General features: G+C 71.1%; 53 protein-coding genes and 2 pseudogenes (1 of these 55 running past the window's edge). 17 read left to right on the top strand and 38 right to left on the bottom strand.

The genetic code is table 11. The features are described from left to right. Positions 1-125 precede the first annotated feature (125 nt). The 23 genes and pseudogenes from ACZ59A_RS20550 to ACZ59A_RS20440 form a co-directional block, all read right to left on the bottom strand. The gene (locus tag ACZ59A_RS20550) at positions 126-653 is read right to left on the bottom strand and encodes a PPOX class F420-dependent oxidoreductase (RefSeq protein WP_470960513.1); all 528 of its coding nucleotides are present in this window, start codon (positions 651-653) and stop codon (positions 126-128) included. 23 nt (positions 654-676) lie between these two features. After that, entirely contained in the window at positions 677-1,651 is a 975-nt protein-coding gene (locus ACZ59A_RS20545) for an NADPH:quinone reductase (RefSeq protein WP_470960512.1), read from the bottom strand. Between the two features lie 55 nt (positions 1,652-1,706). Further along, entirely contained in the window at positions 1,707-2,669 is a 963-nt protein-coding gene (locus ACZ59A_RS20540) for a UbiA family prenyltransferase (protein WP_470960511.1), read from the bottom strand. Positions 2,670-2,681: 12 nt separating this feature from the next. Further along, the gene (locus tag ACZ59A_RS20535) at positions 2,682-4,226 is read right to left on the bottom strand and encodes a class I adenylate-forming enzyme family protein (RefSeq protein WP_470960510.1); all 1,545 of its coding nucleotides are present in this window, start codon (positions 4,224-4,226) and stop codon (positions 2,682-2,684) included. Positions 4,227-4,267: 41 nt separating this feature from the next. Beyond that, positions 4,268-4,945, bottom strand: a complete 678-nt coding sequence (locus ACZ59A_RS20530) for a methyltransferase (protein ID WP_470960509.1) — start codon at positions 4,943-4,945, stop codon at positions 4,268-4,270. After that, positions 4,946-6,448, bottom strand: coding sequence for a flavin-containing monooxygenase (locus tag ACZ59A_RS20525; protein WP_470960508.1), 1,503 nt, complete (start codon positions 6,446-6,448; stop codon positions 4,946-4,948). 30 nt (positions 6,449-6,478) lie between these two features. After that, a complete protein-coding gene (locus tag ACZ59A_RS20520) occupies positions 6,479-6,949 on the bottom strand; it encodes an SRPBCC family protein (protein WP_470960507.1) in 471 nt (156 codons plus the stop codon). A 28-nt stretch (positions 6,950-6,977) separates the two neighbouring features. After that, complete coding sequence (locus ACZ59A_RS20515; RefSeq protein WP_470960506.1) at positions 6,978-7,733, bottom strand: maleylpyruvate isomerase family mycothiol-dependent enzyme; 756 nt, start codon at positions 7,731-7,733, stop codon at positions 6,978-6,980. Continuing rightward, complete coding sequence (locus tag ACZ59A_RS20510; RefSeq protein WP_470960505.1) at positions 7,730-8,833, bottom strand: PEP-utilizing enzyme; 1,104 nt, start codon at positions 8,831-8,833, stop codon at positions 7,730-7,732. The genes ACZ59A_RS20515 and ACZ59A_RS20510 overlap by 4 nt, the downstream gene beginning before the upstream one ends. Next, positions 8,830-9,474 (bottom strand): transcriptional regulator, encoded by a 645-nt coding sequence (locus ACZ59A_RS20505; protein WP_470960504.1) that lies wholly within the window; start codon positions 9,472-9,474, stop codon positions 8,830-8,832. The genes ACZ59A_RS20510 and ACZ59A_RS20505 overlap by 4 nt, the downstream gene beginning before the upstream one ends. Further along, the gene (locus tag ACZ59A_RS20500) at positions 9,471-9,755 is read right to left on the bottom strand and encodes an acyl carrier protein (RefSeq protein ID WP_470960503.1); all 285 of its coding nucleotides are present in this window, start codon (positions 9,753-9,755) and stop codon (positions 9,471-9,473) included. The genes ACZ59A_RS20505 and ACZ59A_RS20500 overlap by 4 nt, the downstream gene beginning before the upstream one ends. Beyond that, positions 9,742-11,274: a PEP-utilizing enzyme gene (locus ACZ59A_RS20495; protein WP_470960502.1), complete on the bottom strand. Its 1,533-nt coding sequence runs from the start codon at positions 11,272-11,274 to the stop codon at positions 9,742-9,744. The genes ACZ59A_RS20500 and ACZ59A_RS20495 overlap by 14 nt, the downstream gene beginning before the upstream one ends. Continuing rightward, positions 11,271-12,254, bottom strand: coding sequence for an SDR family oxidoreductase (locus ACZ59A_RS20490; RefSeq protein WP_470960501.1), 984 nt, complete (start codon positions 12,252-12,254; stop codon positions 11,271-11,273). Before ACZ59A_RS20490 ends, ACZ59A_RS20495 begins: the two co-directional genes overlap by 4 nt. Positions 12,255-12,265: 11 nt before the next feature. Then, positions 12,266-13,384: an SDR family oxidoreductase gene (locus ACZ59A_RS20485; protein ID WP_470960500.1), complete on the bottom strand. Its 1,119-nt coding sequence runs from the start codon at positions 13,382-13,384 to the stop codon at positions 12,266-12,268. Then, positions 13,381-14,628 carry an acyl-CoA dehydrogenase family protein gene (locus tag ACZ59A_RS20480; protein ID WP_470960499.1) on the bottom strand — a complete coding sequence of 416 codons (1,248 nt, stop codon included), beginning with the start codon at positions 14,626-14,628 and terminating at the stop codon, positions 13,381-13,383. The genes ACZ59A_RS20485 and ACZ59A_RS20480 overlap by 4 nt, the downstream gene beginning before the upstream one ends. After that, positions 14,625-16,304: an AMP-binding protein gene (locus ACZ59A_RS20475; protein ID WP_470960498.1), complete on the bottom strand. Its 1,680-nt coding sequence runs from the start codon at positions 16,302-16,304 to the stop codon at positions 14,625-14,627. Before ACZ59A_RS20475 ends, ACZ59A_RS20480 begins: the two co-directional genes overlap by 4 nt. Before the next feature lie 15 nt (positions 16,305-16,319). After that, positions 16,320-17,915, bottom strand: a complete 1,596-nt coding sequence (locus ACZ59A_RS20470; RefSeq protein ID WP_470960497.1) for a class I adenylate-forming enzyme family protein — start codon at positions 17,913-17,915, stop codon at positions 16,320-16,322. 21 nt (positions 17,916-17,936) lie between these two features. Then, positions 17,937-18,467, bottom strand: coding sequence for an SRPBCC family protein (locus tag ACZ59A_RS20465; protein ID WP_470960496.1), 531 nt, complete (start codon positions 18,465-18,467; stop codon positions 17,937-17,939). Between the two features lie 48 nt (positions 18,468-18,515). Continuing rightward, positions 18,516-19,154, bottom strand: coding sequence for an isochorismatase family protein (locus ACZ59A_RS20460; RefSeq protein ID WP_470960495.1), 639 nt, complete (start codon positions 19,152-19,154; stop codon positions 18,516-18,518). A 9-nt stretch (positions 19,155-19,163) separates the two neighbouring features. After that, the gene (locus ACZ59A_RS20455) at positions 19,164-19,931 is read right to left on the bottom strand and encodes a 2,3-dihydro-2,3-dihydroxybenzoate dehydrogenase (protein ID WP_470960642.1); all 768 of its coding nucleotides are present in this window, start codon (positions 19,929-19,931) and stop codon (positions 19,164-19,166) included. Between the two features lie 59 nt (positions 19,932-19,990). Continuing rightward, a pseudogene (locus tag ACZ59A_RS20450) lies at positions 19,991-21,135 on the bottom strand (3-deoxy-7-phosphoheptulonate synthase). Between the two features lie 50 nt (positions 21,136-21,185). Next, on the bottom strand, positions 21,186-23,204 hold the full coding sequence (locus tag ACZ59A_RS20445) for an anthranilate synthase family protein (protein WP_470960494.1): 2,019 nt from the start codon (positions 23,202-23,204) through the stop codon (positions 21,186-21,188). Positions 23,205-23,250: 46 nt separating this feature from the next. Then, positions 23,251-23,925 (bottom strand): hypothetical protein, encoded by a 675-nt coding sequence (locus ACZ59A_RS20440; RefSeq protein WP_470960493.1) that lies wholly within the window; start codon positions 23,923-23,925, stop codon positions 23,251-23,253. A 9-nt stretch (positions 23,926-23,934) separates the two neighbouring features. Between ACZ59A_RS20440 and ACZ59A_RS20435 the strand changes: the two genes are divergently transcribed. Further along, positions 23,935-24,174: a hypothetical protein gene (locus tag ACZ59A_RS20435; RefSeq protein WP_470960492.1), complete on the top strand. Its 240-nt coding sequence runs from the start codon at positions 23,935-23,937 to the stop codon at positions 24,172-24,174. Between the two features lie 463 nt (positions 24,175-24,637). Here the strand turns inward: ACZ59A_RS20435 and ACZ59A_RS20430 are convergent, their stop codons facing one another. The 3 genes from ACZ59A_RS20430 to ACZ59A_RS20420 all read right to left on the bottom strand — a co-directional run bounded on the left by ACZ59A_RS20430 (position 24,638) and on the right by ACZ59A_RS20420 (position 29,716). Next, entirely contained in the window at positions 24,638-25,897 is a 1,260-nt protein-coding gene (locus tag ACZ59A_RS20430; protein WP_470960491.1) for a cytochrome P450 family protein, read from the bottom strand. Positions 25,898-26,083: 186 nt separating this feature from the next. Then, positions 26,084-27,454: an amino acid permease gene (locus ACZ59A_RS20425; protein ID WP_470960490.1), complete on the bottom strand. Its 1,371-nt coding sequence runs from the start codon at positions 27,452-27,454 to the stop codon at positions 26,084-26,086. 36 nt (positions 27,455-27,490) lie between these two features. After that, positions 27,491-29,716, bottom strand: coding sequence for a phage holin family protein (locus tag ACZ59A_RS20420; protein WP_470960489.1), 2,226 nt, complete (start codon positions 29,714-29,716; stop codon positions 27,491-27,493). A gap of 166 nt (positions 29,717-29,882) precedes the next feature. Here ACZ59A_RS20420 and ACZ59A_RS20415 point away from each other — a divergent pair, with 166 nt between their 5' ends. Together ACZ59A_RS20415 and ACZ59A_RS20410 are read left to right on the top strand one after the other, a co-directional pair. Beyond that, complete coding sequence (locus tag ACZ59A_RS20415) at positions 29,883-30,455, top strand: hypothetical protein (protein WP_470960488.1); 573 nt, start codon at positions 29,883-29,885, stop codon at positions 30,453-30,455. A gap of 10 nt (positions 30,456-30,465) precedes the next feature. After that, a complete protein-coding gene (locus tag ACZ59A_RS20410) occupies positions 30,466-30,789 on the top strand; it encodes a hypothetical protein (protein ID WP_470960487.1) in 324 nt (107 codons plus the stop codon). 19 nt (positions 30,790-30,808) lie between these two features. On the opposite strand, the gene ACZ59A_RS20405 is transcribed toward ACZ59A_RS20410, so the two are convergent. Continuing rightward, entirely contained in the window at positions 30,809-31,909 is a 1,101-nt protein-coding gene (locus ACZ59A_RS20405; RefSeq protein ID WP_470960641.1) for a methyltransferase domain-containing protein, read from the bottom strand. A 165-nt stretch (positions 31,910-32,074) separates the two neighbouring features. On the opposite strand from ACZ59A_RS20405, the gene ACZ59A_RS20400 reads away from it, so the two are divergent. After that, positions 32,075-32,695 (top strand): hypothetical protein, encoded by a 621-nt coding sequence (locus ACZ59A_RS20400; protein ID WP_470960486.1) that lies wholly within the window; start codon positions 32,075-32,077, stop codon positions 32,693-32,695. After that, a complete protein-coding gene (locus ACZ59A_RS20395; protein WP_470960485.1) occupies positions 32,692-33,171 on the top strand; it encodes a GNAT family N-acetyltransferase in 480 nt (159 codons plus the stop codon). Before ACZ59A_RS20400 ends, ACZ59A_RS20395 begins: the two co-directional genes overlap by 4 nt. A gap of 30 nt (positions 33,172-33,201) precedes the next feature. Here the strand turns inward: ACZ59A_RS20395 and ACZ59A_RS20390 are convergent, their stop codons facing one another. Then, entirely contained in the window at positions 33,202-33,705 is a 504-nt protein-coding gene (locus ACZ59A_RS20390; RefSeq protein WP_470960484.1) for an Lrp/AsnC family transcriptional regulator, read from the bottom strand. A gap of 63 nt (positions 33,706-33,768) precedes the next feature. Between ACZ59A_RS20390 and ACZ59A_RS20385 the strand changes: the two genes are divergently transcribed. Both ACZ59A_RS20385 and ACZ59A_RS20380 read left to right on the top strand, forming a co-directional pair. Beyond that, a complete protein-coding gene (locus tag ACZ59A_RS20385) occupies positions 33,769-34,629 on the top strand; it encodes an EamA family transporter (protein WP_470960483.1) in 861 nt (286 codons plus the stop codon). Beyond that, on the top strand, positions 34,626-35,606 hold the full coding sequence (locus ACZ59A_RS20380) for an aldo/keto reductase (protein WP_470960482.1): 981 nt from the start codon (positions 34,626-34,628) through the stop codon (positions 35,604-35,606). The genes ACZ59A_RS20385 and ACZ59A_RS20380 overlap by 4 nt, the downstream gene beginning before the upstream one ends. Positions 35,607-35,882: 276 nt before the next feature. Here the strand turns inward: ACZ59A_RS20380 and ACZ59A_RS20375 are convergent. After that, positions 35,883-36,424: pseudogene (locus tag ACZ59A_RS20375) on the bottom strand (DJ-1/PfpI family protein). Between the two features lie 43 nt (positions 36,425-36,467). Then, entirely contained in the window at positions 36,468-37,319 is an 852-nt protein-coding gene (locus tag ACZ59A_RS20370) for a helix-turn-helix transcriptional regulator (protein ID WP_470960481.1), read from the bottom strand. 140 nt (positions 37,320-37,459) lie between these two features. Here ACZ59A_RS20370 and ACZ59A_RS20365 point away from each other — a divergent pair, with 140 nt between their 5' ends. Beyond that, a complete protein-coding gene (locus ACZ59A_RS20365; RefSeq protein WP_470960480.1) occupies positions 37,460-38,218 on the top strand; it encodes an SDR family NAD(P)-dependent oxidoreductase in 759 nt (252 codons plus the stop codon). Between the two features lie 16 nt (positions 38,219-38,234). Here ACZ59A_RS20365 and ACZ59A_RS20360 read toward each other — a convergent pair whose 3' ends face one another. Then, complete coding sequence (locus ACZ59A_RS20360) at positions 38,235-38,423, bottom strand: hypothetical protein (protein ID WP_470960479.1); 189 nt, start codon at positions 38,421-38,423, stop codon at positions 38,235-38,237. Positions 38,424-38,512: 89 nt separating this feature from the next. On the opposite strand from ACZ59A_RS20360, the gene ACZ59A_RS20355 reads away from it, so the two are divergent. Continuing rightward, positions 38,513-38,884 (top strand): ATP-binding cassette domain-containing protein, encoded by a 372-nt coding sequence (locus ACZ59A_RS20355; protein ID WP_470960478.1) that lies wholly within the window; start codon positions 38,513-38,515, stop codon positions 38,882-38,884. Between the two features lie 252 nt (positions 38,885-39,136). On the opposite strand, the gene ACZ59A_RS20350 is transcribed toward ACZ59A_RS20355, so the two are convergent. After that, positions 39,137-39,796: a hydrolase gene (locus ACZ59A_RS20350; RefSeq protein WP_470960477.1), complete on the bottom strand. Its 660-nt coding sequence runs from the start codon at positions 39,794-39,796 to the stop codon at positions 39,137-39,139. A gap of 160 nt (positions 39,797-39,956) precedes the next feature. Between ACZ59A_RS20350 and ACZ59A_RS20345 the strand changes: the two genes are divergently transcribed. Then, positions 39,957-40,424: a MarR family winged helix-turn-helix transcriptional regulator gene (locus ACZ59A_RS20345; protein WP_470960476.1), complete on the top strand. Its 468-nt coding sequence runs from the start codon at positions 39,957-39,959 to the stop codon at positions 40,422-40,424. A 14-nt stretch (positions 40,425-40,438) separates the two neighbouring features. Here ACZ59A_RS20345 and ACZ59A_RS20340 read toward each other — a convergent pair whose 3' ends face one another. After that, complete coding sequence (locus tag ACZ59A_RS20340) at positions 40,439-40,852, bottom strand: ATP-binding protein (protein WP_470960475.1); 414 nt, start codon at positions 40,850-40,852, stop codon at positions 40,439-40,441. 120 nt (positions 40,853-40,972) lie between these two features. Between ACZ59A_RS20340 and ACZ59A_RS20335 the strand changes: the two genes are divergently transcribed. Continuing rightward, positions 40,973-41,794 (top strand): helix-turn-helix domain-containing protein, encoded by an 822-nt coding sequence (locus tag ACZ59A_RS20335; protein ID WP_470960474.1) that lies wholly within the window; start codon positions 40,973-40,975, stop codon positions 41,792-41,794. After that, entirely contained in the window at positions 41,791-42,033 is a 243-nt protein-coding gene (locus ACZ59A_RS20330; protein ID WP_470960473.1) for a DUF397 domain-containing protein, read from the top strand. Before ACZ59A_RS20335 ends, ACZ59A_RS20330 begins: the two co-directional genes overlap by 4 nt. On the opposite strand, the gene ACZ59A_RS20325 is transcribed toward ACZ59A_RS20330, so the two are convergent. Then, the gene (locus ACZ59A_RS20325; RefSeq protein ID WP_470960472.1) at positions 42,017-43,216 is read right to left on the bottom strand and encodes a cytochrome P450; all 1,200 of its coding nucleotides are present in this window, start codon (positions 43,214-43,216) and stop codon (positions 42,017-42,019) included. The genes ACZ59A_RS20330 and ACZ59A_RS20325 overlap by 17 nt on opposite strands. 126 nt (positions 43,217-43,342) lie before the next feature. On the opposite strand from ACZ59A_RS20325, the gene ACZ59A_RS20320 reads away from it, so the two are divergent. Continuing rightward, entirely contained in the window at positions 43,343-44,161 is an 819-nt protein-coding gene (locus tag ACZ59A_RS20320; RefSeq protein ID WP_470960471.1) for a nucleotidyltransferase domain-containing protein, read from the top strand. Between the two features lie 27 nt (positions 44,162-44,188). Here the strand turns inward: ACZ59A_RS20320 and ACZ59A_RS20315 are convergent, their stop codons facing one another. Next, a complete protein-coding gene (locus ACZ59A_RS20315) occupies positions 44,189-44,653 on the bottom strand; it encodes a hypothetical protein (RefSeq protein WP_470960470.1) in 465 nt (154 codons plus the stop codon). A gap of 136 nt (positions 44,654-44,789) precedes the next feature. Here ACZ59A_RS20315 and ACZ59A_RS20310 point away from each other — a divergent pair, with 136 nt between their 5' ends. Continuing rightward, positions 44,790-45,665 (top strand): hypothetical protein, encoded by an 876-nt coding sequence (locus ACZ59A_RS20310; RefSeq protein WP_470960469.1) that lies wholly within the window; start codon positions 44,790-44,792, stop codon positions 45,663-45,665. 14 nt (positions 45,666-45,679) lie between these two features. On the opposite strand, the gene ACZ59A_RS20305 is transcribed toward ACZ59A_RS20310, so the two are convergent. Continuing rightward, positions 45,680-46,801: a Fic family protein gene (locus ACZ59A_RS20305; RefSeq protein ID WP_470960468.1), complete on the bottom strand. Its 1,122-nt coding sequence runs from the start codon at positions 46,799-46,801 to the stop codon at positions 45,680-45,682. A gap of 203 nt (positions 46,802-47,004) precedes the next feature. On the opposite strand from ACZ59A_RS20305, the gene ACZ59A_RS20300 reads away from it, so the two are divergent. After that, the gene (locus ACZ59A_RS20300) at positions 47,005-47,679 is read left to right on the top strand and encodes a polysaccharide lyase family 7 protein (protein ID WP_470960467.1); all 675 of its coding nucleotides are present in this window, start codon (positions 47,005-47,007) and stop codon (positions 47,677-47,679) included. Between the two features lie 63 nt (positions 47,680-47,742). On the opposite strand, the gene ACZ59A_RS20295 is transcribed toward ACZ59A_RS20300, so the two are convergent. Then, a complete protein-coding gene (locus ACZ59A_RS20295) occupies positions 47,743-48,453 on the bottom strand; it encodes a TetR/AcrR family transcriptional regulator (protein ID WP_470960466.1) in 711 nt (236 codons plus the stop codon). A gap of 115 nt (positions 48,454-48,568) precedes the next feature. Between ACZ59A_RS20295 and ACZ59A_RS20290 the strand changes: the two genes are divergently transcribed. Next, complete coding sequence (locus ACZ59A_RS20290; RefSeq protein ID WP_470960465.1) at positions 48,569-49,732, top strand: FAD-dependent oxidoreductase; 1,164 nt, start codon at positions 48,569-48,571, stop codon at positions 49,730-49,732. After that, positions 49,729-50,448: an alpha/beta fold hydrolase gene (locus tag ACZ59A_RS20285; RefSeq protein ID WP_470960464.1), complete on the top strand. Its 720-nt coding sequence runs from the start codon at positions 49,729-49,731 to the stop codon at positions 50,446-50,448. Before ACZ59A_RS20290 ends, ACZ59A_RS20285 begins: the two co-directional genes overlap by 4 nt. Here ACZ59A_RS20285 and ACZ59A_RS20280 read toward each other — a convergent pair. Next, a protein-coding gene (locus ACZ59A_RS20280; RefSeq protein ID WP_470960463.1) for an SDR family oxidoreductase crosses the window boundary here: on the bottom strand, positions 50,445-50,526 show its end. The gene runs 650 nt beyond the window's last position; the window shows 82 of its 732 coding nt (coding positions 651-732); its start codon lies off the right edge, out of view; its stop codon occupies positions 50,445-50,447. The genes ACZ59A_RS20285 and ACZ59A_RS20280 overlap by 4 nt on opposite strands.

Genomic DNA, 50,526 nt, shown 5'->3' with positions numbered 1-50,526 from the left:
GGACCCCAAAACCCTAGGGGAGCGCCAAAAAAAGGGGGGTCCAGGGAAGAAAGAAAAGAACAACAAAAAGCGCCGGGGCCCCCCGGCCCCCCCCCCCCCCCCCCCCCGGCGCCGCTTTCCTCTGTTCAGTCGCGGGCCCGCTGGGCCTGTGTCCTTTCGGCCTCGGCCTTCAACAGGGCGTTCGGCGTGATCTCGATGTACGCGGCCTCCTCGTACACCGTGGCCACCGTACGGTCGTACAGCTTCCGGCCCGCGCCGTAGGAGTCCACGATGATCTTCGCGGCGCGCGGCTTCTCCTCGTCCTGCAGGATGCGCGCCGTGCACGGGATGACGGCGCCTTTGGGCTTGCCGCGGATGTTGGACGGCGCGAACAGCACCTGGTCGTTGTTCCGCATCCGCCGCACCTTCCAGGAGTCGCAGCCGGTGCGCAGATAGGCCCGGCCGTCCTTGAGGCCGAACCACATCGCCGACGGCACGGGGTCGCCGCTGCGCTTGTACGTGACCAGCAGCGCGAACCGGCGGCGCCTGAACTGCCGCAGGTCACCGGGGCCGTTCGGGGTCACCGAGACATGCCAGGTCACCGGGTCCCGCCAGGAGTCGTACATCCGCAGAAACCGCTGTTCCCACCATTCCTTGCTGAGCAGACGCAGCACGTACGGCCTTCCTTCCTTCTCGGTCAGGGGATCAGCACGATGCGGCCCGGGCCGCCGGGAGTGGCCGCGCGGCCCTCCAGCAGTCGGTGGGCCCGCGCCGCCTCCGTCAGCGGAAGCTCGGCGCGGACCCTGCCCCGCAGTCGGCCGCTCGCCAGTTCGCGGTTGATGTCCTCGGCGGCGGCCGCGAGGTCGGCCGCCGAGGCGTTGCTGATGGCGAAGCCGTGCAGGCTGATGTCGCGGGTGTAGACGGCGCCGACGGGCAGCACGGCGCGCGCCCGCATCCCGGCCATCAGGACGACGCGGCCGCCCCGGGCGAGCAGCGGGATCGTCGCTTCGAGGTCATGGCGCCCGGAGCAGTCCCATGCCACGTCGACCCCGTCCGGGGCGAGGCGGCGGACCGCGGCGGGGGTGTCCGGGGCGGCGCGGTCGAGGACCTGGTCCGCCCCGCAGGCACGGCACCACTCGGCGTTCTCCGCGCGGTCGACGGCGATGACGCGCGCCCCGGCCGCGGTCGCCAGCTGGATCACGGCGCTGCCCACGCCGCCGCCCGCGCCCTCGACGAGGACCGTCTCCCCCGCCCGGAGCCGGGCATCCCGGAACAGGCCGAGGTGCGCGGTCCCCGCGGTGTGCAGGACGGCGACCGCGCGTAGCGGGTCGGCCTCCGCGGGCAGGGAAAAGAGCCGGTCCACGGGTACGGCGGCGTACTGGGCGAAGGAGCCCTGTCTGCCGTCGTGGCCCAGGCTGTTGCACCACACGCGGTCGCCGGGGGCGAAGGTCCCGGCGGGGGTCTCGACGGTGCCGACCAGGTCGCGTCCGATGACGAACGGGAAGGTCACCTCGGTGGCGTAGGCGCCGGAGCGGACGAAGGTGTCCACATGGTTGGCCGCCACCGCCTCGACCCGGACGAGCGCCTCGTCCGGGCCGGGTACGGGGCGGGGCAGCGGCCCGGTCCGGATGTCGTCGGCACCGCCGAAGCCGGTGATGTAGGCCGCCGTCATATCGCCGTTCACTGCGCGCTCTCCCGTCGGGGCCGTTCGGGGCCGGGCTTGCGAGTTATGCGAGAACGAAGGCGAGTGCCAGGCCCAGACAGCCGAGGTCGACCGAGCTGAGCCCGATGAAACGCGCCTTTCGCCACTCTTCCTTTCCGGCACCGTAATAGAGCTGTACGGCGTGGAGTACGACGACGGGCACGACGGTGAGCCCGAGCAGCGGATCGAATCGGGTGGTGGTGAACAGCAGGGTCAGCAGGGTGACGCTGGCGGCGAAGAGCAGGGTGAGGAATACCTTGAATCCCCTGGGCGGCAGCAGAACCGCCATCGTGTAGCGGGACACCTCGGAATCGCCTTCTTTGTCGGACGCGTTCCCGTAGGACACGATCAGCAGGAACCACAGTCCGACCAATGCGCTGGTGATCAGGGATTCGGTGGTGACGTGACCGGCGATAAGCCAGTACGGCACCAGGCCGATGCACCCGATGACGTAGAAGATGGTGGCTTCCAGCCCGCCGGGCAGATAGCTGAGTTTCAGTCCGATCGAATACTGGACCGAGGCGATCTGCCCCACGAGCATCACCAGAACCGCGGCCAGCGGCGCGTCGCCGCCCAGGCTGGCCACGGCCCCGAGCCCGGCGGCGATCGCGATCACCCACATCAGGACGCCGAACCGGACCGCCTCGCGGTCCGTCAGCACCCCGGTGAGCAGAGGCTTCTTGGCGACGGTGGAGGCGGGGCGGCCCGCGTAGTTGCGGGCGTCGCTGCCGTCCCGGAAGCCGCCGAGGTCATCGGCGGCGCCGCCGCTCCACTGGGTGGCGCACACCATGAGCAGGGTCAGGGCGAGCGCGGCGGCGGTGTCGCCGCCGACCCGGCCGTCCAGGCGCAGCAGGAGCAGGGCGAGGATCCAGCCGTAGGCGTGGTGGTAGATCCGGACCTTGCCCAGCTGGACGTAGCCGATGAGCTTGGCGCCGGTCGATATCCTGGTCGTGCCGGTCGTCGTGCCGGACGCGCTGGTGGCGGTCATGGACACCCTCCCTCAGACGCTCAGCGGAAGGCTGCGTTCGGCCAGCGTTTTCTTCAGCTGCTCCCGCTTGATCTTCCCGGTGACGGTACGGGGGAATTCCCCGTCGGGGATGATGACGGGCTCGGCCATGGTGGCGAGCCGGCGGGACGCGGATTCCCATGCCTTGCGCCGGAATTCGGTGCCGGGCCGCAGGGAGAGAACGGGCTGGAGGGTGCCGTCCATGGCGAGGACGACGAGTTCCAGGAACTCGGGGAACTTCTCCAGCAGGATGTCCTCGATGCCGATGCCGCTGATGGCTCCGGAGACCTTGTCGACCTGGCGGTCGATCAGGGTGATGCGCCCGGTGCGCGATTTGGTGCCCCAGTCGCCGGTGTCCCACCAGCGCTTGTCGGGATAGTTCTTGGACGTCAGATCGGGCCGGTTGATGTATCCCGAGAAGACACCGGGGGTCTTGACCACCATGCGCCCGGGGGTGCCGGACGGGACGGGCCGCCCCGAGTCGTCGACGATGCGGACCCGGCAGAACGGGAAGCGCGGCCCGGCCGGGTGGCCGCGCAGCAGCTTGGCGCGGCGCAGCCGGCGCAGGGCGCGCAGCGGTTTCTGGGTGCCCTTGAGGTGGCTGCGGATGGCGATGGGCCCGGTCTCGTTCTGCCCGTAGACCTCGACGCAGACGGCGAAGCGGTGGTCCGAGCCCTTCAGCAGGGCGCTGACCGTGTCCGGGTGGATGACGTCGAATCCGGCGCCGAAGAAGCGGATCGAGCGGAACGCGCCGCCGGGTGCGAGGTGCTGCCAGGCGCGGAAGGTGTTGGGGTGGGTCTCCAGATAGGTGGGGCGGTGCCGCTTGAGCATCCGGTCCACGTTGTCCGGGGAGTCGTCCTCCAGCAGCAGCAGCGGCGCCTTGCGCATGAGGGCGGCGAGGATGCCGACCACGGTCCGGCCGTGCACGGGTGAGATGGCGAGGGCGAGATGGCCGTCCAGCCGGGAGGCCCAGTGGATGACGGCCTGGACGCGGGCGTTGAACTGGATGCTGGCGCCGGAGCATTCGGCCAGCTTGGGGGTGCCGGTGGTGCCGGAGGTGTGGACGACCACGTACGCGGCGTCGGAGGCGACCTCGCGGGGCCGGGATATCCGCTTGTGGGCGGGGAGTTCGGCGGCGATGTCGCGCCAGTCGATGAAGGTGCCGATGTCCGGGAAGGTCTTCTCGCTGGCCGCGAGCCGGTCGTCGGTGGAGAGGACGGCGGTGATGCCGGAGACGTTCTCCACCATCGAGGCGGCGACCGGGCCGGAGAGGGTCGGGCTCATCAGGATGGGCACGGCGTCGAGGGCGGTGATGGCCGCGTAGGCGACGATGATGTCGGTCGGGGACTCCAGCCAGACGATGCACCGCCGTCCCGGCTCGATGCCGTGGGCGCGCAGGGCGGTCGCCCCGCGGGCGGCGGCGTCGGCGACATCGCCCGGCCGTACCTTCTCGTCCTCGGCGGTGACGGCGATCGGCTGGTGGTCGACGATCCAGGGCTCGGCGTCACTGGGCAGACTCAGCAGCTTGTCGAAGATCAAGGGTGGGCCTCTTCTCCTACGATTCCCCTACGAGGGGCGTCCTACGAGGGGACGACTTCCAGCAGTTCGTAGACCACGGGGCCTTCCGGCTCGTCCACGGTGGTGGAGTCGACGGTGATCAGCCGCTGCTTCTCGGCCGCCGCCAGCTCGTCCAGCTCGGCGCGACCGGCCCGGCTGCTCAGTGCGATCAGCACCCGTCCCCCGGGCGCGACATGATGCTTCGCCTCGCGGAAATACCGCTGGTGTGCCTCGTATCCGGGGTCGACATAGGCCAGTTCATGGGCGCTCAGATCGAGTTCCGGCGGCGCCCACACATTGTTGGAATGCCAGTAGACCACGTCGAACGCGGGTGCGTCGTGGAGCGCGTTGAACAGATCGCTGTGCACGGAGGTGACCCGGTCCTCGACGCCGAAGCGCTCGGCGTTGAGTTCGGTGTTCTTCACCGCCGCCGGATTGAGATCCGTGGCGTATACGGCGCGGCAGCCCGCGAGCGCGGCGTGCACGGCGATCAGTCCGATGCCGGAGCCGATTTCGAGGAACGTGCCACCGGCCGGGAAGTCCAGCAGGGACAGATGGGCCTGGCTGGACTTCGAGTCCGCCGGGGAGAACACATCCGGCAGCAGCGTCCATTTCTGGCCGCCCACCTGGATATCGGTCTGCTGCCGCACTTTGGCCCGGCTCGCCTCGCTCCGGCTCAGGGGCTGGGTGTAGTCGTACATTCAGCGCTCCGCAGGGGTCGTCGCGTAGTTCTCGATGTCGAATCGGGCCAGGCCGTTGCGCAGCCTTTTGGTGGACCATGGCCAGGTGACGAAATTCTTGCCCTTTTCGTCGAGATAGACGCTGCTGCATCCGCCGGTGTTGTAGACGGTCGAGGCGAGGCCGCGCTGCACCTCGTCGTTGAACGAGCGGAATGGCTCGGGCCGGATCTCCAGCGCGTCGATGCCCCGGGCGCGTGCGGTGCGTATCGCGTCCACGACGTAGTCGAGCTGGACCTCGGCGAGGGCGAGCAGCGAGTTGTACATCACGATGTTCGGGCCGAGCAGCAGATAGGCGTTGGGCAGGGCGGGCAGGGTGGTGGCCCGATATGCCTCAGGGCTTTTCGCTTTCCAGGTCTCGGACAGCAATTGGCCGTCGCGTCCCCGGATGCGTGTCGCGATCGGCGGATGGCGCATCTCGAAGCCGGAGCCGAAGACGACGACGTCCACCTCCACCCGCTCGCCGTTCGCCGCGATCAGCTCGCGGCCGTCCGCCCCGGCGAGGGCATGCGGCACGAGCCGGGTGTTGGGCCGGGTCAGGGCCGGGAGGTAGGTGTTCGACAGCAGCAGCCGCTTGCAGCCGACGGTGAAGTCCGGGGTCAGCTGGGCGCGCAGCTCGGGGTCGGGCACCTGGCGCCGCAGGAGCCCCTTGCCGACCGGAGTGAGCAGCCGGGCGACGCTTCGGCGGCGCATGACCAGGGCCAGTGTCTTCAGGAATCCGTCACACACGCCGCGGAACAGCCGCTGGGTGACGGGTACGTGCCGGAAGAGCCGCCGCAAGGGCTTCGGGACCCGGAAGTCGAGCCGGGGTATCACCCAGGCGGCGGTGCGCTGGAAGACGTACAGCTCGCGCACGTGCGGCTGGATCTCCGGCACGAGCTGGATGGCCGAGCAGCCGGTGCCGATGACGGCGACCCGCTTGCCGGTGAGGTCCACGTCGTGGTTCCAGCGGGCCGAGTGGAACGTGTCGCCGGGGAATCCGTCCAGGCCGGGCAGGGACGGCACGGTCGGCTCATGCAGCAGCCCGGAGGCGAAGATGACGTGCTGGGCGACGAAGCGCCCCTGGCTGGTGTCGAGGACCCAGCGACGCCGCTCCTCGGACCAGGCGGCCTCCAGCAGCTCGGTGCCGAAGCGGAGCGCCGGGGCGAGCCGGAACTTCTCCACCGTGTCCTCGATATAGGAAAGCAGCTCGGGCTGGCCGACGAAATTCCTGCTCCAGCCCGGATTGGGGTGGAAGGAGAAGGAATAGATCGACGAGGGGATGTCGACGGCGCATCCCGGATAGGTGTTCTCCCGCCAGGTGCCGCCGACCCGGTCGGCCTTCTCCAGCACCAGGAAGTCCGTGATGCCGCCGCGCCGCAATTTGACCGCGGCGGCGATGCCCGATAATCCCGCGCCGATCACGATGACATGCGCGTGCTGTTCCCCGGCCGGGGCCGGGGTGTCGTCGTCCGCCGATATCGCCATGGGTTTCCCCCTGTCGTCGTGCCCCGGAGGCTAGCCGCTCGCGGCCCGTTCCAGAATCTCCTTGCTCAGCCGCAGTTCCCGCTCCACCGATCCGGGGAGGGTGCGCCGCAGAACCGGGTCGAGCATCCAGCGGGTGACCGGATTGAACTGAAAGGAAATCATGCGGGTGGCCCGGATGCCGCCGTCCACCGGCACACAGGAGAACCGGGCGCTGAATTCGGCCATCCGGTGATTGAACTTGTTCAGCGGCAAGGGCGCCAGCCGGATGTCGATGGACGATCCCGGAGTGAGCCGCATCTGGGCCACGGCTTTCGGCTCCGGAAGGGACAGCCCGGGCAGCTTGGGCTGGAACTTGAACTCGAGGAGATTACCGCTCCTGCGCACCCAGGAGATCGGTCCGACCTTGTCATCGACTTCGACGTAGCGTTCGACGTCCATCACGAAGTCGAGGAAGGCTTCCGGTGTACAGGCGATAGTCTGTTCTTTCTCCACCTTGACCATGACGTCACACTACCTTCCTGCCTCGCTTTCAGAGATAGGCCCGCGCGTACAGCGCCGCGAGTTCGGCGAGTTCACCGTCGGCTCTCAGCTGCGCCGACGCGGCGCCCCGGGTGCGCCGGGTCGCGACCCGGCACCACGCCAGAAGCGGTCCGCTCAGCACATCGGTCGCGTCCTCCGGTCCGAAGGCGTGGCCGGTGCCGTCGCACGCGGTCAGCTCCAGCCGCAGGGTGCGGCCCACGGGCGGCCGCACCCGGGCCCGGGCGAGGGCGTAGCGCAGGGTGGCGTGGCCGAGCGCGGCGATGTGGCGCAGCCGGGCGGTCTCGACCACCGGCAGCCCGAGTGCGTCCCGGATGTCCAGGCCGTGCGCCCAGTGCTCCATGAGCCGGGCGGTGGCGAACACCTCGGTGGTCATGCCGAAGCCCCAGGCCACGCGGTCGCCGGGGGCGCGCTCCGCCATCAGCCCACGGGTCGTCGTACCGGCCCGGTCCCACCACGCGGTCAGCTCGCCGGGCGACAGCCCGTCACCCCGGCGGCATCCGGCGGCGGTGAAGTCCTCGGCGGTCGGATACGCGGGGACTGCGGCGGCGAACGCGCGCGGGCCGCCCGCCAGAGTGTCGCCCGCCACCTCCTCGGTGTCGGCCAGATGGGACACCTGGTCGGCCACGGTCCAGCCATCCGCCGCCGAGTCACGGCCCCAGTCGGTGTCGGTGAGGGACCGCACCAGCTCGCCGAACTCCCGCTGCTCGGCGGCGAGATCGGCCAGCTCCGCGCGTGCCGGGGTCACAGGATCGCCACCGTCCCCGCCGAGCCGTCCACCGCGACCGGGCCGCCCGCGGCCAGCCGCTCCAGCGCCGCCGCGCCGACCCCGGTCACACAGGGCACGCCGAGTTCGCGGGCGACGATGGCGGCGTGGCACAGCATGCCGCCCTCGGCGGTGACCAGGGCGGCGGCCTCCGCCATCAGCGGGACCCAGTCCGGGTCGGTCTGTTCGGCGAGCAGCACCGCGCCCGGCTCCCAGCGGGGGTCGTCGATGTCGCGCAGCCGCAGCGCCCGGGCGGTGGCCACCCCGGCGGAGGCCGCGATGCCGTGCACGGTCTTCTCGTCCGCGTCGGCGGCGGGCACGGGCGACTCCCCCAGGGCGGTGGTCATCGGCCGGAACTGAAGCCACACCAGACCACTCTCCAGCAGGGCGAATTCCAGATCGGCGGGCACGGCCAGCGCCTCCTGCACCGCGACGCACGCCGCGCCGACCGGCAGGCCGCCGCTGGTCAGCGGCTCCGGCTCCGATCCCCCGGCGGGCCCCTCGGGCGTCCACTCCTCCCAGGCGGGGGTGACGGCGCCGGAGACCAGGGCGTCGCCGCTGCCGTGGACCCACTCCAGCCGCCCCCGGCCGGGGCCGCGGCCCAGCCACAGCCCGCTGCGCACCGGGGTACGGAAGGGCTGGAGCAGCACCGCCATCCCGACGTCGAGCATGGGGCCGGAGGCGGTGCGCTCCCGGTAGGCGGTGACCCGGCCGCTGCGCGCGGAGTCCCGTACGGCGGCGATGGCGGCGGCCAACTGGATGGCGGGGACGTCGAGTTCGCTGCGGAACATGCCCGCGTAGCTGAGCGCCGCCCCGTCCTCGACCGTGGCCGAGCTGCGCACCGCCCAGCGCGGGGCGACCGCCGCGAGCCGGGCGAGGTCGGTGGCGGCGGGCTCGGCGCCGACCGGCACCACCCACGTGTCGGGGATGGTCACCCCGGCGCGCAGCAGCGCGGCGAGTCCGACGGCCTTGCCGCCGACCGCCGTCCGGTCGCCGTCGCCGAGTCCGCCGGTGAGCCGCAGCACCGCTCCCGCGCCCGCCCCGGTCGCGGGAGCGCCTGCGGGAATGTCCGCGCCGCTCATCGTGGTGTCCCCGCCCGCTCCTCGGCCTCCCGCTCGATGCCCAGCGAGAGCAGCAGATCGCGGTGCAGCTCCATCCAGACGTCGTGGTACGAGTCGCACATGACGCCGGTGAACGCCTTGGGGTCGCCGTCGCGCAGCCGGGCCAGGGCGGCGTTGAGCCCGTCGCCGTAGCGCCCGAACCGGGGGCGTACGGCGGCCAGTTCGGCCAGGATCGGCGCGGCCTCGTCGTGCACGGCGCCGAGTTCGGCCACCCGCGCCTGGTCGTAGTCGGTGTCGGTGTGGTCATTGGTGGCGCCGTCGCGGAGCTGCCAGCGGGTGCACAGCTCCTTGAACCGGTCATTGACCGGCAGGAAGCGCTCGTATCCCGGTCGCAGCCGGTCCCGGGCGTCGCCCGCGAGGTCGTCGGCGATCAGCGCGGCGTGCCGCGCGCGGCCCCCGGCCGTGATGCGCCACAGTCCGCGCCGCTCCATATGGGTGGCGAGCCCGTCGGCCCGCAGTTTCTCCAGTTCGGCGAGGACGTCGTCACGGTCGTGCCCGGCGCCCGCCACCAGGGGGTCGGCGGTCGCCATCCCCTTGATGACGAGGGTGTGCAGGACATCGAAGGCAGCGGTGTCGGGAAGCACGGCATCTCCCGTCGTCATGTCGTGATGTCGTCGGCGCGCAGTTCGTCGAGGAGTCCGACGAGGTCGCCGACCGTCGTGATGGTGGCGGCCTTCGGGTTGTCGACCAGCGCCACGCCGAAGCGTTCCTCCAGGGCCAGCAGGATCTCCAGGGTGGCCAGCGAGTCGATCTCCAGGTCCTGGATGATGCGGTCGCTCGGCCGCAGATCCCGCTGGACGCGCTTGACCTGGGCGTAGACCTCCTCCAACGCGGTCAGGGTCTCGGAATCGGCCGAGGTACGGGTGGAGTCAGGAAGCGTCATGGATGTTCACCTCTCCGGTACTGCCGTTGATGGAGACGGCCGTGCCCGCGGGCAGGGAGGCCGCGCCGGGATAGCCCACGACGCACGGAATCCCGTACTCGCGGGAGAGGATCGCGATATGCGACAGATCGCTGCCGCGCTCGCTGAGCACGCCCTCGGCGAAGGGCAGCAGCGGGGCGATGTCCGCGTCGGCGGACGAGCAGACGATGATCACGGGTTCGTCGGGCAGATCGCCCTCGGGGGTCATCACCGTGCCGGTGCCGATGCCGGGCGCCACCCCGCGCAGCCCCTGCGGCGTCTGGCTCAGCCACGGCCGGATCACCCCGTCGTCGCCGGTGAGGTCGAGGTGTTCGGGCATCGGGGTGGCGAGCGCCGCCCGGCATGCCTCGACCCGCGGCCGGGCCCGCTCGATCAGCCCCGGCCGGGTGGCCGTCTCGGTGAACTCCCGGATCGTCAGATACGGCCACAGGTCGGCGTCACCGCCGAACGAGCCCGCGAGCGAGGGCAGCAGGCGGCGGTAGACGTGCAGGGTGCGCATCGCGAGCGACTTGGAGTGTTCGCGTCCGGCCATCATCTCGCCGACGGCGGTCGCCAGCGACCGTACGGTGCGGCTGCGCCAGGGCGAGACCATCCCGGCCAGCGCCTCGGCCGGGTCGATCGGCGCCACGGACGCCCCGCCGCTGCCGCCCGCCACCTGCTTGTGCCGCACCGCGTAGTCCTGCCAGGGCGCCCGGTCGTCCGCGACCTCGTAGAAGGAGGAGGCCAGGAAGTCGCCGGGGCCGTACGGGTCCAGGCTGGACGCCGCGGTGTGCAGCCGGTCCCAGACCAGTTCGCGCGGCCGGGTCAGCCAGTGGGCGATCTCCTTGCCGTGCCGCAGCAGCTTGCCGTAGACGCGCCGCTGGAGCGCGGTGAGCGGCACCAGACCGGAGGTGGTCAGGATGTGCACCGCCCACGCCTCTTCGAGGACGGGCAGCGCGTCGCGCAGCACCCCGGCGAGCGCTACGGGGCTGTCCGTGGTGGTCGCGGCGCGCAGCCCCCACTCCAGCTCGGCGACCCGCTCCTCCAGCGCGCGCAGCCGCGGCCCGGTGTCGCGCAGCTCGCGCAGCAGCTTGGCGCTGCCCGCGACCTGGCGGACCCGGCCGGAGCGCAGCGCGGTCAGTTCCTCCGGGGAGTCGATGCCCTCGAAGTAGGCGTCGGTGACATCGCTCGGCTGAAGTCCCGGGATGGAGGCGGACAGATGACAGTAGGCGGCCAGGTTGTGGTACGGGCGGCAGCCGAAGTAGCCGACGAAGACGTAGTGTCCGCCCTCGGCCCAGGCCGGGCGGCCCCACAGCCGCCGGGCCAGGGCGCGGGTGCCGCGCTCCATCGGGTCGCCCACCAGCGACCAGGACATGGGCGAGAGCCGCTGCGGGGCCACTTCGCCGAAGTTGCCCGCCGAGTAGACGCGGAAGTAGGGATGCGGGTCGGTGTCGACCGACAGCGGTCGTTCGGTCGGCTGGTCCGCCACGTGCTCCGTCATACGAGGGCCCTCCTCTCCGTACCGCCGCGCAGCGCCTCACCGGTGGCCCCGAGGTAGTCGGGGTCGGGGACGGGCCAGGGCTCGGGGATCTCCTTGAGGACATCGGTGTCCAGGTCGAACCAGGGCTCGGTGTAGTCGGTCAGCTCCCGTGGCGTACCGACCCGTTCGCCGATCAGGCGGGTGAAGCGGCCCAGCGCCCCGGCCTCGACGATCTTGGGCACGACGCCCCAGGGGCGGCACACCTCGGTGAAGACCTCGCCGAGGGTGGGCATCGCCGGGTCGAACCAGGTCCAGGTGGACCGGCCGATGGGCGTGGTGAGCGCCTTCAGCACGATCTGCGCGGCGGAGGAGGCGTCGGTGATCCAGCAGGGGAATTCCCCGCGCCGGGCCAGGTGCACCGGATATCCGGCGAGCAGATGCGGGAAGACCATCGGCAGTCCGTGCCGGGTGTCGGGCCGTCCGCCGCGTGGATCGGGGCCGAGCACCGGGCCGAAGCGGACGACGCCGACGGGCAGTTCGGGGGTGTCCCGGACCAGCCGTTCGGCGCAGTACTTGCCATACTCGTACCAGTTGCGGAAGCGCTGGCCGGTGTACAGCTCGCGGTTGGTGACCCGGCCCTTGGCACGGCCGAGCGCCAGCAGCGAGGAGATGTGCACGGCCTGCCGCAACCGCGGCAGTTCGCGCAGGAAGGCCAGTGCCTGGCGCATCCCGGAGCTGTGGGTCTCCAGCACCTCACCGGGGCCCGAGGTCCACGACACCGAGCCGAAGCAGAGCACCACATGGGTGGTCTCCTCCCGGACCCGGGCCAGGTCGGCGGCGGACAGCCCGAGGCGCGGCATCCGCACATCGCCGCGGACGCCCTCGCCGACGGCGGTACGGCCGCTGCGGGAGAGCACCCGGACGGTGGCGCCGTCGCGTTCGCACGCCTGCGCCACGGCCGTGCCCAGGAATCCGGAGCCGCCCAAAATCAACACGTTCATGCCGGGATCGTTCATGCCAGGAACCTCGACAGTCCGCTGTCGGCGGGGGCCAGGGGACGCTTGGGGGCCGGGAGGTCGAACAGCAGCCGGGCGAGCAGTTCGGTGGAGGGTTCGGGCAGCGGCCCGTCCACGAGACCGGCCAGGCGGCCGCGCTCCATCACCCGGTCCAGCCCGATGTAGCGCAGCCCGATGACGCTGTTGCGCCACGCCTGGGACAGCGGCAGGAAGCGCTCGGCGTTGGCCGACAGCCACAGCACCTGTTCGGCGGAGGCCGGGACCAGCCGCAGCCACTTGCCGAAGTGCAGCGGGGACAGGGCGCGCGCCACCTCCAGCAGGCCGCGGATCGACGGGGCCCGCTCCCCCGCGGACAGATGGGTGACGACGGGCTCGGGGCGCGGCCCTGAGCGGTGCAGCCCGGCCAGCGCGTCCAGCAGGGTGCCCGCCGCCAGGTCGCGCGGCAGGACGTCGACCCGGGCGCCGCGCATCGCGGGCAGCACCCGGCCGGGCAGCTCGTCCCACCGCTCGGCCAGCAGATACAGCGAGTTGCGCTTGCGGGTGGCGCCGGTCTTCGAGTCGCCGAGCAGGGCGGCGACCCGGCTGATGAGGACGTCGGGCTCACCGGGGCCGTGCCGCCGTGTCAGCTCCTGTTCGGCCAGCCACTTGCTGTGCTCGTACGCGGTGCGGTGGCGGTCCGGGGCGAGCGGGGTCTCGGCGATCCGGCCGAGGGTGCCGCCCGCGACGAAGATCGAGGACGCGTAGCCGTAGACCACCCGGCGGCCGGAGCGGCGCTGCAATTCGCGGGCGACCTCGTAGCCGGCCACGGCACCCTGCACGTTGACGGCGTACAGATCGCGGCCGCTGCCCGCCCAGTTGGTGTCTCCGGCGAGGTTGACGACGGCGTCGACGTCCTCGGCCAGCTCGTCCAGCTCCGCGTCCGACAGCCCCCACAGCGGTTCGCGGACGTCGCCGCCGACCCGGGCCGTGGCGAGCGAGGGAAACAGCCGCTCGAAGGGGACCTGCCCGGGGCGGGAGCGGCGCACCAGCGGCACGATCTCGACCCCGCGCCGCGGGGCGATCTCGGCGACCGCGGTGCCGAGTTGTCCGGTGATTCCGGTCAGCAGCAGTTTCATCCGAGATCGACACCCTCGTCGTAGGCGGCGATGTCGGGCACCAGTCCCCCGGCGACCAGCTCCCACATCATCTCGTCGGTGCCGCCGCCGAGCCGGGCCAGCCGGGAGTCGCGCCACATGCGGGCGAGCGGCGTCTCGTCCTCCAGATAGCCGGGGCCGCCGAACAGGTGCATGCACTCGCTCATCACCTCTTCGACGAACCGCGCCGCCGTGGTCTTGAGCGCCGCGATCTCGCGGGTGCCGCACGCGCCGGGGACGGGTACGCCCTGGGCGGCGGCGTAGACGGCGTAGCGCAGGGCGATCAGCCGGGACGACAGTTCGGCCAGCCGCAGCCGCAGCGCCTGCTGTTCGATCAGCGGTTTGCCGAACTGCTTGCGGCGCTGGAGGTGGGCGGTGGCCAGCCCGATGGCGCGGGCCGCGCCGCCGACGGCCTGGGCGGCGATGGAGAGCCGCTCGTGGTTCAGCCCCCAGGTTGCGCCGAGCAGTCCGCCGCCGCGCCGCCCGACCAGGGCCTCGTCGGGGACCTCGGCGTCGATGAGCATCCAGGTGGTGTCCAGCGCGGCGGTGCCCGCCTTGTCGAGGCGTTTACGGGGGGTGAGCCCGCCGCGCGGTACGGCGAACAGCCCGAGCCTGCCGTCGACCGGCCCCGAGCCCTCGTCCAGCCGGCACAGCAGCAGGGCGAAGTCGCAGACCAGGCCGAGCGACAGATACTTCTTCTCGCCCGTGACCCGCCAGCCGCCGGGCGTCCTGCGGGCGACGGTGCGCACTCCGTTGAGGTCGGAGCCGCCGGTCGGCTCGGAGGCGCCGAGGCAGCCCACCAGCCGCCCTTCCAGCGCCCCGGCCCGGTACTCGGCCAGCAGCGGGGAGTCCCCGAAGCGGGTGAGGACGGACAGCACCGTCTCGCAGTGCAGGCTGAGCCCGACCGACAGGCTGGCGTGCCCGAGCCGCCCGCTCTCCTCGGCGATGATCACGCCGAGTCCGGGGTCGCCGTACGGGTCCGCCACGGACGCGTCGCGCCAGCGCTCCTCGAACAGCCCGGCGAGGCCGAGTCCGGCCAGCGCCTCGCGCGGGAAGAGGCCCTCGGCCTCGGCCTGCTCGGCGACGGGTACGAAGGCCCGCCGCAGCAGTTCCGCGACGCGCTTACGGGCGTCCTCCACCCGCTCGCCGAACGGCCCGGCCGTGAAGAGGCGGGAGGTCTGCCCCGCCGGTACGGTCTGCTCCGCCGGTGCGGCCACAACACTCACGAGTCGTTACGCTCCTTCAGTTCACCCGCCACGTACGACAGCCACAGCGAGCGGCGGCGGGGCTTGCGGCTGGAGGTCAGGGGGATGGTGCCGCGCTTGACGTACAGCACCTCGGCGCGGGCCGCGTCGCCGGTGAACGACGAGATGACGGACAGCGCGTCGTCCAGCCGGTCGCCCAGCGGGCGTTCGGTGACCACCAGCACCTTCGGCTCGCCCCCGGTGATTCCGGCGACGACGGTCGCGTACCGCCGGGAGAGGGCCCCGGAGGCGGCGAGTTCGAGTTCGATGTCCTCGACGAAGACGTTCTGGCCGTTGATCTTCACGCTGTCGCCGAGCCTGCCGATCACATACAGCTCGCCGTCCAGCAGGAACCCGGCGTCGCCCGTGTAGAGCCTGCCGTCGTGCAGCTTGGCCCGGTCCTCGGGGCCGGGGTCGGCGTAGCCGTCGGCGACCGAGGGGCCCTCGACGTAGATCTCGCCGAGCACCGCTTCGGGCTGCGGGGCGCCGTCCTCGTCCAGGATCTCCACCCGCGCGGTCTCCAGCGGCGGACCGCAGCTGACCTGCCAGGTCCAGGGCTCCTCGACCGGCACGGTGCTCAGCTCGACAACCTCGCTCACGTCCAGCTTCTCGCCGAGCCGCCGCTCCAGGCCGCCCGCGCGCACCATCCGGGCGACGTGGTGCTTGCTCACCCCGGTGACCGCGAGGGTGCCCTCGGCCAGCCCGTACGCGGGCATCAGCGCCCGTACGTCGAAGCCGTACGGGCCGAGCAGCGCGGCGAAGCGGGCCAGCACCGCGGGGTCGATCCGCTCCGCGCCGCTGACCACGGCGGTCAGCGCGGAGAAGTCCAGCCCGTCGAGGTCGCCGGGGCGCACCGCGGACAGCACCCGCTCGAAGCCGAAGTTGGGCATGCACATGTTGGAGTACGGGGTGCGGCCGTACTCGGCGATCCAGCCGCGGGTGTCCCGGATGAACTGCTCGGGCCGCATCAGCGCGTGCTCGACCTGGAGGGTCAGCGCGCCCAGCAGCCCGCCCACCAGCCCCATGTCGTGGTAGAGCGGCAGCCAGGTGACGGCGCCGTAGCCCACCGGGTTCATCCAGCCCTGGATCATGCGCAGGTTGGTGGCCAGGTTGGCCATCGAGATGCGCAGTCCGCGCGGTGAGCCGCGGGAGCCCGAGGTGAACTGGAGCACCGCCAGCTCGCCCCAGGCGCGCGGCGCCTCCTCGGGGCGGTCGGCGTACTGGGGTGCCAGGACGTCGGTGCCGCCGCCGAGCCGGGCCACGTTCTCCGCGACCACCTCGTGGTAGCGCGGGTCGGCGATGGCGTGGCGCGGGTGGATGCGGGCGGTGATGGCCTTCAGCTGGTTCTGGTAGCCCTCTCCCCCGCGCAGCGCGAGCGGCAGGGGCAGCACGGACGGGGTGGCGCCGATCGCGAGCAGCCCGAAGAACTGCGTGACGAAGTCCTCCCCGCCGGGCAGCACCAGCGGCACCACATCGCCGGGCCGCACGCCCGCGTCCGCGAGCGCGGCGCCCGCGCCCAGGGTCCGCTGCGCCAGCTCCCGGTAGGTGAGCCGCTGCCAGGAGCCGTCGTCCAGCCGGAACCGCATCCCGCGGTCGTCCGACGGATCGTCCAGCCAGCCGAACACGCGCTCGTGATCAGGCGTTTTCTGCTGCGACACGGTGACCTTCCCCCTTTATTCGATCGGCCGGGCGTCCGGCCCGTGCTCGGTGGTCCGGTCCCGCAGCAGCCGCGCCAGCTCCAGCCGCTGCACTTTGGCGGTGGCGGTGCGCGGCAGTTCGTCCAGGGGCAGCTGCACTGGCGGGCGCATCGCGGGCAGCCGCCCGGCCGCCTTCCGCCACTGGACGAGGTCCAGCGGGCCGCCGTTCCGGGTCACCACGACCGGCGTCGGCGCGCCCTCCTCGCCGGGGACGACCACGACCTCCAGCAGGCTGTCGAGCCGCGACATCAGCTGATCCTCGGCCTCCAGCGCGCTGCCGAAGCCGGGGATGACGTCGACCTCGCGGTCGGAGACGTGCAGACAGCCCCAGCGGGTGCGGTAGCCGACGTCGCCCATCCGCCACCAGCCGTCGTCCAACTGCCGCTGGAAGCGGGCGTCCTCGCCGAAGTACGTGAGCGCCCGCCCGTCCGAGCGGACCTCGATGAAGCCGGGGTCGCCGGGGCCGGGGGTGCGGCCGTTGCGGTCGACCACCCGGACCGCCGTCATCCCGGGGAACGGGAAACCGACGCAGCGCCCGTCGGCGGACATCGCGCGCCGCCGCGAGGTGGCCCGGCCGACGGTCGGCCCGACCTCGCTCTGGCCGTACAGCTGGAGGTGGAACGGGCGCCTGCGCCGGGACGCGCCCAGGATCTTCTGCACGGTCCGCGGGTGGATGGCGTCGAACGTGCTGCTCAGGGCCTGCACATTGGACAGCGGGCCGCGCGGGTCGTCCGCCAGCGGCTCCCACTCCACGAACGTATTGGGGTGGGCCTCCAGCACACCGGGCTTCACCTCGGCGAAGATGTCGGCGATCCGCTCGGGCGTGGCGTCCTTGGTGATGACGATCGGGAAGCCGCGCTTGAGCGCGATGGCGAGCGCGGTCACCAGGCGCGAGTGTACGAACGACACCCGGACGGCGAGGGTTTCGCGGCCGCGTATCAGCAGCCGGGCGCCGAGCGCCTGCGGGCGGTACCGGGCGCGCAGCGACCGGGCGGTGTGCACGACGAGCTTGGGGATGTCGGTGGTGCCGGAGGTGTGGGTGAGCAGCGCGGGGCGCCTGGCCCTGGTGCGGGTGAACGGGCGCAGATGGGCCTCGGGGTCCCGCCGCAGCGGGGTGGTGCCCTCGGCCTGGCCGGTCACCAGGAAGACCCGCTCGCAGCGCTTGGTCACGTCCGGCGGCAGCTCGGCGGCGAGCTTCTTCTCGTCGGTGATCAGATGCGGCCAGTCGCAGCGGTCCAGCAGCTCCGCGACGACCTCGCCGGTGAGGCTGGGCGAGAGGGCGACGGGCACCGCGCCGACGCGGGCGACCGCGCAGGTGAGCAGGAAGATGTCGAAGCCGTCCTCTTTGTAGACGGCGACCTTGTCGCCCGGGCGCACCCGAAGGTCGCGCAGCGCGGACGCCATTTCGGCGACGAGATTCGCACAGGCGTAGGCAGTGAGGTCGCTGCCCAGCTCCGGTGCGATGTCGAGTTCATGGTCGAGGGTGATTTTCTGGTACGGGCTCTTCTTGGCGGCTTCGTCGAAGAAGGAGCCCAGGAACAGTCCCCTGTTCCCGATGCGTTGCAGGATCACGGTGGGCGTCACCCCTCGCCGTCAGGAGGCGTTTTCGAGTGCGGCCTTGATACGGGCGAGAGTCTGCCGCATATCGCCGTCGATTTTTTCCGACCAGTCGTCGAGGAACTTCTTCACCTCGGCGTCGCTCATGCCGTGGAGGATTCCCCGCATGCCTTCGGTGAGTTCGCCCATCCGGAAGGCGTGGGTCAGCGCACTGCCGTCCGCCGTGGGCTCGACCGTGAACGACCATACGCTCTCCTGGGCGCGGCCGCCGCTGTTGCGCATGGCCCAGCTGAACACCCGCGGTGCGGCGGATTCCACGACCTCGCATTGCGTGGTCCAGTCCCCGCGCACGACCGGCGCCCAGGCGACCACATCCGGCTCCCGGTGATTGCGCGCGGTAAAGACGGAACCGACGGCCGCCGGTTCTCCTTCGGTCCACTCCCCGCCCAGGCACTCGGGACTCCAGTCACCGCTGTGGCCGAGGTCGCTGACGTAGGCGAAGACGGTGGCGGGATCGGCGCGGATTTCGGTGGTGGCGTCCACGCGGAACGTTTCCGTGGAACTCATGTCCGTGGAACTCATGGGTCAGCACCCCTTCTCACGGGCGGCGGTCTATCAGGCAGCCAGGAAGCCGAGCATCTGCTCGGTCGTGTGGATCGCCGCGCAGCAGCGCGCGGCATAGTCCAGCGCGGAACGGTGGTGGTCGGCGGTGAAATCGGCGAGCGCGTCCGCCACCAGGAACGGCTGAATATCGGAGCTGAAGGCGTCGACGGCGGTCATCAGACAGCCGACATGGGCGTAGACCCCGCACACGATCAATTGGTCGCGGCCGGACTTCTCGATCAGATCACGGAGTTCCGAGCGGACGAAAGCGCTGTAACGCCACTTCGTGAGAACGGTGTCCCCGTCGGCCGGGCGCAGCGGTTCGACGATCCCGGTGTCCCGCTCGTGCGCGGACATCCCCGGCCCCCAGAAGTCGTACAGCAGCCCGCGCTGGCCGCGGTCCATGTCGCCGGGCTGGGCCGAGTACACCACCGGCATGCCGAGCGCCGTGGCCCGGTCGCGCAGGGCACGGGCGTTGGCCAGCAGCTCGCCGTACAGGGCGCTGCCCGGGTCGTAGGGCGCCAGGAAGTACGTCTGCATGTCGTGGAGGAAGAGGACGGCGCGGTCCGGATCGGGGCGCCAGTCGACCTGGTTCTTCGGCAGATCGGCGGCGGTCGGCATCGGATAGGGCGCGATGGCGGGAATACCCATGGCCTTCTCTCACACTCCCAGAATGGCGCCGCCGTCGACACACAGGTCCTGCATGGTGATGTGCCGGGCCCGGTCGGAGGCGAGGAAGAGGACGGCGTCCGCGATGTCACCGGGTTCGGCGATCCGGCGCAGCGGGATTCCGGTCTTGTACGTGGCCATCGAACCGTCGAGGGTGGTCCGGCGGCCGGATTCGTCGGTCCACAGCGCGCGCAGCATGTCGGTGTCGGTCGAACCGGGTGACACCACGTTGCAGCGGATTCCGTATTCCGCCAGTTCCAGCCCGAGGGATTTGGTGTAGAGGGACGCGGCGGCCTTCGAGGCGCCGTACGCGGCCATCTGCACCCGGGGTATACGTCCGGCGTTGGAGGCGACGGTCACGATGGCGCCCTCACCGCGTTCCTTCATGCGCGAGGCGACGGCCCGGGAACAGTGGAAAACGCCGTCCAGGTTGATCGAGAAGATGGCCCGCCAGTCGATGTCCGACATCTCCAGCGCGGATCCGGCGCGCATCACTCCGGCGGCGTTCACCAGCAGGTCCACGGCGCCGAGTTCGGTTTCGATCCGGTCGACGACCTCATTGACGCGCTCGCTGTCGGTGACATCGGCGGGAAAGGCGACGGCGGTCAGTCCGTCCGCCGCCATCTTCTCCACCAGGTCGGTCAGCCGGTCGGCGTCCTTGTCCACGGCGGCCACCAGAGTTCCCTGGCCCGCGAGTGCTCGTGCGATGGCGGTTCCGATTCCGCCCGCCGCGCCGGTTACCAACGCGACCCGGCACATCGTTTCCTTGTGCTCGGTCAATTCCTCACCTCCTGAGGGCATTCCGAGTCTACGGATTCCTATGCGCGAATCCAGGTGCGCATCAATTCGGCTGCCTGGTCGGGATTCAGCCGCGGATCGCACAGCGTCGTATAGCGCTCGGCGAGTCGCTCGACCCCGTCGACCTTTCCGCCGAGGCATTCGGTGACATCCGAGGCAGCGACTTCGAGATGGAGTCCGCCGGGGTGCCCCCCGCCCTTTCCAGGACTCGTCTGCAGCGGACGGCCTCGTCCACGACGGCACTGAGGTGGCGGGTCTTCACCCCGCCCGCCCGGACGGTGTTGCCGTGCATCGGGTCGCTCAGCCAGACCGCCCGGTGGCCCCCGGCCCGTACTGCGGCCACCAGCGGCGGGAGCAGTTCGGTGACCCGCTCGGCGCCCATGCGGGCGATCAGGGTGAGTCTGCCGGGGGCCCGGTCCGGGTCCAGCAGGGCGCACACCTCGGCCAGTTCGGCGGGGTCGGCGGAGGGGCCGAGCTTGAGCGCGACCGGGTTGGCCACCTGGGACAGCAGCCGCACATGGGCGGATCCGGGCGCTCTGGTGCGGTCGCCGAGCCAGGGCAGATGGGTGGAGCCGAGGATCCGCTGTCCGGCGTCGGTGCGGACCAGCGGGGCCTCGTAGTCGACGACCAGCGCGTCGTGGCTGGCCCAGGGCCCGTCGGGGAATGACGCCGAGGGGTGTCCGGCGCGGCGGTCCCGGTCGCGGGCGAGGACCCGTAACACCTCGGCGCTCGCCTCGTACGCCCGCACCATGCGCCGCGGATCGTGTGCCCGCGCCGCCGCGGTCGGGGCCTCGCCGTTGACCATGTGGCCGCGGAAGGCGGGCAGCAGCACCCCGTCGACGTCCTCGAAGGGCCGGCTGCGCGGCTTGGCGAACTGGCCGCCGATCCGCCCGACCCGTAACACCGGCCCGTCGCCCCCGAGTTCATCGGCGAGGGCGTGCAGCACGGCCGTCTTGGCGCGGACGTGATCGGCGCCGGTCTCCTCGAAGCTCTCCGCGCAGTCGCCGAGCTGCACCATCCGCGCCCCGCCACCGGCCACCACCGCCAGCGCCCCGCGCAGCCGGTCCAGCTCCGCGGCGGTCACCAGCGCGGGTGCGGCGGCCAGCGCGGCCCGGCTCGCCACGTAGTCCGGGTGGGTCTTCCACTCCGGCTGCTGGGCGGCCATCGCCCCCTCGGGCCCGGCGCGTCCGGGCGCGGCCCGGGTGCCGTCGCCGATCATCGCTCGGCTTCGCATTCGATCAGCTCGGCGGGGTGCCGCAGCGCCCAGCCGAGCAGGTCGGCGAGGAGGTCGGTGCCGTGTTCGGTGAGCACCGACTCCAGGTGGAACTGGGTGGCGGCGAACCGCTCGCCGCGCACCGCGTGCACCTCTCCGGTGGCCGGGTTGCGGCACAGCTCGACGGGGCCGCGTGCGCGTGGGGAATCGAGCCGGTCGGCGGTGTGGCGGGCGGCGTAGGAGTTGTAGAAGCCGACCGGCTCGGACTGTCCGAAGAAGTTGATACGGCGCTGTGTGCCCTGGTTGGGCCGCTCCCTGGGGAAGAGTTCGAGCCCGAGCAGCGCGCACAGCACCTGGTGGCTGAGGCATTCGCCGACGAACGGGATGCCCCGGGCGAAGAGGTGGCCGATCAGGTCGGCGATGCCGCGCACCTTGGGGTCGCTGGTGGCCCGGGGGTCGCCGGGTCCCGGCCCCAGCACGACGCAGTCGTAGCCGTCGGTTTCCCCGGGGTGTACGGCGTCCCAGGAGCGGATGGTGGCGTCCAGGCCCAGCGAGCGGGTCTGGTGGCCGAGCATGCCGGTGAACATATCCTCGGCGTCCACGATCAGCACCCGTCCGGCGACCGGCCCCGCCGTCCGCGCGGGCCCGCCGTCCTCCTTGCCCAGCCAGAAGGCCGACAGCCCGGCGTTGCGCCGCTCCAGCGCGCTGATCACCTTGGGGTCGTGGGCGAGTGGCGCGCCGCCGCCCGCGGGCCGGAGCGGCGCCGTGGACCTGTCCCGCCGCTCCAGTCCGGTGGCGCCGAGCAGCGCGTCCACCTTGGCCCAGGTCTCGGCGACCTCAGCGGCGGGCCGGGAGTCCCGGACCAGGGTGGCGCCGACGTCGATGCGCAGGGCGCCCTCGCGGCTGATGTCGGCGGTGCGGATGAGGATCGCCGAGTCCAGGGTGGCCCGGCCGGTGGTGTCCCGGCCGAGGAGGGCGAGGGCGCCGCCGTAGTAGCCGCGTCCGCTCTCCTCGTGCCGGGCGATCACCCGGCAGGCGTTCTCCAGCGGGCTGCCGGTGATGGTCGGCGCGAACATCGTCTCGCGCAGCACCTCGCGGACGTCCCGCGACGTGGCGCCCTCCAGCAGGTATTCGGTGTGCGCGAGCTTGGCCATCTCGCGCAGATAGGGGCCGCGGGCCCGGGCGCCGCGGTCGCAGACGCGGGAGAGCATCTTCAGCTCCTCGTCCACGACCATGAAGAGTTCGTCGGTCTCCTTCTGGTCGCCCAGGAACTCCAGCACCCCGTCCAGGTCCGCGCCGGAGGGCGGATAGCGGTAGGTGCCGCTGATCGGGTTCATCCGCGCGGTGCCCCCGTCGACCTGCACATGCAGCTCCGGGGACGCGCCGACGAAGGTGCGGTCGCCGGTGTACACCACGAAGGTCCAGTAGGCGCCGGACTCCATGGTCAGCAGCCGCCGGAAGACGGTCAGGGCGACCTCGGGCCGGTAGTCGGCCAGGGTGGCCCGGAAGGAGCGCCTGATGACGAAGTTGGAGCCCTCACCGGCCCGGATCTCCTGGTCGAGGATCTTCTCCACGACCTTCTCGTAGTCCTCGTCCCCGATGTCGAACCCGCTGTCGCGCAGGGTGACTTCGGCGTCGGGCAGCAGATCGAGCGCCTCCTCGACGGGGAGGGCGGCGCGGCGCTCGGCGGTGAGCGCCAGGATCGGTTCGCCGTCGTCGTTGCACGCGTAGCCGCGCTCGGTGACCTGGCGGAAGGGGATGACCGCCAGCACCTCGGCGGGCGTCACCCCGGCCGGGTCGCCGCTCCCGGCTCCCGCCGTGCCCGCGTCCAGGGGTCCGGGACACGGCAGTTCGGCGAGCGTGGCCACCTCGGCCACCGTCCCGGTCAGCACCTCCACCTCCGGCCCGCCCGCGCCCGCTCTGCGCAGCAGTGCGAACGGGGGCGGGTCGGACGCCAGCGTCGAGTGGAGGAGGTCCTGAGCGTCCGTCGCGTGGAAGCCCCTGACTTGATGGATCGTCATGCCTGCCTTCCCTAGGCGCCGAAAAGCGAATGGGGAATGGGGGATGTCAGCCGGACGCCTGCCGGCCGGAGCGCTGCTCCAGCTCCGTCGCGAAGTCCTGCCACGCCCGGCTGCATTCCCGTGCGGCCGTGGCGATCAGCTCCACGCGGTGCGACGGGACGTTGTCGCTGATCCGGGTCCACTCTTGCGGGCCCACCGTGCAGGCGTCCAGCAGCCGCAGCAACGTGCGGCCCGACTCGGAGAGCCGCAGCGAGGGGTCCTTGCGCAGGTTGTGGATCAGCGCGGGGAGGTCGGGGGCGCGGTCGGCTCCGTCGATCCGGGCCACCGCCTTGGGCCGCAGCGGGGTCGCGGTGGCCGCCGCCTCGGGCTCGCGGCGTACGGGCCCCACGGGGGCCTCACCGCGCCGCAGCCGGTCGCGGACGTCCCGCACGGTGGCGGCGCAGACCCCGGCCTCCCGGGCGACCTCCCGCAGGGAGACGCCGGGGCGCTCGGCGAGTATCCGGCCCGCTTGGAGACGTCCCTCGGCGGCGTCGACCGGGCGTTCCCGGCCGTCGCGTCCGAGCCGGGTGCTCGACTGGGGAATTTCCCCACTCGCACGGCGGCGGATGGCGCCGACCGTCTTATGGGAGAGCCCGGTGACCGAGGCGATGGCCCGATCGGACCATTCCGGATGAGAGTTGATGATACGTTTGGCTGCGGCATTCCTGTCGGCGCGCGGCAAGGGAAGTCCATGCGAGACGTTTGCTTTGACCGCGAGAACAAAGGCTTCTTCGTCGTCGCACTCGCAGAAAATAGCCTCGATTTTACCCTGGCCGCGAAGATCCGCGGCATGCACCCGATGCATCCCGTCAATGACGTGCATCGTCCTGCGATTGACCAAAATGGGCGGCAGTTCGGCATCCGACTCGGCGAGAAGACGCACATGGTCACTGTCCGCACCCGACAGACGGGGCGAATCGAAGTGCGTTAAGTCGCTCAGGGAAACCATTTCGGTGGACCGCCGCGCCATGATTTCGGCAGTGTCAGCCAAGAGCTGACCATTCATGTGCCTATCCCCCTGTGGCAATCCGGTGCTTCATGGAAGACAGCGATGGACGAAGACATCAGGAGGCGTACTGCCCATGGAGGGCTGGGCGCTGGACGACATGCCCAGCCGCATCGACGCGAAGGTGAAGAACGATCGGCTTCAAGGCCACCCCCGTGGACTTCCGCTTACCCCGTCTGTCGTATGGAACACATGTCGACAAGACTCATATCAAGCCCGGCCGGGATTATTGATGAAACCGCAGATTAATCATTGCAAGTTAACATCAGTTCCAAGACCAAGCGACCGTAGCAGTCGCCGCGCGGAGCACGCAACCAAAACGTGACGGGCCGTTTTATGGTCAACTCGCCCTTTGCGAGGTATGCGAGGTGGACGGTCCGGAGAAGATCTAGCGGCGCAGCAGGGCGGGGAGTTGTTGATGTCCATTCGAGATGAAGGACTCCAGCGGACGAAGCTCGGCCGCCGGTACCGCGAGGGCGAGATCGGGGAAGTGTTCGAAGAGGGCGCGCAGCCCGATGCGCCCCTCCAGCCGGGCCAGTTCGGCGCCCAGACAGAAGTGCGGTCCGTAGCCGAACGCCAGGTGTTCGCGGCGCGTGGCCCGGGTGAGGTCGAAGCGTCCGGCGCGCCCGCCGTGGGTCCGCGGGTCGCGCCCCGCGGCGGCGTAGTTGATGGCGATGGGGTCGCCCTGACGGAAGGTCAGCCCGGTCTCCGCGTCGTGCACGTCCTCGATCGGGAAGCGCATCAGGATGGACGCGATCGGCGCCTGGTGGCGTAGCGTCTCCTCCACCACGTCGTCCCATGACGCCTGCCCGGAGCGCAGCAGCGCGAGCTGGCCGGGGTGGGAGAGCAGATTGACGATGGCGTGGTCGAGCAGATTGACCGTGGTCTCGTGTCCCGCGCCGATCAACAGCAGCACACTGTCCATCAACTCCTGCTCGCTGAGCTTGGAGTCGGTCTCGTCGTCGTGTGCGCCGATGAGCACGCTGGTCACATCGTCCCCGGGCGTCTGCCGCTTGATGGCCAGCAGCTCCGTCAACAACCGGTACAACTCACGGGTGTTGGCCTCGGCCTCCGCCTCCGACTGGCCGGTCGCGAAGATCCCGGCGACCCCGGCGCGGAAGGCGTTGTGCAACGTGTCGGGGACGCCGAGGAGCGTGTTGACGACCATCAGCGGCAGCAGCCAGGCGAACCGGGACCGCAGATCCACCGGCGCTCCGGGGGCGGTGGCCTCGGTGGCCTCCAGCCCTTCGAGCAGGGACTGGGTGATCCCCTCGATTCGCGGGGCGAGGGCCCGCACCCGGCCGGGCGTGAACGCGGTGCCGATCAGCCGGCGGAGCCGGACGTGTTCAGGGCCGTACGCGGTCAGCGCGCTACGGACGTCGATCCACAGGCGCAGCGGCCACTTGGGCGGAATACGCTCGTCGATGTAGGCGTCGGACCAGTGCCGGTGGGGGTCCTTGGAGATCCGGCTGTCCGTGAGCAACCGCTTCACCAGGGCCGGGTCGGTCACGGCCCAGGCCACCACTCCGCCGGGCAGTTCGGCCGGTGTCGCGGGGCCCCGGTCCCGCAACCGGTCCGCTTCGGCGTGGATGTCGCCCGCGGTGGGGTCGAGGCGGAAGGGGCAACCGGAGGTCAGCTCGGTGCTCATGGAGAGGAATTCTCGCTCGATTGCGCCGCGTGAGAATAGAGGGAAGCCGATCGGAAAAGCGTAACTTTCACCCCCGCACCCTCATCCACCACAGAGGAAAGACCGCGTATCAGAGCAATTCCCGATGTCTCATGGCGCATATTCCGAGGGAATACCGAGGGGGCAAGAAAGCCCCTTACTCGGGTATTACGGAGTGCCCGCCTCCGCCACGGTGCTGTCCGCCGCCGCCTCGCCGTCCGTCCCCCGGCTCTGGCGGCGGGCCGCGATCACCACGTACACCAGCACCCCGGCGAACAGGAACAGCACGCCCTGGTACACCGCCGCGTACCCGGCCCCCGAGACCAGCCAGAAGGAGAAGCCGAAGCCCGCCAGCGCCAGCACCAGGTCCCAGACGAAGCGCCCGGTCCGCACCTCGTCGCGGCGCCCCGCCAGCAGGAAGTACAGCTGCGCACCGGCCGCCAGCAGATACGGGACCGTCGCCGAGAAGGTGGTGATCAGGACGAGGGTCGCGAAGACGCCGTTCGACCCCGAGGTGTAATTGACCACGGTGAGGGCCGACGCCAGGATCACGCCGACGAACACCCCGACCGTCGGCACCCCGCGCCGCTTGGCCGTGAACACGGCCGGGAAGAGCCCGTCCCGCGCGGCCGCGTACGGCGCCTGGGCGCTCATCAGGATCCAGCCGTTGAGCGCGCCGACGATGGACACCACGGCGGCCAGCGCGATCAGCGTGCCGCCCCAGGTGCCGCCGAACATCGCGTTCACCGCGTCCGAGAAGGGGGCGGTGGAGTTCACCAGGTCCTTGTGGGCGACGGTGCCGAACACCGACACCGTGCCGAGCAGATAGACCACGGCCGCGCCGATCGTGCCGAGCACGCTCGCCCGCCCCACGTTCCGCTCCGGGTTCTCCATCTCGCCCGCGCTCATCGACGCCGACTCCACGCCCAGGTAGCTGTAGAGCAGGATCGCGGCCGCCGCCGACATCCCGCCGAGCGCGCTGCCGCCGCCCGCGTTGAAGGGGCCCATGTTGTCCGGGTCGAAGTAGAAGAGCCCGACGACCGCGACGAAGAGCAGCGGGACGAACTTCAGCACGGTCGACACGAGCTGCACGGCCCCGACCCAGCGCGTCCCCGCGAGGTTCGCCAGCGCGGGCAGCCACAGCGCGAGCAGCGCGATGGCCAGGTCCATGCCCTTGGAGCCGTGCCCGGGGGCCAGTACGTGGACGTAGCCGACCGCCGCCACCGCGAGCGCCGCGTTGCTGACCCAGGTCATCGTCCAGTACGACCACGCCGACAGGAAGCCCGCGAAGTCGCCGAAGGCGGCGCGGGCGTGGACGTACGGCCCGCCCGTGCTCGGGTCGCGCCGCGCGAGGCGCCCGAAGACGAGCGCGAGCGCGATGGCACCGACCGTCAGGACGACGAAGGCCAGCAGGCTGAGGGTGCCGTACGGGGCGACGGACGCGGGGAGCAGGAAGATGCCGCCGCCGATGATGTTGCCCATGACGAGGGTGGTCGCCGTGGGCAGGCCGAAACGGCGCGTGTGGTGCTGGTCGAGCATGTGAACATCGTCAGGGACGATGTACGGTGCACCAAATCACCGGGCTTTGTCCGGCAGGGTGGGGGCGGCCGCCGGAAATGGTACGGCGGTGGGGCCGGGAATCCGGGATTCCTGCGTGAGACCCTGCGCACCGTCAGACGAACTCCGGTCCGCCGGAACCCACTCTTCCGCCGCCTCTGTCACCTCTGTCGCTTCCGGGACCTCCGGCACCTGCGGGCCGTCCGCCTCCGCGAGCCAGCGCCGCAGCACCCTGTGCACCCGCTCCGCTCCCACCAGCTCCTCCCCCGCCACCACGGGCGCGGAGAGCTGGACCGGCCACAGCAGGAAGGGGTGGCCCTGCTCGCCGCCGAGGCCGCCGTGCGAGCCGATCTGCTCCTCGAAGGCGTGCACCTCACCGGTCGCCGCGTCATAGGCCGAGTTGACCATGATGTCGGGGGTGTTCCGGAAGTGCGCGGTCCGCCGTACGGCATCGGCGGCGCCCGGCCCGAAGGCGGTGAGCGGGCTCTCCTTGATCACCCGGCCGGTGTCGAGATGGTGCTCGGCGCCGTTCGCCCCCAGCACCACCGCGCCTTCCGTTTCGGAGCGTACGAGCAGAAAGCCGACCCCGGGGTGGTGGGCGAGGGTGTGCAGCAGGGCGGGGTACCGCCGGTCGATGGCCTCGCGGCTCATCCGGCCGGGCACATCGGGGAACGACACCAGCCCCAGGTTCCCGGAGGCGAGCACCACCGGACGCGAGCCCTCATGTCCGTCGCCGTCCCGCTCGGGCCCGTCCCCGTCCCGCTCGGGCCGGTGCAGCGCCGCCCGCGCCGCCTCGCGCGCCTCCGCCCCGCTCGCCGTACGCCCGGCCGCCCGCGACACCGGCAGCCCGCACCCGGCGCGCACCAGGTCCTCCAGCGTCAGCCCGTACGCCCCCGCGAAGGTGTCCCCCGGGCTCTGGCCGTGGTCGGACAGCAGCACGATCCGGTAGTCGCGCGGCGCCCGCTCCGCCACCTTGGCGATCAGCGCGATCGACCGGTCGAGGCGGGCCAGCACCTGCTGGGCGTCGCGGCTGCGCGGCCCGGAGTGGTGCGCCACCTCGTCGTACGCCACCAGGTCGGCGTAGATCGCGGTGCGGCCCGACAGGATGTCCCCGCTCACCGCCGCCACCACCACGTCCCGCTCCACGACCGTCGCGAACGCCCGGATGAAGGGGTACAGCCCGCCGCGCCCCACCCGCGGCGTCTCCCGGCGCAGCTTGGCGCGGGTGGACTGGCAGATCTCCCGGACCACCTCGGCCACGAACGAGGCCGCGGTGCGGGTGGCGTTGGCCGGGTCGGAGAAGTACGCGAAGTAGCCGCTGCGGGAGCGGTTGCGCTTGCTGCGCCGCGCCGCCACGGAGAGCACGAGCGCCAGCTCGTCGGCGCCCCCGGTGAACAGGTTCCCCCGGCTCGCCCCGTCCACCGTCAGCAGCCCGTCGTGCCCGGCGCGGGCGGCGGCCCGGCGCTGCAACACGGCCGCGCTCGTCGGCCGGTTGCTCACCATCACCTCACCGCTCTTCTTGTCGTACCAACGGAAGGCGGGCACGTCCTCGTTCGAACCGTGCAGGATGCCGAGCTGGCTGGCGCCGGTCTGGCTGGACCAGTCGGTGCGCCACGGCGTGACGGTGTGCGTGCCGCCCACCCACGTCGACAGGGTCTCCATGACCGGCGGCTTGTTGTCCCGCGGCCGCAGCGCGTCCCGCAGCACGGCATGCCCGACCCCGTCGAGCTGCAGGAACACCGTCCCCGGCGGCCGCTCCCGGCCACCGTCCTCGCCGCTCAGCCGTCTGGCCCGGTCAGCGAGCCGCGCCAGCCGTCGACGGTACGCCCCGTCGTCCCGTACGGTCAGGAAGGTGCTGGTCGCCGAGGACGCGGCCGACATCACCGCCGCCACCACGACCGCCGTCTCCGGCTCCACCGCGCCCCGCCCGTCGGGGATCATCCCGATCGCGAGCAGCAGCAGCGAGCCGTTCAGTACGAACACCAGCAGCCCCAGCACCAACGCGGGCATCAGCAGCAACGCCCGTACCAGCAGCGGCCATACGAGCGCGCTCAGCACACCGAACGCACCGGCGCCGCTGGCGGCGGTGACCGCGATGCGTGTCGCGCTGTCGCCGTCAGCGGCCTGCAAGCGGAAATCGGGCAGGATGCCCGCGAGCGCCAGCATGGTGAGCGTCGACACCGCCCACACGGCCGTCACCCGGAGCAGGGCTCCCCCCACGGTCTTCCATCGGGGCTTCTGCACGCCGTGGCCTCACTTCGGATTCCGGTCCGCGCGTTGGCACGCGGACCGATTCCCAGCGTTACACAGCGCGGGTGCGTCCCGGCGGGCACGAGGTTACGGGGAGCGGACCGTTCCGCTTACGGCACGGTCACGGCGGCGCCCGCCGGGCCATGGCAGAGTCATGCGCATGCTGACCTTGTTACCGGTGCGGCGCAGACGCGCCGCCGCCCTCGCCCTCCTCCTCGGCGCCGCCCTCTCCCTGACCGCCTGCGGCGAGCAGCGCGTCACGACGGCCGATGCCCCGAGCGCTCCCCCGACCTCCAGCCCCAGTGCCCCCGGTACCCCGTATGTGGAACCCGGATCCCACGACGGCGCCCCGCACTACCGCGAGAACAACGCGTTCCGCCAGCCCGGCGAGATGTCCCCGGCCAGCGCCGAGGACGCGCGGAAGGAAGCCGCCCGCGTCGAGCCCGTGCTGAAGCGGCTGTGGGGACAGAAGAAGTGGGACCCCAAGAGCGTGCGCACGGCGCTGCTCAAGCTCGGCTACGAGGAGGAGCGGCGCGGCGGGACGCTCACCGTGACGGGAATGTCCGCGCGCTTCGAGGCCGACCACGAGGTCACGCCCGAGGGCGCCCGGATCGGCCTGCGCGTCCACGACGACGCGTGCGTCACGGCGTTCGTGCAGAAGACCAACTACCAGGTCAGCGCCAACGGTCCCTACCCGGAGCACGGCTGCTTCGAGCCGCCCTATGGCCACTGAGGGCCGGGCCGTGAACGCGCGCCGATGGGCCGTCGCCGGGTGGGCGGGGCTGTGCCTGGCGGGCGCCGCCGCCACCTCCGCCCTCGACGCCGAGTCGTCCCCGGGCCGGCCGATGTCCCCCTACGTGGAACCGACGCCGACGCCCACGTCCCCCATCGATTGCCAGGAGATCGCCGACGACCTGGAGCGAGACCGCGCCGAGGCCCGACGGGAGCGGCCCGAGGCGCTCAGCCCCTCCGCAACCCCTGGCTACGGGGCCCAAGCCACCGTCAGGGATGTGGCAGTGCCGCAGGAATGCCTGGACGAACTCGAAGACCGCGGCCTCCTCCGCTGAAACGCCGCGGAAGCGCCGCTTACGGCAGGGTGGCGGCCGGATCGTCCAGCCAGACCCGATACCCCTCGGGGGTGACGGTGAGCCCGAACCGCGCGTGATCCGGCGCCCCCTGCCCCTTCCACCACCGGTACGCGCCCTCGACCTCGTCCCACAGCCGCCGCTCCCCCGCCTGCCAGACGCGCGCCGCCTTCCCGTCGTCGCGGAACACCACGCACGCCCAGGAGCGGTCGCCCAGCCCGTAGAACCACACCGGCCGCGCCCCGTCGTCCGCCTTGTCCGCCACGACCTGGACGCACCGCGGTACGCGGAGCCCCAGCACGAAGGGGAGGGCGCTGTACTGCCCGGTGACGAACTCCGCCTCGGTCAGGTCGGTGGTGGACGTATCGGCGTCATCGGTCGGGCCGTACGCACCGTGATCGGGGAGCGCGAGCCGCTGGGCGCGCAGCTTCATGAACTCGGCGGGCCGGGTGAAGCGGCCGCTCGCCGTCCCCTTGTGCACCGTGAGCCGGGCGACGGCGTCGGCGTGGGTGAAGTGCGTGCCCCACGGCGCGACGATGAGCCCGCCGGGGCGGGTCTGCTCGATCCACGCCCCGGGGATCTCCCGGACCCCGACGGTGGCCAGGACTCGGTCGTACGGCGCGCGGTCCGCGTACCCCCGCGCTCCGTCGCCCACGACGACGGCCGGGTGCCACCCGGCGCCCCGAAGCCGTTCCCGTGCCTGCCGGGATACGCCGGGGTCCACCTCGACGGTGGTCACCCCGCCGCCCTCCCTGCCGCAGCGGTGCGAGAGGGCCGCCGCCGTCTCCCCCGTACCGGTGCCGACGTCGAGCACCTCCATGCCGGTGTCGACGTCGAGGTCCTGGAGCAACGCGTAGCCGACGGAGGGCATGGACGAGCTGCTGGTGGACACCCGTCCGGGTTCGGTGCCGGTGTGTTCGCCGTCGTCCCACTGCGTCACGATCGGCGCGTCACGGTCGGCGGCGGCGTACCAGGCGCCGCGGTCCTCGGCCTTGTGCACGGCGGTGGCGTTTTGGGTGTCGGTGTCGAACGGCCACATGAGGTCGGGCAGGAACGCGGCCCGGTCCACGGCGGCGAAGGTGGGCGCCCAGTCGGCCGCCATGGCCCGCCCCTCCACCAGGGCCCGCCCCAGCGCCACCCGCCCGGGGCGCGTCACTTGGGCGGGTTGGGCACGCCGGGCCCGCCGTCGGGGGTCGGCGGCTGATGCGGTCCGGGGTAGGGCTGCCCGGGCAGCTTGTCTCCGGCCCCGCCTGTGTCGTGAACCGCGATGGTCCGTGGCATCGGCGCCCTCCCCTTCGTCCGGCCGGTCCGTGGGCAGCAGCATAGAGATCGCCGCTGGAGCCGGACACGAGCCACGGATAATGGGCGCATTTCCGACCACGAGATACTGCCGCCCGCCATAGACGCGGACGCCCTGCTGGCCCTGTCCCGCGAACACCACGACCGGATCGCGCGGGCGTGGGGCACCCGCGAGGCGGGCGGGCACCTGGTGAAGGTGTACTCCGTGCAGGCGCCCGGGCGGGCCGTGACCGAGCAGGACGTGGCCACCGCCCTCCGCATCGCGGGCACTCATCTCGAACTCGGCGCCCTGCGCGGCTCGCTGGGCCTCGCCGTGCTCATCGTGCACGCGGGCGGCGACGGCGACTACGTCCTGGTCCACAGCTGGATCGAGGGCTACATGTCCGATCTCGCCGTCTTCTCCGGCCCCGCCGGGATCCCCGGCGAGTTGCGCCCCGGGCGCGTCGGGCTCGCCCCGTGCGTCTGGGAAGCGGCCGTCCTCGCCCATGAGCGCGAGGCGTTCTCGCGGCACCTCCTCGACGGCGACGGTGCCCTCGCGGACCGGCTCGCCGCGTGGCAGGCCGATACCCTTGACGGCGGCGTCCGGTGACCGCCACCGCGCATGTCCGGTGGGCCCGCCCCGCCGACCTGCCCCGGGTCGCCCAACTCGCCGCCGAGCACGCCGCGTACGAGCGCGCCGCGCCACCCACGCCCGGCCTCGCCGACCGGCTCCGCGCCCTCCTCTTCGCCACAACCATCCCGCGCCTGCACTGCGTTGTCGCGGAGCGTGCCGACGGCGAGGTCGTGGGGTACGCCACGTGCGCTCCGGAGGCCTCCGCCTGGGACGGCCGCGAATACCTCCACATGGACTGTCTCTTCCTGCGCTCGGACAACCGTGGCCAGGGGCTCGGCCCCCTGCTCATGGACGCGGTCGCCGCCCACGCCCGGGACTTGGGCCTCACCGAGATCCAGTGGAACACCCCCGCCTGGAACGAGGGTGCCGTGCGCTTCTACGAGCGCCTGGGCGCGCAGGCCAAGGAAAAGCTGCGTTACACACTGCCGGTCACCGAGCACCCCGCCGATTGACCCATGACTTCGGCCAGAACCTGCGGATCACTACTGGCCGGGCAGTGACACCGGCAGCGGACGCAACGGCACTGGTGTCGACACCACGATCGACGTGGTCGTCTGCCCGAAGAGCAGGAACTTGTCGAGGATCTCTTCGAGGCCCTCGATCGACGGGGCGTGGACCTTGAGGTGGAAGCAGTCTTCCCCGGTGATCCGGTGGCACTCGACGACCTGCGGGGTGTGGAGGGCGGCCTTGGCGACGTTCGGCAGCTGGCCCGGCCCCGGGGAGACGCGGACAAGAGCGGTCACCGGCATGCCGAGTGCGGCAGGGTCCACGTTCATCCGGTAGCCGGTGATGACACCGAGCCGTTCCAGGCGTTGCACCCGTTCGGTGACGGCAGGAGCGGACATCCCGACGCGGCGGGCCAGCTCCGACATCGACAGGCGCGGGTCGTCGTGGAGTTCGGAAAGGAGACGCACATTGACCGGGTCGAGGAGTCTGACCCGCTCGCTGTAGGTCTTCTGTCCGTTCGACCTTGATTCTCCAGGCATCCGGCGCCCCCCGGCTTCAAACAGACATTCAATTTGGCTGCTGTGCGCAGCAAGATACCCCGCATGGCCCGCATAGCGACGATCCCGGTCCCGGCACCGGCTTACTTCGGGGTCAGCGCGGTCTTCCATTACTTCGGCCCAGCGCTGGCCGTGCTGCTGTTCACCCACATAGAGGTGTTCGGGGTCGCCTGGCTCAGGATCGCCAGTGCGGCCGTCGTCTTCGCGGTGTGGCGCAGGCCGTGGCGGCCGACGGGGCGGCTCACGCGGGCGCAGTGGGGGGACCTGGCCGGGCTCGGTCTGGTCCTGGCCACGATGAACACGGTGTTCTACCTGGCCGTGGCGCGGCTTCCGCTGTCCACGGTGGCCGCGATCGAGTTCCTCGGGGTGATCGGGCTGGCCGCCGTCGGCGCCCGGACGAGACGCAACATGCTTGCGCTGTGCCTCGCCGTCAGCGGCGTGCTCGTCCTCACCGACATCAGGCTCGCCGGGGAGCCGCTGGGATTCGTCTTCGCGTTCATCAACTCCGCGTTGTTCGTGCTGTACGTGGTCCTCGGTCACCGCGCCGCCAACTCCGGGACGCAACCGGGCGGGATCGACCGGCTCGGCGCGGCCATGCTGATCGCGGCGGTCGTCGCGACACCTGCGGGGATCGGCCAGGCGTGGCAGGCGTTCACCCACCCTGCCTGGCTGCTGGCCGGTGTCGGCGTGGGCGTGTGCTCCTCGGTCATCCCCTACGTGGCCGATCAACTGGCCATGGCCCGGCTGCGCCGCTCCACGTTCGCGCTCATGCTCAGCATCCTGCCGGCGACCGCCACCGCTATCGGCATGGTCGTGCTCGCCCAGCGTCCCACCTTCCCGGACCTGGTGGGGATCGCGCTGGTCGCCGCCGGAATCGCGTTCCATCAGCAGAAGGAAACGAAATGAAATACACCAGGCTCGGCTCGACAGGGCTGAAGGTTTCGCGGATCTGTCTCGGCATGATGAGCTACGGCGATCCCGCCCAGTGGGCGTGGCTCTTGGACGAGGCGGCGGCCGAGCCCTTCGTACGGCGGGCGGCGGAGGCCGGGGTGACATTCTTCGACACCGCGGACATGTACTCGCGCGGCGTGACCGAGGAGATCACCGGGCGGCTGCTCCGCACATACTTTCCCCACCGTGACGACTACGTGCTCGCCACGAAGGTCTACTTCCCGATGGGCTCCGGTCCCAACGACGGCGGCCTGTCGCGCAAGCACATCCTGTCCGGCATCGATGCCTCGCTGCGGCGTCTGGGAGTCGACCACGTGGATCTGTACCAGATCCACCGGTGGGACCACGAAACGCCGATCGAGGAGACGATGGAGGCCCTGCACGACGTGGTGCGCTCCGGCAAGGCGCGCTACATCGGCGCATCCAGCATGTACGCCTGGCAGTTCGCCAAGGCCCAGCACGTCGCGGAGACACACGGCTGGACGAAATTCGTGTCGATGCAGAACCACTACAACCTGGCCTACCGCGAGGAGGAGCGCGAGATGATCCCGCTCTGCCTCGACCAGGGAGTGGGCTGCATCCCCTGGAGCCCGCTGGCCCGCGGGCTGCTCGCCGGTACTCGCGAACACGGTGGCACACGGCTCACGGCTCGCGCGGGCAGCGACCAGATCGCCGGAGAGCTCTACGGGGACACCAACTTCGACGTGGTCGACACGGTGCGCGAGATCGCCGGTGAGCGAGGACTGCCGCCCGCGCAGATCGCCTTGGCATGGCTGCTCGGCAAGCCTGCGATCAGCGCACCGATCGTCGGCGCGACCAAGCTGCACCATCTGGACGACGCCATCGCGGCAGTGGAGGTACCCCTGAGCGGGGAAGAGATCGCCCGCCTGGAGGCCCCGTACCGACCCCACCCGGTTCTCGGCCACTCCTGACGTGACCGCCTGATCACGTCACGCGGTGGCTCCCTTCGGGTAGTGGTGGCGCGGTGCCCCCGGCCACGAACATGGCGAGCACGACGGGACGAGCCAGCGGTACGAGGGGCGCCGCAGCCTCAGCGCAGTCGGCCAGGACGGCAGGCCGCCAGCACGGCGCACGCGGTGCACACTGCCCCCGAAAGCACCGGTCGCGGGCCGTTATCGGGGCGCCCAGCCCGTAGGAATTGCCGCCGGAAGTCGGCACGGGCCGCCCGCGCATGCCTGCCGGGAGGGCTAGCCCGGCACGCCCGCTTCCCGGCGCATCCGGGCGGTCAGCTCGGCCGGGGCCTTGTGCGGTGAGCCCGAGTCGTAGGGCGGCCGCGGGTCGTACTGGAGCATCAGCCGTACGGTCTGCGCGGTGTCGTCCCCGGCGATCCGCCCCGCCAGGGCCAGGGCCATGTCGATCCCGGCCGAGACGCCCGCCGCGGTGACGTACTTGCTGTCGAACACATAGCGCTCGTCCACGGCCTCCACTCCCAGGGCTCGGAGGCCGTCCATGGTGGTCCAGTGGGTGGTGACACGGCGGCCGGTGAGCAGTCCGGCCGAGCCGAGGATCAGCGAACCGGTGCACACCTACGTGGTCCAGGTCGTGGTGGCGTCCACGGCCCGCAGCCAGGCGAGCACCGCCGGGTTCCGCTGTCGTCGCGCACCGGGCCGCGCCGTTCGGCCACGAACACCGGCTCGGCACCGGGCAGTCCGGCCAGGGTGTCACTTGGGCGGGCCCTTTGATCTGCGGCATCGGCGCTCTCCCCTTCGTCCGGCCCGTCCGTGGGCAGCAGCAAGAGATCGCCCCTGGAGACTGACACGAGCCACGGCCACCTAGGAAACACGCGAAGGCGGAGCCGACCGGGGCTGGGTGGCGTGGATGGAACCGAGCAGGTTGAGGGACTGGGCGCTGGGGCTGCCTGGTTCGGCGTGGTAGATGACGAGCTGCTGGCCGGGCGCTTCGCGGACGTCGAAAGCCTGGTAGGTGAGCGTGAGAGGGCCGACGTCCGGGTGGAGGAGGCGTTTGGCGCCCTGGGTCTTGCCGCGCACGGTGTGGGCGTTCCAGAGGCGGGTGAACTCCGCGCTGTGCTCGGTGAGGGTGCGGACGAGTTCGCGCAGCCGTGGGTTGTCCGGCTCGTGGCCGGTCGCCTCGCGAAGGTTGGCGACGGTGGCCTGTGCCGCCCGGTCCCAGTCCGTGTAGAAGTGTCGGCCCGCGGGGTCGAGGAAGGTCATGCGGGCCAGGTTGTCCGCCGGTCCGAACGGGTTGTAGAGGGCCTCGGCCAGGGCGTTGACGGCGAGGAGGTCCAGGGTCCGGCTCATGACGAACGCCGGAGTGTTCGGGTAGCCGTCCATCAGCTGTCGCAGCGCCGGGCCGACCCGCTCGGCGGTGTGGCCGGAGGACCGGCCGTGTGGCGTGGTCCCGGCCAGCCGGAACAGGTGCGCACGGGCGTCCGCGTCGAGGCGCAGCGCGTGGCCGAGGGCGTCGACCACCTGGGGTGAGGGGTGGCGCTCGCGTCCCTGTTCCAGACGGGTGTAGTAGTCGGCGTTCATTCCGGCCAGGACGGCGACCTCTTCACGGCGCAGTCCGGCGACTCTGCGGGGGCCGTAGCTCACCGTGCCGACGTCCTCCGGCCGCAGACCGGCGCGGCGTGCGCGCAGGAAATCTCCGAGGTGGTTGTCGTCCATCTGTTCAGGCTAGGCGGCGTCTCGGTGTGCTGCCTGGGTGTGCCGCACCCAGGCAGCACGCGTCCTGGTTGATGGCGGCTGACCTGCCCAGACTCGTTCGGAGCGGTAACCGGCAGCAACGAGAATCGAGGGCCATATCCATGACGGGACGACGACTCGACGGCAAGGTCGCGCTGATCACTGGCGCGACCGGCGGCCTCGGCACGGCGACCGCCGAACTCTTCGCCCGCGAAGGCGCCCGGCTAGTGATCACCGATGTCGCCGAAGGCCCCCTGCGGGACCTGTCCCACCGGCTCGGGGCACGCGGCACGGAGGTCGTCGCCGCCCGCCTCGACGTCTCCTCCGCGCGGGAGTGGGACGAGGTGATCACCGTCGTACGCGACCGGTTCGGCACCCTGGACGTGCTCGTGAACCTCGCCGGGATCCTGGACTGGCCGGGCATCGAGGACACGCGGGAAGCAGCCTGGGACCGCGTCATCGACGTGAACCAGAAAGGCACATGGCTCGGCATGAAGGCGGCGATGCCGCTCCTGCGGGCGAGCGGCAACGCGTCGGTGATCAATACGTCCTCGGTGCTCGGCCTGGTGGGAAGCGGCGCGGCCGCGGCCTACCAGGCGTCCAAGGGGGCCGTACGCCTGCTGAGCAAGACCGCCGCGGTCGAGTACGCCCGGCAAGGGGTACGGATCAACTCGGTGCATCCCGGGGTGATCGCCACGCCGATGATCCAGGAACTCCTGGACGAGCAGGGCGATCAGCAGCCGGACATCCAGCGCACCCCCATGCGCCGAGCCGGGCGCGCCGACGAGATCGCACCCGCGATCCTCTTCCTCGCCTGCGACGACTCGTCGTTCGTCACCGGCTCGGAGCTGGTGGTCGACGGCGGCCTCACCGCGCACTGACCCCCACCAACGAGGGCTAGCCCGGCGTGCCCGCTTCCTGGCGCATCCGGGCGGTCAGCTCGGCCGGGGCCTTGTGCGGTGAGCCCGAGTCGTAGGGCGGCCGCGGGTCGTACTGGAGCATCAGCCGTACGGTCTGCGCGGTGGCGTCACCGGCGATCCGCCCCGCCAGGGCCAGGGCCCATGTCGATCGGCGCGCGGCCCTCACCCAGGGTGCGGGCGACCTACTCGCCACCCTCGCGCTGGCCGCCGTGTGGGCCGGGGGTCAGGTTCCTCGACACCGCCGACGACTGGGCCATGCACCGCGGAACCAAGACGGCCCCGGCATGCGGCCCCGAGATGATCCGCGCCCGCGACCCCACCTTCACCTACCCGGGCAAGGACACCGCCACCATCCGCGACGTCAGCCTCGACATCCGGCGCGGAGAGGTCATCGCGCTCGCCGGAGAGAACGGCTCGGGGAAAACCACCCTGGCCAAGCTGCTGACCGGGCTGTACCTGCCCACGACCGGGACCGTCACCTGGAACGACGACGCCCGGGTCGCCGACCGCGTGGTGGTCCTGCAGGACGACCGGATCGCGGAGTCCGGCACCTACAACCAACTCCTGCAGAGAGGCGGGCTCTTCGCGGAGCTGCATCGCCTCCAAGAAGGGACCGATGGGAGTTGAACCGTCAGGTTTCGGGCCCCGTTGAGAGCTATGCCAGCTTGCGCATCGACCTCGTTCGCCGTGCCAGCCGCTCCGCAAGCTTGGGGGAACACACCTGCCCCAGTCCGGCCAAGGGGAGAGTTCTTCCCAGCCCTCCCAGCCGCAGGGCGAGCAGCCCACGGCCAGAAGGGTGATGAGGAAGTGACCTAACTGGACGCGGACACGGACGCACTGTGGTGTCGATCGGAAGGCCCCGTATCCGAATTGCCTTGTTTACGAGGCGCCGCTTCCGGCGCGCTCGGCGAGGAGCTGCGTCTCCCAGGCGAAGGCCACACCGGAGGCGCCGCCGTGCTGCGCCAGGACCTCGGCGGCGCCCGGCACGGTCTTCTCGCGGGCCCAGTCGCGCTGCCACTCGCCCATCACGGCCTGCCAGGTGATCGGAACCACGCCCGCCTGGACCATGCGGCGGACGGCCATGTCGTGCGACTCCTTCGAGCCACCGCCCGAGGCATCGGTGACGACGAAGACCTCGAAGCCCTCGCCCGCTGCCTGTATGGCGGGCATCGCCACACAGACCTCCGTCCAGAGACCAGCGATGATCAGCTTCTTGCGCCCGGTCGCCTTGACGGCATCCACGACGCGCTCGTCCTGCCAGGTGTTGATGAAGGTCCTGTCGATCGGCGTCTGCTCCGGGAACACGTCCTGCAGTCCCTGTATGAGGTAGCCACCGCGCTCCTCCAGCACGGTCGTCAGGATGGTCGGCACGTCGAACACCTTGGCGATCTTGGCGAGTCCAACGACGTTGTTCACGACCATCGTCGGTTCGTGGCTGTTCAGGTTGGCGAACTGGAACGGCTGGTGGTCGATCAGCACCAGCACGCTCTCCTCGGGCGTCAGCAGGGCGTCGAGTCCGGCCTTGTTCTCGGTGCTCATGGAATTCCCCTTCCGGAGCTTCACGTCGGCCATTTGGTTGACGTGACAACTAAACTAGGGGCAACTGGTTGATACGTCAACTGGCGGCCATGGGAAGCGACTTCGGGATACGTGCCGGGTGGGCGGACACCCGTCCGAGCCGCACCGTTACGCTCCCTCCATGAACGCAACGCCTCGCTGGCTGACCCCGGAGCAGCAGGCCGCCTGGGACGGCTTCATCCACATGCAGGAGAAGCTCATCGGACGGCTTTCCCGCCGGGTCCAGACCGACTCCGGGATGTCCGCCTCCGACTACATCGTGCTGGCCAAACTCACCGAAACCGGCGGCGGGCGGATGCGCTTCATGGACCTGGTGAAGCTGGTGGAGTGGGAGAAGAGCCGCATGTCTCACCAGGTCAGGCGGATGACGACGCGCGGACTGGTGACCAAGGAAGATTGTCCCGACGACGGGCGCGGAGCGTTCATCGTCGCCACCGCGGCGGGCCACAAGGCGATCGAGGACGCCGCGCCCCTGCACGTCGAGCACGTTCGCCGACTGTTCATCGACGCCCTCCCCCCTGAAGACCTCGCCGCGCTCGCCCAGATCTCGAACCGCGTCCTCGCGCATATGGAGAACCAGCCCGACTGACGACGCCGCCCGCCCTAGAGGCGGACGCGGGCCCAGACGGTCTTGCCGACGGTCCGCTCCCGTACGCCCCACGCCTCGGCGAACCCCTCCACGATCGCCAGCCCGCGCCCGCGCTCGGCGTCCGGCGACGCGTCACCGGCCACCGGCAGCCCGTCGCCGGGGTCGGACACGTCGATGCCGACCAACTTCTCTGCGTCGTATGCGATACGCACCTCGTAGTACCTCCCGGGTACGCGGCCATGCCGTACCGCGTTCGTCGCCAGCTCCGAGAGAACGAGCAGCGTGATCTGGATGGCCCCGGGAGCCACGCCCCACGCGCGGAGTTCGGCCTCGACCGCGCGGCGTGCGCGGTGGACGGATGGGGGTACGGGCGTAAACCTCTTCATCCAGCCATGGATGGGGGCGACACCGTGACTTTGTGCGTTCATGCCTCAACTGTGAGTGCAAGTTGGTAGCTTGACCAGCCAAAACGACTCAACGCGGCGAAGCGTCAAGTGCAGTCGAACATCCGTTGAGTGACGTTGAGAGGCGTTGAGAGGACGGCAGAGGTGGCCAAGCCGAAGAAGAGGGACGCGGCATCGTCGACCGTGCAGTACTTCGCCGCCGTGCTGAAGCTGCTGCGCCAGCAGGCGGGACTGACGCAGGGCGAGCTGGGCGAGCGGATGGGTTACACCGGCTCCGCCGTGAGTGCGGTGGAGACATGCACGAAGCCGCCGACGGACGACTTCATCGAAGCGGCCGAGAATGCCCTGGACGCAGGCGGGTTGCTGAGGGCGGCCATCGGATTCCTGCGGCTAGAGCGGTACCCGGAGTTCTTCCAGGGCTTCGTACAGCTGGAGCAGGAAGCGCTGAGCGTATCGTCGTACTGCATGCAGGTGATCGACGGTCGCCTGCAGACGAAGGAGTATGCAGACGCGCTGCTCCGGAGCAACTATCCGCCGTTCGAGGGCGAAGAGCTGAAGCAGCTGGTCGAGGCCCGCATGGACCGCAAGGCTTTGTTCGACCGCAAGCCGATGGCGCTGATCCATGCCGTGATCGAGGAAGCGGCACTGCGGCGAGAGATCGGCGGCCCGGAGGTCATGCGCGCCCAGCTCCAGCATCTGGTCGAGTGCGCGGCTCGTCCGAATGTGACCATCCAGGTCATGCCGACGAGCCGTGCGGAACACGCGGGCCTACGAGGCGCGTTTACGGTCCTGGAGACTCCCGACCAAACCACGTTGGTGTACATGGAGAGCCACGGCGAGAGCATCCTGGTCTCCAAGCCCGAGAAGGTAAACGAGCTGGCGCAGCGCTATGCCATGATCAGGTCCCAGGCTCTCGGGCCGGACGAATCCGTACGCTTCATCGAGCAATTGATGGGTGGGCTATGAGCAGACTCGTATGGTTCAAGAGCAGCTACAGCGACTCCGGCGGCGGCGAATGCGTCGAGGTCGCCCTCGACTGGCACAAGTCGAGCTACAGCGACAACACCGGCGGTCAGTGCGTCGAGGTCGCCACGACCCCCGCCACCGTCCACGTCCGGGACTCCAAGGTCCCGGACGGGCCGAACCTTCACATACCCGCCGACGCCTGGTCGACCTTCCTGACCACCCTCACGCGTCCCAGGTAACCGGCAGGTGCCGCACGCCGCGCGTGGACACGCCGACCTTCCACTCCACGTCCCGCTCGGCGTCGGCGAACCGCAGGTCCGGTAGCCGTTCCAGCAGCGTCCGCAGGGCGATCTGCAGCTCCATCCGGGCCAGCGGAGCGCCCAGGCAGTGGTGCGGGCCGTGGCCGAAGCCGAGGTGGGTGGCCTCGCGGCGGCACAGGTCGAGTTGGCCGGAGTCGGTGAAGACGCCTTCGTCGCGGTTGGCCGAGTTGATGGCGACGACGACCGGCTCACCGGCCCGTACGGTCACGCCGCCCATCTCGATGTCTTCGAGCGCGTACCGGGGCTGCATGCTGCCGGAGCCGAGCGGGGTGAAGCGCAGCAGCTCCTCTACCGCCTGCGGTACGAGGGAGAGGTCGGCGCGCAGGGCGGCGAGGTGGTCGGGCTGGGTGAGCAGGACGTAGAGGAAGTTGCCGAGCTGCGTGGCGGTGGTCTCGTGACCGGCGATGAGGATCGCCTCGGACAGCGAGAGCAGTTCGTCCTCGGACAGCCGGTCGTCGTTCTCGCGCGCGGCGACGAGGGAGCTGAGCAGATCCTCTTGCGGGGCGGTGCGCCGCTGTTCGGCGAGACCGGCCATGTAGTCGCGCAGCAGGGTCCGGTAGCCCTTGATCTCCTCAAGCGTGTACTTCGTCGTGGAGAGGAACGCCTCGGACCACAGCCGGAAGTCGGCCCGGTCCTCGTACGGCACGCCCAGCAGCTCGCAGATGACGGTGATCGGCAGCGGCAGGGCGAAGTCCTCGACGAGGTCGGCGGGGGCGCCGTCGGCCCGTATCGCGTCGACCAGGTCGTCGGCTATCCGCTGGACCCGTGGCCGCAAGCGGTCGATCTGGCGCACGGTGAACGCCTTCGTCACCAGGCGGCGCAACCGGCTGTGCTCCGGCGGGTCGAACGTGCTGATCGTGCCCGGGCCGGGCGCGTACGGCCGTACGCGCGGCGCGTCGCGGCCCACGGCGGCCGCCCGGCTGAACCGGGGGTCGCCGAGGACGAGCCGGGCGTCCTCGTAGCGCGTGGCCAGCCACCCCGGTTCGCCGTACGGGAGTTGGACCCACGCCAAGGGCTCCTCCTGGCGCAACTGGGAGTACAGCGGGGCCAGGTCCAGCTTCTCGGAGGCGAACGGGTAGGCCAGGGGCTGGGCGGACGTCATGCATCCTCCTGGGTGGCCGGGTGGGGGGAGGTGGGCCACCTCGGATCGCATTGTCCGTGCCGGAACACCAGGGAGATCGTTAGAGATCTCCGCGCACGCAGCGGCAGCACAGGGGACAGTGGCCCCATGGACGGACGAGGGCTGGACCGCGACGGAACGATCGCACGCGAGGGCGCCCTGAGCCGCGTACCGGCAGTGTTCGTTCCGGTGGTCGACGCCGCCCGCGCGCGCCTCACCAAGACGTTCGGCAGCGCGCGCCTGCACAGCGCCTACCTCTACGGGAGCGTCCCGCGCGGCACCGCCACGCCCGGGGTCTCCGACCTCGACCTCCAGCTCGCCCTTCATGAGGAGCCGACCGAGGCCGACCGCGCCGACGCGAAGGCGATCGAGACCGGGCTCGACCGCGCGTTCCCTCAGATCGATGGCGTCGGGATCCTGCTGGCCAGCACGCGCGAGTTGCTCAGCGACCTCGAACGTCACGACGGCGGATTCTTCATCGCCTGTCTCTGCACCCCGCTGCTCGGTCCCGACCTCGCGGAACGGCTCCCCCGCTACCGCCCCACGGGTCTGCTCGCCCGCGAAACGAACGGCGACCTGGCCCTCGTGCTTCCCCGCTGGCGTGCCAGGGCCGCCGAAGCCGCGACGGACGCCGATCCCTCAGCCGCGCGCCGAACCCTCAGCCGCTTCGTCGGCCGCCGCCTCGTCCGCACGGGATTCACCCTGGTCATGCCCCGATGGGGCGGCTGGACCAGCGACCTCGCCGCGTCCGCCGAACTCTTCGGCCGCTACTACCCCGAGCGCGCCGAGCAGATGCGCACGGCCGCGTCCACCGGCCGCGCGCCCTCGCCCGATCCAGCGGTGCTCGCGATGCTCATCGACGACCTGGGCCCGTGGCTCGCGGCCGAATACACCGCCGTGCACGGTGAGAAGACACCGCGCGCGTGAGGGTTCGCGGGGTGCGGCCCCGCGGCCTCACCTCCGGATGCGCGCCCGCCCGCTTTCCAGCTCGTCGCGGGCCACCTCCATGAACGCCTCGCGCCGCTCCCGCTTGACCGGCGACCGCCCCCGCTCGCTCTCGTTGCGCATCAGCGCGTGCAGCACCACGGTGTAGTCATGCGCGGCCTGGGCCGCCCCGGAGGAACACACCAGCTCGACGGCCTTCTTCGCCAGCCATAAGTCGTGCAGCTTCACATCCTCGGGGTCGTCGAGGGTCGGCATGCCGAGCTTTCGGCGGTCAAGGATCAGCTCGACCCGCTGGACCGCCTTCAGATACCCCGATATGGCCTCCTTGCGCTCCGCCCGCTCCGCGTCCGCGCGGTGCCGATGGTCGCGCTGCACCTCGACGCGATTCGCCAGGTACTGCCCGATGAGGGTCCCCGCCGTCCCGAGCAGAACGCCGATCAGGGCGAGAACCGTGCCGTCCGTAACTCCGTCCACGGCACCCAGTCTTGATCACGCCGCGACCGATCCGCCAGCCCGCCGGACGCGCCCGATTGCGTGACAAAATCGCGCAGTAGCACGACTTTTCCGCTGTGACGGACCGCCTCAAGAGGCAAACCCCGCAGGAGTGGTGATGAGCGAGACCGCAGACACGGACGACTTCGCCGAGGCCGTGTCGAGCGAGCGGCGGCGGCGGCCCACCGACGTACGGGCCATCGACCCCGACACGTTGACGGCCGCCGACTACGCCTTTGCCGTCACCGGACAGCTGGGCCTGATGACCTTTGCGGCCGGGGCCTACGAGCTCGTGGCGAACGGCCTCACCGTCAATGTCACTACCGCCGCCCTTGTGGGCTGCACCGTCATGGCCATCGCCGTTGCCGCCCTGCACGGCGCGCAGTTCGCCCTGCACGCCGGGGCTCGCATTCGCGCGGCCGGTTGCGGGCTGGCCGCCGTCGTCGCCGTCCTCCTCACCGCCGTCGCGTTCATCGAGGGACCCGACACCGTGATCGCCTCCGTGCCCACCCCCGCCATCTGCGCGCTGGGCCTTCTGCTGCCCGCGTGGGTGCTGTTCCACAACCCGCCGACCGTCCCCGCCCCCGCCCCCGCCCCCGAGCCGCTGTCATCCGAAGCATGGCTGCGAAAGCTGCCGCAGCTCCTGGAAGGGCGCCACGCACTCCCGCGGGCACATGCGGCCGAACTCACCCGGGAAGCGCGCCGCCACCTCGCGGAAACCGGGTGCGAGCCCGAGGAGGAGTTCGGGCCCGTGACGGCATACGCGCGGCAGCTCGCCAAAGCGGAAACGCCCCGACAGCACTGGTGGCAGCGGAACGGCGTGCGGTCCACGGCCAACACCGCGTTCTTCGGCATGTACCTCATGAACAACCTGCACGACCACGGACCGATGTGGCTGACGGCGGTGGCCGCGATCGGCACGTACACCAGCGCGGCGTCGCTCATCGACCACCTGCGCCGGAGCGCCAAGCGCCACCGACGAACCGCCACCTGAGCCTATGAGCGGGGTTACGCGTATGGCTCGCGCAGGGGGCGAGGCTGGCGGACTCCAGTCGTGATGGCCTCAGGCATGCCCTCACCCGCCGTGTAATACCGCCCCTGCGCCTCGCCGTGCGGCGCCAGCCACCGTGCGCGGACGAGTTCGCGTACGTCACGCTGGGCCTGCTGCTCGCTCAGCTCGGCGTCCGCCTGGTACGTCGCGCGGCGGACGCGGTTGCCCATCGCGGCCGGGTACAGGGCATACAGCATGCGCTCGGCCCAGCCCTGCTGCTCGATCGCTCCCTCCAGCGCGGACCAGACCACCCGGGTGGTCTCCATATGGCGTTCCACCGTCTGCGCCTGCTGATGGTGTGCGCGCAGACAGAAGCGCACCCAGGAACGGGTGTCCCGTTCCGGTGTCCATACGGGTCCGCCGACCTCGGCGAGCACGTCGTAGTAGCGGTAGGTGTTGCGGGCCCGGCCGAGCCACTCCTCGATGCTGGAGAACTCCGGCGCCACGAACCCCTCGCGCGCCAGCAGCAGGGTCTGCAGGGCACGGGACATCCTGCCGTTGCCGTCCGGCCAGGGATGGATGGCCACCAGGTTCAGATGCGCCATCGAGGCCCGCACCAGCGCCGGTGTTCCGAGGTCCCCCTCGTTCAGCCAGGCCACCAGTTCGTCCGCCAGGCCGGGCACCAGTTCCGCGTCCGGGGCCGTATACGCGGCGATGGTGGGGTCCTCGGGCGAGGTGACGTACACAGGGCCGGAGCGCCACCACCCGGGCCGCTTGAGCAGGTGATGCCCCTGCATCATGAAATGCAGGCTGTTGAGCAGCCCCTTGCTGTATGCGAAGTCGGGTCCGGCGTCAGCCAGCCGCTGGATGTACGTCATGGCCTGCCGGTAGCCGTCGATCTCCGCGGCCACCGCACCGCTGGCCTCGATCGGGGCTTCGCCGAGGATGATGTCCTCGACGTCGGCGACGCTCGCCGCGTACCCCTCGATGGTGTTCGACCCGGCGATGGCCCGTGCGGTCAGGTTGCGGCGGAGCTGGCCTTCCCAACGCCTCGGCGCCCGCAAATGCAGCCGCAGACTCCCCCGCATCGCGTCGATCTCATCGATGACGCGCGCATCGTTGTCATCCAGCTCAGGCACCCCGTACAGCATGACCTAATGACACCATCCTCCCATCAAAGGGTCAAGCCGCACCCACCAGTGGGTCATATACATGAACGCACGCCAGGAAGACGAAGAATCTCGTTCATTGATATGGACACGCCATGGTCGCTGCCCTACGGTGACCCCTGGTCTGGACCATGACCACGGGATAGGGAGGTGGGCACATGCCCGCGTTACGCATGCGACTCAGAGTGGGCGCCGTCGTCGGCGCGCTCGTGGCCGCGCTGACGGGGACGGCGAGCGCGCACGGGGCGGCGGGGGGCGAGCGGCTCGCCGATCCGACCGACGGGTGGACGGAGAAGTCGTACACGTACAGCATGCAGAAGCCGTACGACCTGGATCTCAGCGACCGGTACAGCTACAACTCCGGCACCAAGACCCACACCATGTGGGTGAATGCCACCGACGAGCCGTTCGAGGAGGGCAGTTCGACCAATCCGCGCACCGAGATGCGCTGGAAGAACGACTACACCTCGGGCAAGCACATGTGGGACGCGGATGTGTACGTCCCGTCCGGCACCAACGGCGCGGACATCATGCAGATCCTGCGCACCAAGCGTCCGTCCGGGACGCCCGCGACCGACATCATGTTCCGGGCGTCCAGCGCGAACGGCGGCACGCTCAAGCGCTATACGAACGAGGTCATCAAGACCGGGATCTACAACACGTGGTGGAACCTGAAGGTCGCCCACGACGCGAGCGCCGGAACGATCCAGGTCTACGCGGACGACAAGCTGGTGCTGACCGCCGACGACCGTGGCGAAGCGACGCGGTACTTCAAGAACGGCGTGTATCACCACGGTTCGGGCAAGGCCGAGGCCCGCTTCCGCAACGTGCGCTACTGGACGAAGTAGCGCCCGTACGCCAGGCCATGCCGGCCGCCGGGCCCGGCGGCCGGCATGGAGCGCCTGTGGCGCCTACAGCGGCGTCGGGACATCCGGCACGGGGGTGTGCGCCGCGCCGTTGATCAGCACGTGGAAGCCCCAGACCAGCCGCTCCTGGGGGGATCCGGAGAGCAGCCGCGGGCCCAGCGCGGCGATGTGCGGGTGGGTCCGCTCCGAGGCGCCCATCACCCCGGCGGCGAGCGCCTCCCAGTCCTCCTCGTTGTGGCTGTCCTCGTCCGGGCCCCGCCAGGCGTGCTCGGCGGCGCTGGCGGTGGCGTACTGGAGCAGCGCGTCGACCAGCCACGCCGCCCGGTCCGACCCGACCCCGCCCTCCTGCAGCAGCGTCAGCAGGCCCTCGATGAGGCGCAGGAAGTTCTTGCCGAAGGGGCGCGCGGCCACGGCGGAGCGGGCGAGGCCCGGGTACTCGAACAGCAGCTCCGTGTACGAGATGAGGATCCGCACCAGCCGCTCGCGCCAGTCGCCGTCGGCGGTGGCCGGGGTCAGGTCGACCCCGGCGAGCAGTTCCTCGAGGACCGCCGCGTGCAACTCGGCGGTGTTGCGGACGTACACGTAGAGCGAGGCGGGCCCGGTGTCCAGCTCCCGCGCCAGCCGCCGCATGGTGACGCGCTCCAAGCCCTCGGCCCGCATGAGGCCGACGGCGGTGGCGACGATCCCGTCCCGGGTCAGGGCCGGTTTCGCCGGACGTTCGCGGCGGCTCGGGCGCGCGGCGCAGTTCCCTGTCATGGGCGCATGCTATCTCCCCGAGAACGCGTTCGTGACGAACATGTTTGCCACGAACATGTTCGTTCACTTACTCTCCTCCCATCCGGTCCCATCCGGTACGACAGGGAGGCGACATATGTCCACCGGAATGACCACCGGTACGACCACCGCACCCACCATCGCGATCGTCGGAGGAGGGCTGGGCGGGCTGACGCTGGCGCGCGTCCTGCACACCCACGGCATCGCCTCGACCGTCTACGAAGGGGACGCGACACCGACCACCCGCGACCAGGGCGGCACGCTGGACCTGGACGAGGAGTCCGGCCAGCGCGCGCTGGGCGCCGCCGGGCTGCTGGAGGAGTTCCGGGAGCTCAGCCGCCCCGAGGGCGGCGAGCTGCGCCTGCTCGGCAAGGACGGATCCACCCTGTTCCACGAGCCCGCTCCGGACGGCGGCGGCGACCGCCCCGAGATCGACCGGTACGCGCTGCGGGGGCTGCTGCTGGACTCGCTGCCGAGGGGGACGGTCCGCTGGGGACGCAAGGTCCGTACCGTCGCCGTCCCCGCGGCGGGACGCCCCACGCTCACCCTGGCCGACGGCGAGACTGTGGAGGCGGACCTGCTGGTCGGCGCCGACGGGGCCTGGTCGCGGGTCCGGCCGCTGCTGTCCGGCGCCCGGCCGGTCTACTCCGGCGTGACCCTGATGGACGGACAGCTGGCGGACGTCGACACCCGGCACCGTGCCCTCGCCGAACTCGTCGGCCACGGCACGATGTTCGCCCTCGGCGACGAGAAGGGGGTGATCGCGCAGCGCATGGGCGGGGAGCGCATCCGCGTCTACAGCACCGTCAAGGTCCCCGAGGCGTGGGCCGGTACGGAGGCCGCCGCCGTGAAGCGCGTCCTGGACCTCTTCCCCGACTGGGACGCCGCGCTGCGCGCGCTGATCGCCGACAGCGACAGCCCCCTCGTCCCCCGGCCCCTCCACGCCCTGCCCGTCGGACACCGCTGGGACCGGGTGCCCGGCGTCACCCTCCTGGGCGACGCCGCCCATCTGATGTCCCCGTTCGCCGGTGCGGGCGCCAACCTCGCCATGCTCGACGGCGCCGAACTCGCCGGTGCGATCGCCGCCCACGCCGACCTGGACACGGCGCTGACCGCGTACGAAACGGCCCTCTTCCCGCGCAGCGAGAGCACGGCCGCCCTCTCGGCCGCCAACCTCGACGCCTTCTTCCGGCCCGACGGGCCGCACCTCGCGCGGGACCTCTTCACCTCATACACAGCCTCAGGAGACGACGCCCGATGACCACACCGCTCCAGCCCTATCCCGGCCTTCCGCTGACCCTGACGGACACGGGCGAGGGACGGCCCGTCCTGCTGCTGCACGGCGGCGCCGGTCCGGCCAGCGTGGCCGCGATCACGGACCACTTCGCGCCCACCCACCGGGTGCTGACCCCCACCCATCCGGGCTGGGACGACACTCCTCGGCCCGACTGGTTCGCCGGGGTCGACGGCCTCGTGGAGACGTACCTCGACCTGCTGGACGACCTCCGGCTGCACGACGTCCTGGTCCTGGGCAGCTCCTTCGGCGGCTGGCTCGCCGCCGAGATGGCCGTACGCGACCGGGGCCGCCGCCGCATCGGGCAGCTGGTGCTCGTGGGGGCCATCGGACCGGAGGTCCCGGAGCACGAGGTGCGGATGCCGGTCCCGGCGCCCCACACCCCGGGCCCGTCCCCGGAGGCCATCCGCACCATGCTGGCCTACACCGGCCCGGCCCTGGCCGACCCGAAGCTGCTGCACCGGCTCGGCCGCGTCACGGTGCCCACCCTGGCGGTGTGGGGCGAGAACGACGCCGTGGTCACCCCCGGCTTCGGCCGCGCGTACGCCACCGCCATCCCGGACGCCCGCTTCGAGGTGATCCCCGGCGCGGGCCACCTCCCCTGGCGGGAGGCGCCGGACGCCACGTTCGCCGCCATCGACGCGTTCGTGGCCACCGGGGACGGGCCGGGCCTAGGACGCTAGGACAGCCATTCGGTGTAGTGGGTGGGGGCGAGGCGGGCATCCCCCTTGGTGATGAGGGCATCGCCGCGGATGGCGGCG

This window comes from Streptomyces sp. NPDC040405 (genome assembly GCF_055595765.1).
The sequence above is the reverse complement of the archived record's forward strand: the minus strand, read 5'-3'. Positions and strand labels throughout refer to the sequence as shown.

What these genes read in the sequence shown, in the direction of transcription:
- ACZ59A_RS20545 (WP_470960512.1), bottom strand. Translation starts at nt 1,651, where the DNA reads ATGACGGCGGCCTACATCACCGGCTTCGGCGGTGCCGACGACATCCGG.
- ACZ59A_RS20540 (WP_470960511.1), bottom strand. Translation starts at nt 2,669, where the DNA reads ATGACCGCCACCAGCGCGTCCGGCACGACGACCGGCACGACCAGGATA.
- ACZ59A_RS20530 (WP_470960509.1), bottom strand. Translation starts at nt 4,945, where the DNA reads ATGTACGACTACACCCAGCCCCTGAGCCGGAGCGAGGCGAGCCGGGCC.
- ACZ59A_RS20525 (WP_470960508.1), bottom strand. Translation starts at nt 6,448, where the DNA reads ATGGCGATATCGGCGGACGACGACACCCCGGCCCCGGCCGGGGAACAG.
- ACZ59A_RS20520 (WP_470960507.1), bottom strand. Translation starts at nt 6,949, where the DNA reads ATGGTCAAGGTGGAGAAAGAACAGACTATCGCCTGTACACCGGAAGCC.
- ACZ59A_RS20510 (WP_470960505.1), bottom strand. Translation starts at nt 8,833, where the DNA reads ATGAGCGGCGCGGACATTCCCGCAGGCGCTCCCGCGACCGGGGCGGGC.
- ACZ59A_RS20505 (WP_470960504.1), bottom strand. Translation starts at nt 9,474, where the DNA reads ATGACGACGGGAGATGCCGTGCTTCCCGACACCGCTGCCTTCGATGTC.
- ACZ59A_RS20500 (WP_470960503.1), bottom strand. Translation starts at nt 9,755, where the DNA reads ATGACGCTTCCTGACTCCACCCGTACCTCGGCCGATTCCGAGACCCTG.
- ACZ59A_RS20495 (WP_470960502.1), bottom strand. Translation starts at nt 11,274, where the DNA reads ATGACGGAGCACGTGGCGGACCAGCCGACCGAACGACCGCTGTCGGTC.
- ACZ59A_RS20490 (WP_470960501.1), bottom strand. Translation starts at nt 12,254, where the DNA reads ATGAACGTGTTGATTTTGGGCGGCTCCGGATTCCTGGGCACGGCCGTG.
- ACZ59A_RS20485 (WP_470960500.1), bottom strand. Translation starts at nt 13,384, where the DNA reads ATGAAACTGCTGCTGACCGGAATCACCGGACAACTCGGCACCGCGGTC.
- ACZ59A_RS20465 (WP_470960496.1), bottom strand. Translation starts at nt 18,467, where the DNA reads ATGAGTTCCACGGAAACGTTCCGCGTGGACGCCACCACCGAAATCCGC.
- ACZ59A_RS20460 (WP_470960495.1), bottom strand. Translation starts at nt 19,154, where the DNA reads ATGGGTATTCCCGCCATCGCGCCCTATCCGATGCCGACCGCCGCCGAT.
- ACZ59A_RS20455 (WP_470960642.1), bottom strand. Translation starts at nt 19,931, where the DNA reads ATGTGCCGGGTCGCGTTGGTAACCGGCGCGGCGGGCGGAATCGGAACC.
- ACZ59A_RS20445 (WP_470960494.1), bottom strand. Translation starts at nt 23,204, where the DNA reads ATGACGATCCATCAAGTCAGGGGCTTCCACGCGACGGACGCTCAGGAC.
- ACZ59A_RS20435 (WP_470960492.1), top strand. Translation starts at nt 23,935, where the DNA reads ATGCGAGACGTTTGCTTTGACCGCGAGAACAAAGGCTTCTTCGTCGTC.
- ACZ59A_RS20430 (WP_470960491.1), bottom strand. Translation starts at nt 25,897, where the DNA reads ATGAGCACCGAGCTGACCTCCGGTTGCCCCTTCCGCCTCGACCCCACC.
- ACZ59A_RS20425 (WP_470960490.1), bottom strand. Translation starts at nt 27,454, where the DNA reads ATGCTCGACCAGCACCACACGCGCCGTTTCGGCCTGCCCACGGCGACC.
- ACZ59A_RS20415 (WP_470960488.1), top strand. Translation starts at nt 29,883, where the DNA reads ATGCTGACCTTGTTACCGGTGCGGCGCAGACGCGCCGCCGCCCTCGCC.
- ACZ59A_RS20405 (WP_470960641.1), bottom strand. Translation starts at nt 31,909, where the DNA reads ATGGCGGCCGACTGGGCGCCCACCTTCGCCGCCGTGGACCGGGCCGCG.
- ACZ59A_RS20400 (WP_470960486.1), top strand. Translation starts at nt 32,075, where the DNA reads ATGGTCCGTGGCATCGGCGCCCTCCCCTTCGTCCGGCCGGTCCGTGGG.
- ACZ59A_RS20390 (WP_470960484.1), bottom strand. Translation starts at nt 33,705, where the DNA reads ATGCCTGGAGAATCAAGGTCGAACGGACAGAAGACCTACAGCGAGCGG.
- ACZ59A_RS20385 (WP_470960483.1), top strand. Translation starts at nt 33,769, where the DNA reads ATGGCCCGCATAGCGACGATCCCGGTCCCGGCACCGGCTTACTTCGGG.
- ACZ59A_RS20380 (WP_470960482.1), top strand. Translation starts at nt 34,626, where the DNA reads ATGAAATACACCAGGCTCGGCTCGACAGGGCTGAAGGTTTCGCGGATC.
- ACZ59A_RS20370 (WP_470960481.1), bottom strand. Translation starts at nt 37,319, where the DNA reads ATGGACGACAACCACCTCGGAGATTTCCTGCGCGCACGCCGCGCCGGT.
- ACZ59A_RS20365 (WP_470960480.1), top strand. Translation starts at nt 37,460, where the DNA reads ATGACGGGACGACGACTCGACGGCAAGGTCGCGCTGATCACTGGCGCG.
- ACZ59A_RS20355 (WP_470960478.1), top strand. Translation starts at nt 38,513, where the DNA reads ATGCACCGCGGAACCAAGACGGCCCCGGCATGCGGCCCCGAGATGATC.
- ACZ59A_RS20350 (WP_470960477.1), bottom strand. Translation starts at nt 39,796, where the DNA reads ATGAGCACCGAGAACAAGGCCGGACTCGACGCCCTGCTGACGCCCGAG.
- ACZ59A_RS20345 (WP_470960476.1), top strand. Translation starts at nt 39,957, where the DNA reads ATGAACGCAACGCCTCGCTGGCTGACCCCGGAGCAGCAGGCCGCCTGG.
- ACZ59A_RS20340 (WP_470960475.1), bottom strand. Translation starts at nt 40,852, where the DNA reads ATGAACGCACAAAGTCACGGTGTCGCCCCCATCCATGGCTGGATGAAG.
- ACZ59A_RS20330 (WP_470960473.1), top strand. Translation starts at nt 41,791, where the DNA reads ATGAGCAGACTCGTATGGTTCAAGAGCAGCTACAGCGACTCCGGCGGC.
- ACZ59A_RS20325 (WP_470960472.1), bottom strand. Translation starts at nt 43,216, where the DNA reads ATGACGTCCGCCCAGCCCCTGGCCTACCCGTTCGCCTCCGAGAAGCTG.
- ACZ59A_RS20320 (WP_470960471.1), top strand. Translation starts at nt 43,343, where the DNA reads ATGGACGGACGAGGGCTGGACCGCGACGGAACGATCGCACGCGAGGGC.
- ACZ59A_RS20310 (WP_470960469.1), top strand. Translation starts at nt 44,790, where the DNA reads ATGAGCGAGACCGCAGACACGGACGACTTCGCCGAGGCCGTGTCGAGC.
- ACZ59A_RS20300 (WP_470960467.1), top strand. Translation starts at nt 47,005, where the DNA reads ATGCGACTCAGAGTGGGCGCCGTCGTCGGCGCGCTCGTGGCCGCGCTG.
- ACZ59A_RS20295 (WP_470960466.1), bottom strand. Translation starts at nt 48,453, where the DNA reads ATGACAGGGAACTGCGCCGCGCGCCCGAGCCGCCGCGAACGTCCGGCG.
- ACZ59A_RS20290 (WP_470960465.1), top strand. Translation starts at nt 48,569, where the DNA reads ATGTCCACCGGAATGACCACCGGTACGACCACCGCACCCACCATCGCG.
- ACZ59A_RS20285 (WP_470960464.1), top strand. Translation starts at nt 49,729, where the DNA reads ATGACCACACCGCTCCAGCCCTATCCCGGCCTTCCGCTGACCCTGACG.